Consider the following 57671-nt stretch of genomic DNA (forward strand, 5'->3'; position numbering starts at 1 on the left):
TGATGACGATGCGGTTGTCGAACAGCAGCTTCACCGGGACCGCGCGGACCGAGGTGGCCGTCGGCAGCTCCAGCGAGGCGTTCATGTTCTTCGCGACCGCGGCGGCCGGGCCGCGCAGCGTGACCAGCTCCGGACCCTCGGGAGCCGGGGCGGCGGCCTTCGCGGCGGCCGGCTTCGGCTGAGCGGGCGCCTGTGCGGGCTGCGCCGGCTTGGCCGGGACCGGGGCCGGGGTGGCGGCCGGGGCCGCGGGGGCCGGGGCCTTCACGGCCGGGGCCACGGCGGCGGCCTGCGGGGCCGGAGCGGCCGGCGGGGCCGCGGGAGCCGCGGGCTGGGCCGGAGGCGCCGAGGTGGTGGCTGCGGCCCCCGCGGCCGCAGTACCCGCCGCAGCCGGGGTGACAGGTGCACCCGGCTTGTAATCGGCGAAGAAGTCCCACCAGGCACGGTCTACCGAATTCGGGTCCTGGAGGTACTGCTGATAGATCTCGTCGACGAGCCACTCGTTCGGACCGAACGCGGCAGCGGGGTTCTTCCCGGCTTGGTCGTCGGTCGAGACGCTCGGGTTACTGGGGGACTGTGGCGACACGGCGGCAACCGCCCTCTTCCGCTTCACAAGGTGATGGACAGCGGGAATAAAGGCTACGCCTCCACAGGCGGGAAGGTCAGGTCGAGCATGGTCATCGTCGCGTAAGTCACATCGAAAATCTTGTTTCAGGGGTTGATATGGCGGGAAACAAGCGTGGTTCCGCATGTGGGAGGGTGTGCCGACTCGGGCCCGTCGCGCCGTCCTTTCACGGATCGCGCGGGCCTGCTCCTGATCACACGTGTCCAGCTGCACGACTAGGGTGCGGACGCCCGTGGATCTTGTGCCTCCGGTTCGGACTTTACGTCAACTTGGGACGGAAGTCAGGCCCGGGAGGGTGACGATGATCCGGCAGCCCCGCTCGGATTCGGCCACACCGATCCGGCCGCCGTGCAGATCCACCGCCCAGCGGGCGATCGCCAGGCCGAGCCCCGTACCGCCGTCGCTGCCCGGACCGTGCGGCCGGGTCACCGCGCCCCGGTTGAAGCGCTCGAACACCCGGTGCCACTCCGACCTCGGGATGCCGGGGCCCTCGTCCAGGACCTCCAGCGCCAGCGACTCCGGCTGCGGCCCGCGCCGCGCCCTCACCGTCACCCGGCCGTGCGGCGGGCTGTGCTTGACCGCGTTGTCGATCAGATTGGCGACGACCTGGTGGATGCGCTCGGGATCCGCGTGCGCGGTCAGCTCCGGAGGGGAGACGTCCAGGTGCAGATGGACGTCGGTGCGCGTGTGGCTCCCGGAGCCGGAGGCTATGCCCGCGCGCGCCGAGGCCACCATGTTGGCCTCCTTCAGCACGCCCGAGAGATACGGCCACACCTCGAAACGGCGCATCTTCAGCGGTACGACGCCGTTGTCGAGCCGGGACAGGTCCAGCAGGGTCTCCACGAGCCGGCCGAGCCGCTCGGTCTGCTTCAGGGCCGTCCGCATGGTCTCGGGGTCGGCCTGGGTGACGCCGTCGACGATGTTCTCCAGCACCGCGCGCAGTCCGGCGATCGGGGTGCGCAGCTCGTGCGAGACGTTCGCCACCAGCTCTTTGCGCTGGCGGTCCTGGGCCTCCAGCTCGTCCGCCATGACGTTGATCGTCTGGGCCAGGTCGCCCAGCTCGTCCCGGCGGCCGTCGCCCACCCGGCGGGTGTAGTCGCCCTGGGCGATCGACCGTGCCACGGCGTTCATCTCGTCGAGCGGCATGGTCAGCGAATGCGCCACGAACTGCGTGATCAGCAGGGTGGCGATCATCGAGAAGACCGTGATGAAGCGCAGCTCGGTCTTGGTGTGCACCGCGACGATCGACAGTCCGGTGGTGATCAGCACCGATATGACCACGAGCGCGCCCAGCTTGGTCTTGATCGAGAACGGGCGTACGCCGCCCCAGGGGTCCTCCCCGGGGCTCCTGCGCGCGGCCTGGCGCCCGTCGACGGTCATGGAGTGGGCGTCTCCAGCGCGTACCCGACGCCGTGCACGGTACGGATCCGCTCGGCGCCGATCTTCCGGCGCAGCGCCTTGATGTGGCTGTCGACCGTACGGGTGCCGGAGGCGTCCGCCCAGTCCCACACCTCGGCCAGCAGCTGCTCGCGCGAGAGCACCGCGCGCGGGGTGTTCGCCAGGCACACCAGCAGGTCGAACTCGGTGGGCGTGAGGTGGACGTCCTCGGACTTCACCCGCACCCGGCGCTGCGCGTGGTCGATCTCCAGCTCGCCGAGGCGCAGGATGCCCGAGCGCGGCGTGGCGGCGGCGAGGGCCGCCCGCTCCACCCGGCGCAGCAGCACGTGCACCCGCGCGGCCAGCTCCCGCATCGAGAACGGCTTGGTCATGTAGTCGTCCGCGCCGACCCCGAGACCGACCAGCATGTCCGTCTCGTCGTCGCGCGCGGTCAGCATCAGCACCGGCACCGGACGCTGTGCCTGCACCCGCCGGCAGACCTCCAGTCCGTCGAAGCCCGGCAGCATGATGTCGAGGATCAGCAGGTCGGGCTGCCAGGCCTCGGCCGTGTCGACGGCGGCCGGGCCGTCCGACGCGGTCTGCACGAGAAATCCCTCGGCGCGCAGCCGGGCCGCGATGGCGTCGACGATCGTGGGGTCGTCCTCGACGACCAGCACCCGGCGCTGTGCGCCCGGGGTGGTCGTCGCCGCGCCGCTCTGGGAGGTGTGTGTCTGCTCCATCGCCCGCCCCTGCTTGTTGCTTTCCGGAACCCGTGGGGTGATCCCATGTCTGCGATTGACGCTTGAATGATCCGCGTCAGGGCAGCACATTACGGGGATCGACCGCGCTGTCGCTATCCAGGTCTTACGGCGAGGTGCACCGCGTCCGGAACGCCCCGGGCAACGGGCACCTCTTCGGTACGCACCTGCCGGAACCCGGCATTCCGCAAGGTTCCTTCAAATTCCGGAGAGGGCTCGGCGGACCAGACCGCGAGCACTCCGCCGGGCCTCAACACCTTTGTGCAGGCCGCGAGTCCGGCCGGCGCGTACAGGCTGTGATTGTCGTCCGTGACCGTCCAGCCAGGGCCGTTGTCGATATCCAGGCAGAGCGCGTCGAACGTGTCGGAAGTCTCATGCACGAACGCCATGAGATCGTCCTCCACGACTTCGGTGCGCGGATCGCCCAGCGCCCCGCCGGACACCTCGGCCAGCGGCCCGTCCCGGTGCCAGCCGACGACGGCCGGCTCCCGTTCGACGACGGTGATGCGCCCCCACCTGGGGTCCGCCGCGGCATGTGCGAGTGAGAATCCCACGCCCAGCCCTCCGATCAGCACCTTCGGCTGCGGCCGTCCGTCCAGCGCGTCGTACGCGGCGTCGATCAGCAGTCGCTCCGAGCGGCCGTCGGAGGTGTCCATCAGGAAGCAGCCGTTGGCGATGATCTGCAGCAGCGCCCCGTGCCGGCGCAGCACCACCTCGCCGTACGGGCCGTCATGCCGGTCGAGGACCACGGGAGAGTCGTACGCGGCAGTCATGCACCCATCCTCCTTGAACGAGCCCTGTCGTTCACGGGAATTGCGGATGGCGGCATGGCGGTTCGAACACAACTTCCGGTCTCGGGCATGCGTTCCAGCGGTCCGGGCGGGGCATGGACGCGATCGGAGCGTGAGAGGTTGCTGTGAATCGGCTCTCGCGTGGCGTCGGTCATAGACAGCGGCCCTCGGAACCCGAAGGGTTGGCCGCGACGGAAGGAGTGCCGCAACGTGGAACGGATCGCGACGGGTCCTGGGGTGGCCGCGTCCCCGCCCCTGACGGGCGCGCCGCTTCCCGACGGCACCGCCGTCGTCCCGGCCTCCGCGCTCGCGGACCTGCTGGACGGGATGCCGCGCCAGCGGCACGCCACGGTCCCCGCCGCCGTCCCCGCCCCCGCCTCCGCTCCCGTCCCGGCGCGCCCGGCCGTACGGTTCCCGCGCGTCTGGCGGCTGCTGCCCAGCCCGGCCGGCACTCCGTTCACCTTCGTCTACACGGCCGTGCTGGCCGTCACCTCCGTGGTCGCGGCGCTCGCCGACCCCGGCCTGGTGCACGCCCTCTACCAGGACTCCAGCACGGACGTGACCCACCTGGTGCGCACGCCCGTCCTGGTGCTGCTGGCGAGCGCGCTGTGGATCGCGGGCGGCGTCCTGTCGCCGTACGCGGTGGCGTTCGTGCTCGTGCTCACCGCGCTGGAGCGGCGCATAGGCGGTGCGCGGGCCGCCTGTGTCTTCCTGGCGGGCCATGTGCTGGCCACCCTCGCCACCGAGGTCCCCGTGGGCCTCGCCGTCCTGTTCGGCCACCTCCCCGCCACCTCGCTGCACCGGCTCGACTACGGCATCAGCTTCGGCGTCGCCGCCAGCATCGGCGCCCTGGCCGGTCTGCTGCGCCCCTGGCTGCGCTGGCCCCTGCTCGCCCTCACGGCGGGCGCCCTCCTGAACGACCTGATCGCCTTCCTGGACCCCATGACCAACTGGGGCCACCTCATCGCCCTGGCGATCGGCGTGTCGGGCTGGCCCCTGGTGCGCCGCTGGAGCCGGGCGGCCTGAGGCCGTTTCAGGTCCGCTCCGCGGCCGGCCCGCGGTCGGCCACCCCGAAAATCCCTGCGTCACCCCCTGATCGCTCACAGCGAACAGCCAGGGGGAACACCAGCCCGCCCCCACCGGTTGAGTCGGCATAGCTCAACTTGACTGCCGAAGGGGAGATCATGGCTGCTGAGTCCACGGCGTTCACGCTCGTTCTGCCCGTGCTGCCGCTCGACGACGAGGTCGTGCTGCCCGGGATGGTGGTTCCGCTCGACCTGAGCGATGCCGACGTACGGGCCGCGGTGGAGGCCGCACAGGCCGCCGCCCGGTCGGAATCCGGCAAGCCCAGGGTGCTGCTGGTGCCACGCATCGACGGGACGTACGCGAAGACCGGTGTGCTGGGCACGGTCGAGCAGGTCGGCCGGCTGGCCGACGGAGACCCGGGGGCTCTGATCCGGGGCCGGAGCCGGGTGCGGATCGGCGCGGGCACCACCGGTCCCGGCGCGGCCCTGTGGGTCGAGGGCGCCCGCGTCGACGAGAGCCTGCCGGACCCGCTGCCGGGGCATGTCGCCGAACTCGTCAAGGAGTACAAGGCCCTCGCCACCACCTGGCTGAAGAAGCGCGGCGCCTGGCAGGTCGTGGACCGCGTCCAGGCCATCGAGGACGTCTCCGCGCTCGCCGACAACTCCGGATACTCGCCGTTCCTCACCACCGAACAGAAGGTCGAACTGCTGGAGACCGCCGACCCGGTGGCCCGGCTCAAGCTCGCCACGCAGGCGCTCCGCGACCACCTCGCCGAGCAGGACGTGGCCGAGACCATCGCCAAGGACGTCCAGGAGGGCGTCGACAAGCAGCAGCGCGAGTTCCTGCTGCGCCGCCAGCTGGAGGCCGTCCGCAAGGAGCTGCGCGAGCTGAACGGCGAGCAGGACGGCGAGGAGTCCGACGACTACCGCGCCCGCGTGGAAGCCGCCGACCTGCCCGAGAAGGTCCGCGAGGCCGCCCTCAAGGAGGTCGACAAGCTGGAGCGCGCCTCCGACCAGTCGCCCGAGGGCTCCTGGATCCGGACCTGGCTCGACACGGTCCTGGAGATGCCGTGGAACGAGCGAACCGACGACAGCGCTTCCGCGTACGACATCCGGGGCGCCAGGGCGATCCTCGACGCCGAGCACGCGGGCCTGGAGGACGTGAAGGAGCGCATCACCGAGTACCTCGCGGTGCGCAAGCGGCGCGGCGAGCGCGGCCTCGGCGTGATCGGCGGGCGGCGCGGCGGTGCGGTGCTCGCCCTGGTCGGCCCGCCCGGCGTCGGCAAGACCAGCCTGGGCGAGAGCGTGGCGCACGCCATGGGCCGCAAGTTCGTCCGCGTCGCCCTCGGCGGCGTCCGGGACGAGGCCGAGATCCGCGGCCACCGCCGTACGTACGTCGGCGCGCTGCCCGGCCGGATCGTGCGGGCCGTCAAGGAGGCCGGGTCCATGAACCCGGTGGTCCTGCTGGACGAGATCGACAAGGTGGGCTCCGACTTCCGCGGCGACCCGGCCGCGGCCCTGCTCGAAGTCCTGGACCCGGCGCAGAACCACACCTTCCGCGACCACTACCTGGAGGTCGAACTCGATCTGTCGGACGTGGTCTTCCTGGCCACCGCCAACGTCCTGGAAGCCATCCCGGAGGCGCTCGCCGACCGTATGGAGATCGTCCGCCTGGACGGCTACACCGAGGACGAGAAGGTCGTCATCGCCCGCGACCACCTGCTCCCGCGTCAGCTGGAGCGGGCGGGACTCGGCAAGGACGAGGTCACCCTGCACGAGAGCGCCCTGCGCAAGCTGGCCGGCGAGTACACGCGCGAGGCGGGCGTGCGCACCCTGGAGCGCTCGATCGCCCGGCTGCTGCGCAAGATCGCGGCCCAGCACGAACTCGGTGAGCGGGAGCTGCCGTTCACCGTCCGGGACGAGGATCTGCGCGCTCTGATCGGGCGTCCGCACCATGTGCCCGAGTCCGCCCAGGACCCGGCCGAGCGGCGCACGTCCGTGCCCGGAGTGGCGACCGGCCTCGCGGTCACCGGCGCCGGGGGAGACGTCCTCTTCGTGGAGGCGTCCCTCGCCGACCCGGAGACGGGTGCGGCGGGGCTGACCCTGACCGGTCAGCTCGGTGACGTGATGAAGGAGTCGGCGCAGATCGCACTGAGCTTCCTGCGCAGCCGCGGCGCCGAACTGGAGCTTCCGGTCGGCGACCTGAGGGACCGGGGCGTGCACATCCACTTCCCGGCGGGCGCGGTCCCGAAGGACGGCCCGAGCGCCGGCATCACGATGACCACGGCACTCGCCTCGCTGCTCTCCGGGCGGCTGGTGCGCACGGACGTGGCGATGACCGGTGAGGTCTCGCTGACCGGCCGGGTGCTGCCCATCGGCGGTGTGAAGCAGAAGCTGCTCGCCGCCCAGCGCGCCGGGGTGACCACCGTGATCATCCCCAAGCGCAACGAGCCCGACCTGGACGACGTCCCGGCCGAGGTGCTGGACAAGCTCGACGTCCACACCGTGACCGACGTCCGCCAGGTCCTGGAGCTGGCGCTGGCGCCCGCGACGAACGGCGCGGCGCCGGAGGTTCCGGTCGCGGCGTGACGGACGCGACCGGAAGGGCGAGGCCCGGGCTCCGTGAGGGAGGTCCGGGCCTTCGCCATGCGCGCATATGCTTGCCATTCGGTAGAATTCAGACGTGAGTTGGCCTCCGAAGAGCCCCTCCGGTCTGATCGGGGCCGAGATCGCGGGCTACCGCGTGGAGCGCGAACTGGGCCGCGGCGGCATGGCCGTCGTCTACCGCGCCAAGGATCTGCGCCTCGGCCGCACGGTCGCCCTGAAGCTGCTCGCCCCGCAGTACACGCGCAACGAGGCGTTCCGCCGCCGCTTCGCGCAGGAGTCCAGGATCGCCGCCGCCATCGACCACCCCAACATCGTCCCCGTCTTCGAGGCCGGCGAGACGGACGGGATCCTGTACATCGCCATGTGCTACGTCTGCGGCCCGGACCTGCGTGCCCTGCTCGACCGGGAGGGCCCGCTGCCGGTGCCGGCCGCGTTGCGCGTCGCGGCCCAGCTGGCGTCCGCCCTGGACGCGGCCCATGCGCGCGAGCTGGTGCACCGGGACGTCAAACCGGCCAATGTCATGGTCGCCGAGGGCGTCGACAGCGACCACCCCGAGCACGTCTATCTCACCGACTTCGGGCTGGCGAAGAAGTCGCTGTCGCTCACCGGGTTCACCACCGCGGGCGAGTTCGCCGGCACTCTCGACTATGCGGCGCCCGAGCGGATCGCCGGGCGCCCGGTCGACGGCAGGTCCGATCTGTACAGCCTGGCCTGTGTGGTCCACGAGATGCTCGCGGGCGCCCCGCCCTTCCGGTGGCAGGGCCGGCTCGAACAGTTGCGGGCCCACCGGTACGACCCGCCGCCCGCGCTCAGTGCGCAGCGGCCGGACGTCCCGGCGGCCGTCGACGAGGTGCTCGCGCGCGCCCTGGCGAAGGCCCCGGACGACCGCTACGACTCCTGCCTGGAGTTCGTGACGGCCCTGCGCCGCGCCGCCGGCGAACCGGGCCCGCGCCGCCGCACCCCGACGCTGGTGGACGTCCGGGTGGCCGCGGACGCCCGCCGGCAGAGCCGCGCCGCCCCTGGCTCCCCGCCCGAGCCGCCCGGCTGGGCCGGGCCCGTTCTCAGGGGCTGACGAGAGCCGATCCGGCCGCGCTCGCAGCCAAGCGGTCTCGGCCCCTTCCGAAGGCGCGTCACAGCGCCGCGAACGACTGCTCCGCCCACACCGTCTTGCCGACCCGGTCGTGCCGGGTGCCCCAGCGTTCGGCCAGCTGGGCGACGAGCAGCAGGCCCCGGCCGCCCTCGTCGAAGATGCGGGCGCGCCGCATGTGCGGGGTGGTGCCGCTGGAGTCGTACACCTCGCAGATCAGGGTCGCGTTCTGATGGATCAGCCGGAGCCGGATGGGCGGGCGGCCGTAGCGGATGGCGTTGGTGACCAGCTCGCTGACCATCAGCTCGGTGGGGAAGGCGGCCTCCTCGAGGTCCCATGCGGACAGCTGGTCGTGGACGAGGTGGCGGGCGCGGGAGACGTCCGTGGGGTCGTCCCGCAGCTCCCAGGCGGCCACCCGGTCCTTGTGCAGCACCCGGGTACGGGCGACGAGCAGGGCGACGTCGTCGTCCGGGCCGTGGCTCAGCAGCGCGGTGAGCACGTGGTCGCAGACCGCGTCCAGCGAGTCCGCGGGCCGGGCGAGCGCGGCGAACATCGCCTCCAGCGCCTCGTCGATGTCGTGCTCGCGGGCCGCGAGCAGCCCGTCGGTGTAGAGGACGAGCAGGCTGCCCTCGGGCAGTGCGGTCTCGACGGCCTCGAAGGGCAGCCCGCCGAGCCCGAGCGGCGGTCCCGCGGGCACGTCCAGGAAGCGCACCTCGCCGTCCGGTGCGACCAGGGCGGGCGGCGGATGCCCGGCCCGGGCCAGGGTGCAGTGGCGGGAGACCGGGTCGTAGACCGCGTACAGACAGGTGGTGCCGATGCCGCCGGCGGTCTCGGCGGCCGGGTCCGCGCTGCCCTCGTCGGCGGCGAGCCGCAGGACCAGATCGTCGAGGTGGGTGAGGAGTTCGTCGGCCGGCAGATCGACGTCGGCGAGGGTGCGTACGGCGGTGCGCAGCCGGCCCATGGTCGCCGAGGCGCGGACGCCGTGGCCCACCACGTCGCCGACGACGAGCGCCACCCGCGCCCCGGACAGCGGGATCACGTCGAACCAGTCGCCGCCCACCCCGGCCCGGGTCGCGGCGGGCAGATAGCGGCTGGCGATCTCCAGGGCCGCCTGTTCGGGCAGGGTGTGCGGGAGCAGGCCGTGCTGCGGTGCCATGGTGGCGGCGTCGGCCCCTGCGGAGGGGCGGGCCTGCCGGATGCCGACGGCAGCCCTGGCCGTGAACTCCTGCGCCAGCCGCAGCTCCTCGGGGGCGAAGGGACCCCGGTCGGGGCGCCGGCCGAAGAGCGCCACCCCGAGTGTGCCGCCCTGGGCGAGCAGCGGCACCGCCAGCAGCGTGTGCGCCCCGGACGCCCGTAGCCACGCCGCGCCCGGATCCACCGCCGCCCACTCGGCGACGACCGGGTCCGTCGTGTCGTAGAGCAGCGGCCGGCCCGCCGCCAGGGACTGGGCCGGAGGGGAGTCCAGCGGGCAGACGATCGCCTCGCCCGCACCGGCGCCGTGGGCGGGCCCCTCCCCCTCCGGGACGGCGCGCAGGGCGGCGCGGCGCAGTACGACGGGGCCGAGCCCCGGGGCGGGGTCCTCGTCCGGGCCGCGGGGGGAGTCGAGCAGATCGACCGCGACGACGTCGGCGAGCCGGGGGACGGTGACCTCGCCGAGTTCCTGCGCGGTGCGGGCCTGGTCCGCGGCCGAGCCGACGTGCGGGCCGCGCTCCTCCGGCGGCGCCTGCCCGCCCGCGGAGTCCGGGGCGGGCATCTGCGTGGACAGGCAGACGGCCCGCACCTGGCCCTCGGCGTCCTTCAACGGGGTGAGCGCGGCGGTGCTCCCGAACCGCGGACCGAGCGCGGCCCGGACCTCCTGCGGACGGCCGGACTCCAGTGCGTGCCGCAGCGACCGCTCGACCTCCTCGCTCGCGGCGCCGGGCACGATGTGCGGCAGCCGCAGTCCGCGCATGGCGGCCTCGGGGAGGGCGAGGGCGTGTTCCAGCCTGCGGTTGGCGCGGACGAGCTGCAGGTCGGCGTCGAAGATCGCCAGCGGGAAGGGGGACTGCAGGAACGTCCACTCCTCCAGGGGCTCGCCCCGGGGCGGTTGCGGGCGTGCCGTCACGGCGCTCACCACGAGCCAGTCGGTCCCGCCGGCGGTCGTCGTCCGGCGGTGCGCGAGCACGCCAAGCTCCAGCAGCCGGCCGTCGCGGTGGCGCAGCGGGACGGTGCCGTTCCAGCGTTCGCGCCCGGCGACGACCCGCCGGGCGGCTTCGACGTCGGCGGCGAGGAGTGCGGTGGCGGGGCGGCCGACGACGGCCGGGGAGCCGTAGCCGAGCAGCCGCTGCGCGCCTTCGCTCCAGCCGGTGAGGATGCCGTGCTCATCGATGGTGGCCGTGGCCGTGTACGTCGACTGTCGCTCCATCGCCGCTCATCTCGCCCTTGCTCGGCAGGCTCCCTCGACCAGCATGATCCCGGGCGACGCGGAGCACCAACGCAGCGAAACGGCGGCCGCCCGCGGGGGGACGGCCACCGTGCACGGTTCAGCGGGCGCTATCCGTTGGCCAGCGCCTGCACCCGGTCCAGGGCGCCATTGAACTTGTCGTGGTCGCCGACGGTCGGGCCGGAGGAGGTGTACTGCCACATCGTGTAGTACGACCAGCCGGCCGGCAGCGTCCCCGGGTCCGAGGCGTATCGGGCGATCCACAGCGGGTTGTTCGCCGCGAAGCCGCCGTAGTTCCCGGTGCAGTCGCTCCACCAGCTGCTCGCCGTGTAGATCACGGGGTAACGGCTGGTGAGCGACTTGTAGGTGCTGATGAAGTCGGCGATCCAGCTGACCATCTGGCTCGCGCTCTTGCCGTAGCACTCGGCGCCGTACGGGTTCCACTCGATGTCGAGCGCGCCCGGCAGGGTCTTGCCGTCCTTGGACCAGCCGCCGCCGTGGCCGACGAAGTAGCTCGCCTGGGTGGCGCCGCTGGTGGTGTCCGGGGTCGCGAAGTGGTACGCGCCGCGGATCATGCCCACGTTGTACGAGCCGTTGTACTGCTGCGCGAAGTACGGGTTGGTGTAGTACGTGCCCTCCGTCGCCTTGGTGTACGCCCAGCGCACCCCGCTGCTCCACAGGGTCGACCAGGCGACGTTGCCCTGGTAGGCGGAGACGTCCACGCCCTCGGTCTGGGTGGCGTCACCGGACGTGGGGGATCCGTGGCGGCCGTCGTGCGCGGGGACGCCCATGCCCATGTAGGCGGAGCCGCGGCTGGGCGTGGTCGCGGCGTGGGCGGAGGTGAGGGGCAGGGTGAGGGAGAGCGCCGCGAGCAGGGCCGTCACGAGAAGGGCGAGGGCGCGCGGTCGGACGGGACGGTCGGAGCCGGGTCTGTGCACGGACATGACGTGCCTCCGGGGAGTGGGAGTGGGGGGAACGTGGCAGTGACCGTGTACCGGGATGCCGCACTGGCGTGGGCATGCCATTGATTGCCTGATAAAGAAGCTACGCACGTAGATGACGGGGTGGGAAGGGGGTCCGGACGCCGCCGTTGGTCTACGCCTGCGAAATACTTACGGAGCTGCGGCAATGACGACTTTTGGCAGAAACTTTCAAGACCGCGAAACCGAGCAGGGGTGCTGACGTGCACGAGGACGGAAACGGCGGCGCACCGGGCGGCGCCCACGAGGTGACGCCCAGTGGTGCGGACCAGGAATTCCTGGCATTGGAGCGGGAGTTGACCGTGCTGCTGCGGCGAGCCCGGGCCAATCAGGGCGAGATGGCCCGCGAGGTCCATCCCGACCTGGAGTCCTCCGCGTACGGCCTGCTCATCCGCCTGGACGAGTGCGGCGGCCAGCGGGCCACGGAACTCGCCGCGTACATCGGCGTCGGCAAGGCCACCATGTCCCGTCAGCTGCGCGCCCTGGAGGAGCTGGGCCTGATCGCCCGCGAGCCGGATCCCGCCGACGGCCGCGCCTGGCTCGTCACCCTGACCGACGAGGGGCGCGGCCGGGTGGGCAAGGTCCGCGAGGCGCGCCGTGCCCGCTACGTCAGCCAGCTCGCCCACTGGAACCGCCGCGAGGTCTCGGAACTGGCCCGGCTGCTGCACCAGTTGAACGGGGTCATGGAGAAGTAGCCCCAGGACGGCGGCCGGGCGGGCTCACAGCTCCACGTGCACCACCGTCGCGTCGTCGTGCGTCTTGCCGCGCCGCAGGAACGCCCGCTCCTCCCGGTCCGCCGTCTCCAGCTCCCGGACCCGGTCCACCAGCGACCGGGCACCCTCCTTCGCGACCACCTCGAACAGGGCCCGCCAGTCGCCCTCGTGGAACTTCTCCGTCCAGCGGGTCGCGCCGTCCGTGAGCGCGGCCAGGGCGCGGACCTCGGCGCGGGGCACGGTGCCGGTGACGGCACGGTCCGCCACCGACGGGTCGGCGGCGGCCGTGAAGAAGCCGCCCTCCTTGTTGCGCAGGGTGGCGTCCACCAGGGCCTCGGTGGCGAGCGCGGAGCGCGGGAGCCGGTCCAACCGGTCGTCCAGGACCGGGGTGACCGTGCCGTCGGGCCCCTGCAGCAGCAGCGCGGAGTCGGACAGCACCAGGTACTCGACGGCGTCGGCGGACCAGCGGGCCAGGGCGACGGTTGCCTGAGGGGTTCGCGGGTGAGAAAGTTCACAGGTTTGGGCATGGGCCTCGGCGGTGCGGCCGATCGACCGCGCGAGAATCTCCGAGAGCGTCAGATCTCTCCTCGAAACGGTCAGTTCGGTCAGCGAGCCGCCGAGCCGCGCGGTGTACCAGGGGACGGAATGCAGACATCCCGTCCCGCCCCGCGGGGGAGTCACGCCGTCCAGGACGATCACGCAACCTCCCTGTCCGGAGGCGGGTAGTCCGACACCGGCGAAGTCCTCGTTGGGGCGGTTCGCGTCGCCGGGTTCCGAAACGAGATCAGTGCGCATTCGGCCAGTCTGCACGAGCCCTCCACAGGATTCGCCAAAGGCTGGCAAGCGCCGTCGAATTGATACGACCCCGCAGGTCAGGCGCCTGCTTTGGGGGGGAATGAGACGCTCCGGCAAGGCGTGGTGGCGAATACTGCCAAAGCCTGCCCCGCGCGTCCAACCGGCGTCCCGCGCAAGGGCCGAGCACGCGCCAGAGAGACTTGCCCGCCCACTCTTCTCCGATGTTCACTCCTTCGGGTGGCGGGTCAGGTGATGCGCGACCACTGCCCACCGGCGCTGGGAGGGTCGGGGACCGTACGAACCGGGTGTACGCACCACTTGGCACCGAGATGACGGGGCGCCAGACGCCACCCGGGCCCTTGGGTAGACGAGTTCAGGATTGCGAGCACCGGTGCAGATGAAGCGGCCTCGGCGCGCAGGCAGGCAGACGGACCCCGCGGGGACCGCCCAGCAGACCCCCGTGGGCAGCGGCCGCCCCACCCATGTGCGCACCCGGCTGATCGTCGCCGTCGCCGTGGTGGCCGCGGCCGTCGCGGGAGCCGGCGCGCCCTCCCTGCTCAGCGCCTCCCAGGACGTGAGCGACTCCCAGGACCTGGTGACGCTGGCCGCCCGCACCCAGGACGCGCTCTCCCTCGCGCACTCCCTGGCCGACGAGCGCGACGAGGTCACCTCCTACGTCGCGGCCGGGCGCCCCAAGGCGAAGGCGCCCTCCGAGGACCGCAGCGCGCGGGTCGACCGGCAGGTCGAGGACCTGCGGGCCGAGGACGACACCCCGGCGAGCCTGCGCAGCGACCTCGACGGCATCGCCGCCGTCCGCCGGGCCGCCCTGACCGGCAGGACCACCGCCCTCCAGACCCATCAGGCCTACTCGCAGGCCATCACCGAGCTGCACCGCCTCGCCGAGCAGCTCGCCGACGACACGCCTCCGCGGGCCGGCTCCGGCGCCCACGCGCTCGCCGAACTGGACACCGCCGTCCAGCAGTCCGCCGCCGCCCGCGGACTGCTGCTGGCCGCGCTGAACGTGCCGTCCGCCGCCCGGACCGTGATCAACCCCGTCACCGGCCTGCCCACCACGACCTCCACCGCCTCCCCGGCCGACAAGAAGCAGCGCGACGAGCTGACCGCCGCCGCCCAGCAGGCCCGGCTGCGCGCCGACGCGGCCCTCGCCGGCTTCCGCGCCACCGCCCCGAAGGCCTCCGTGGACTCCTACGACTCCACGGTCACCGGTTCCGAGGTCAACTCGGCGGAGAAGTACCTGGCCGCGCTCACCGACCAGCCGACGCTGGCCGACAGCGACCTGACCACCAGCACCAAGAAGCTGGACGCGGCCCTGTCCGCCCGCGTCGACCTGATGCGCGGCGAGGAATCGGCCCTCTACGACCACCGCACCAAGGACCTGGCGAAACTCCGGGACGACGACGTCACGGCCCTGGAGATCCGCATCGCCGTGCTCGGCGCCCTGATGCTGGTCGCCGTGGGCCTCGCCACGGCCATGGCCCGCACGCTGACGCGCCCCCTGTCGGTCCTGCGCCGGGGCTCGGCCCGCCTGGCGGAGTCCGAGGACCCGGCGGCCCAGGAGCCGATCGCCTTCACCGGTCGCAACGACGAGTTCGCCCAGGTCGTCCGCTCGGTCAACGCCCTGCACACGCACGCGGTCACCCTGTACGAACGCGTCACCACGCTGGAGGCCGACCGCAAGCACCTGGTCGGCCAGCGCCAGAAGATGGCCGACGCCCGCGAGGCCCTCCACGCCGAGCTGAGCCAGGCCGCCGAGCAGCTGGAGCGGCTGCGCACCAGCATCGGCGGCACGTTCGTGAACCTCTCGCTGCGCACCCTCGGCCTCGTGGAACGCCAGCTCGCGGTCATCGAGGGCCTGGAGGAACGCGAACAGGACCCCGACCGCCTCGCCACGCTCTTCAAGCTGGACCACTTCGCCACGGTCATGCGCCGCCACAGCGAGAACCTCCTGGTCCTGGCCGGTGCCGAGCACGTCCAGCAGCACCACGGGGCGGTGCCGCTGGTCGACGTGGTCCGGGCGGGCGTCAGCGAGATCGAGCGCTACGAACGCGTCCGTATCGCCGCCCTGCCGCCGCATGCCCATGTGGCGGGCTTCGCGGCCGACGACCTCTCCCATCTGCTGGCCGAACTGATGGAGAACTCCACCTCGTTCTCCCCGCCGGAGCTGCCGGTGGAGGTCTCGGGCTGGCTGCTGGAGTCCGGTGAGGTGATGCTGTCGGTCCAGGACGAGGGCATCGGCATGGCGACCGAGCGCCTGGAGCGGCTCAACACCCGCCTGACCGACTTCGACCCCGAGTCGCCGTACGACCAGGAGGGCGAGGACGGTCTCGGCCTCGGCCTGTACGTCGTCGCCCGCCTCGCCCACCGCCACGGCATCCGCGTCCAGCTGCGCGAGCAGAAGCAGGGCGGCATCGCGGCGGTCGTGGTCCTCCCGGCCACCCTCCTGACGGAGGCCCCGCCGACGGCCCTGCCGCCCCAGACCACGTCCATGAGCACCACGGCCACCTTCTCCCTCCCGGGTGCCGACGCCGAGGCCAACTCCAACGTCCTGCACGGCCGCGCCAAGGGCGCCGACCCGCTGGTGGCCCTCGCGGAGCAGGCGGTGCGGGCGGAGGAGGCGGCTTCGGGCGCCGAGCCCGGGGAGCCCGCCGAGCACGGGCAGGCCGCCCCGGTCACCCAGCACACGGAGACCCGCCCGAAGGCCCCGGCGGAGACCTTCGCCGAGACGACGATGGAGCTGATGCTCCCGGATCTGGCGGCGGACCCCACGCCCCCGTCGGCCGCCGACGGCGAAGCCGAGGCGGTCGCACGGGCCGAGGCTTCGCAGGAACCCGCCGAGGCGGTCACCGCCAAGGGTCTCCCCAAGCGCACGCCCAAGATCACCGCGCCAGCCCAGGCCCCACGCCAGCGGACCGGCACGGTCGACGCCGAGGCCCTGCGCCGCAGGCTCGGAGGCTTCCGCAGCGGCGCCCAGGCCGGGCACCGCGCCGTGGCGGCGGAGATGGCAGAACGTACGGAAGACACCACGGGGGGCACTGTCGAGGAGGCAAGCAGTTGACCGCGCCCAGCACCTTCGGACTGAGCAGTGAGGCCCGCAACCTGCACTGGCTGCTGACCAACCTGGTCGAGGAGGTGCCCGGCATCCAGTCCGTCGCCGTGGTCTCCTCCGACGGCCTGCTCCTGCTCTCGTCCGACCCCGCGTACACCGTCCGGTCCCGTGAGGCCCGCCCGGCCAAAGGGCCGCGCGGCTCCTCCGCCGACCTCGCCACCATCGTCTCCGGCATCGGCAGCCTCACCGTCGGTGCCGCCCGGCTGATGGAGTTCGGCGGGGTCAGGCACACGATGATCGCGATGGAGGAGGGCAGCCTGTTCGTGATGTCGATCAGCGACGGTTCGCTGCTCGGTGTGCACGGCTCCGCCGAGTGCGACATGAGCGTGGTGGCGTACCACATGGCGCTGTTCGTCGGCCGCGCCGGCCACGTCCTCACCCCGGAACTGCGCAGCGAGTTGCGCAAGTCCATGGAATCCGAGTCGGCGGGGAGCGCCCGATGAGCGGCACGGCGAAACTCCCCGTGCGCGGCGGTGACCGCAAACCCGCCCGCGTCCGTCCCTACTCGCTCACCGGCGGCCGTACGCGTTTCGGCCATGTGCTCCTCGTGGAGACGTTCGTCGCGGCACTCGAAGCCCCCGAGCAGCGCAAGGAGCTGCCGAAAGGCTCGCTCGCCACCCGGGTCATGCCCGAGATGCGGGCCATCGTCGAACTGTGCCGCCGTATGCGCACGGTGGCCGAGATCGCCGCGCTGCTGAAGATGCCGCTCGGCGTGGTCCGCGTGCTCCTGAGCGATCTCGCGGACCAGGGAAAGATCCGTGTGTACGGCACCGGAACCGGTCATGGCACCGGCCGCCCGGACCGCGCGCTGCTGGAAAGGGTGCTGAGTGGACTCCGTCGTCTCTGACGCCGCCGCCTCCGTCGTCGGAGGCATCCCCCTCGTCGCCGGATTCACCGAGCCCGACGAGGATCTGAAAGCCTGGCAGACGGACCGCACCCGGGCCCCCGTCGCCACGAAGATCGTGGTGGCCGGAGGCTTCGGCGTCGGCAAGACCACGCTGGTCACCACCGTCTCGGAGATCACGCCCCTGCAGACCGAGGCGCTGATGACCGAGGCGAGCGAGGAGACCGACGACCTGACCGCCACGCCGGGCAAGCTCACCACCACCGTGGCCATGGACTTCGGCCGCATCACGCTCGACGACGACCTGGTGCTCTACCTGTTCGGCACGCCGGGCCAGCAGCGGTTCTGGTTCATGTGGGACGACCTGGTGCGTGGCGCGATCGGCGCGGTCGTGCTGGCCGACACCCGCCGTCTGAAGGACTGCTTCCCGGCCCTGGACTACTTCGAGAGCTGCGGGCTGCCGTACGTCGTCGCCGTCAACCACTTCGAGGGCAGCGAGCTGTTCGAGCCGGACGACGTCCGGGAGGCGCTGACGATACCCGCGCACGTCCCTGTCATGATCATGGATGCGCGGCGTCGAATTTCGGCCATCGAGACCCTCCTGGCCCTGGTCGGCCACGCGCTGGACGAAACCCCCGAGTAGTCCCTGTTAGGAGCCACCACCCGCATGCGGAAGATACTCGTCGTAGGGGCCGGCCAGTCCGGTCTCCAGCTCGCCCTCGGCCTGCAGTCGCACGGCTACGAGGTCACCCTGATGTCGAACCGGACCGCGGACGAGATCCGCACCGGCCGGGTCATGTCGACGCAGTGCATGTTCCACACGGCACTGCAGCACGAGCGCGATGTCCAGCTGAACTTCTGGGAGTCCCAGGCCCCGAAGATCGAGGGACTCGGCGTCTCGGTGGCGGCTCCCGGATCGCACGCCCCGGGCCCCGCGCAGCGGGCGATCGACTGGGTGGGCAGGCTCGACAGGTATGCGCAGTCGGTCGACCAGCGGGTGAAGATGGCCGGCTGGATGGAGACCTTCGCCCAGCGCGGCGGCCAGCTGGTCATCCACGGCGCGGCGGTCGGCGACCTCGACTACTTCTCCCGCGCCTACGACCTCGTCCTGGTCTCGGCCGGCAAGGGCGAGCTGGTCCAGATGTTCGGCCGTGACGCCTCGCGCTCCCCGTACAGCGAGCCGCAGCGGGCGCTCGCGGTGGCGTACGTGCACGGGCTCGGCCCGCGCCCGGAGCACCCCGAGTTCGACGCGGTCCGCTGCAACGTCGTCCCCGGTGTCGGCGAGCTGTTCGTCATGCCGACGCTCACCACCTCCGGCCGCGCGGACATCCTGTTCTGGGAGGGCATACCCGGCGGTCCGCTCGACGTCTTCAACGGCGTCAAGGACCCGGCGGAGCACCTCTCCCTGACCCTGGAACTCATGGAGCGGTTCACGCCCTGGGAGTACGCGCGGGCGACGAAGGTCGAACTGACCGATGCCGGCGGCACGTTGGCGGGCCGCTACGCCCCGACCGTCCGCAACCCCGTCGGCCGGCTGCCCGGCGGCGGCCTGGTCCTCGGCGTCGCGGACGTCGTCGTCGCCAACGACCCGATCACCGGACAGGGCTCCAACTCGGCGGCCAAGTGCGCCGCCGCGTACCTCGCCTCGATCCTCGAACACGGGGACGAGGAGTTCGACGAGGCCTGGATGCAGGCGACGTTCGACCGCTACTGGGACACCGCGTCGCACGTCACCAAGTGGACCAACGCGATGCTGGCGCCGCCGCCGGAGCACATCCTGAACCTCCTCGGCGCGGCCGGTCAGCTCCAGCCGGTGGCCGACCGGTTCGCCAACGGGTTCAACGACCCGTCCGACTTCGAGAACTTCTTCTACGACCCGGACAAGACGGGCGCCTACCTCGCCTCGGTCTCCGGGGCCTGATCCGGACGCACGGCACCGAGCACCGGGGCGGACGCCAGGGGTGACACCTCGACGTCGGCTCCGGGGCGCGGCGCCTGTACGACCTTTCCGTCCCCCACGTACATCGCCACATGGGTGGCCTCGGGGAAGTAGACGACCAGGTCACCGGGGCGCAGCGCGCCGAGCGGGATCCGCTTCAGCCGCCGCCACTGCTCCTGGCTGGTGCGCGGGATGGGGGTGCCCGCATGGTCCCACGCCTGCGAGGTGAGGCCCGAGCAGTCGTACGCGTCGGGGCCCTGTGCGCCCCACACGTACGGCTTGCCGAGCTGGCCCATCGCGTAGTGCACCGCACGGTCGCCCCCGGTGGAGGCCGGACGGTCCGTGGGGAGCGCGCCCGCGGTGACGAGCTGCTGCTGGGCCGCGGTGACGCCCTGCTGCTCCAGGACGGTGATCGCGGCCAGCTGGGCCGGTGTGAGGGAGGCCAGCAGACGTTCCACGTCGGCCAGCCTGGTGTGCACGTCGTCGCGCTGCCTGCGCTGCCGTCCGGCGAGGGTGAGCCGGGTGTCCAGGGCCTTGCGGGCGGCCCGCGCCAGGGAGTCCTCGTGCCGCTCGGCGGCGGTCAGCCGGGCCACCGTACGGACCTGCTCGCGCGCCATCTCGCCGACGACATGTCCCTCGTCCAGCGCGGTCTGCGGGTCGGGCGAGAGCAGCAGGCGCACGTACGGGCCGAGGCCGCCGGCGCTCTGGTACTGCCGGCGGGCCAGTCGGCCCGCGTCGGTCCGGCCGTCCTGCAGGGCGAGGCGGGCACGGGCGAGTTCGCCGTCGAGCCGGGACACCTCGGCGCGCTGCCGCTGCAGCTTCTCCGCGGTGGCGTCGTAGCTCTCGGTGGCCTGTTCGGCCTGCCGGTACAGCTGTTGAAGATCCGTCAGCAACTGGGCCACGGACCGCTGCGGGTCCGGTGCGGCGGCCGCGGGTGCGGGCACGAGGACGGCCTGGGCCGCCAGCGCGGCCGTGCAGGCCAGGCGCGGAAGCGTTCCTGACACGTCATCACCTCGGGTGCGGGGAGGGCGGACTGTTCGCCTCCTATCGCACCGCGATAATCAGATGTATCCGTGCGGGGCGCGCGACCGGGGTGCGCGGTTCGGCGCAACCCTGTCACCCGTTCGCGTCGTCCGGCTCGCCGGATCGTGGGGCGGCCGGCTTCGACCAGGGCCACCTGAGCCCCCCGCCGGAGGCGTCGTCCGGGTCGTACGCGTACTTCCACCCCTGGATCAGGCCCAGCCGCTTGCTGTGTCCGCGCGGCACCCGGCGGTAGACGAGCACCGTGGGCGGGCCGCCGCCCGGGTCCGGGACGGGAATGCGATACGTCTTCGGGGGGTGCCCGGTGGGACCGACCATGACCGGCAGCACGCGCCCGTCCATGGGGCCGCCCTCGAAGGGGGTGTCCTGACTCTTCACCGCTTCAGTCTCGGCCATCCTCGGCGAGCGCGCCGACGACGGCGGCCGTCTGCGGGTCACGGCTCGCGGTGACGGTGAGGACGGCTACGAACTGCTCGACCAGCCAGTCGCGCAGTTCCTCCACCGGGGGCTGCTTGTCCTCGTCCAGCCAGATCAGGGAGGCCGCCTCGACGGCCGTGATCCAGGTCCGCACGGTCATGCGCAGCCGCGGGCCGGGCCCGGTGACGCCGAGGTGGCCGTAGATGTGCTCGGCGGCGGCCCGCCGGACCCCGTCCACGATGGCCGTGGTCCGCGAGGTCTCCACCACGCTGCCGCCCTGCAGCAGCGCGCTGAAGCCGGTGTCGTGCTCGTCGACGAAGCTCAGATAGCGGTCCAGGACGCGGGACAGCCGGGGCAGCAGCTTGCCCTTGCGGGGCTCGTCGAAGCAGTGCTGCAGCTCCTCGGCGGCGGAGCGCAGCGCGGCCTCGTACAGCTGCTGCTTGCCGCCCGGGAAGTACCGGTACACCAGGGGGCGCGAGACTCCCGCCGCCTCCGCCACGTCGTCCAGCGACACGTCCTCGGGGGCGCGGTGCGCGAAGAGGGACAGCGCGGCGTCGAGGAGCTGGCTGCGCCGCTCCTCGACGCTCAGGCGACGGTAGGCGGGGGTGGCGGACGGGGTCATGGCCGTCAGCCTAATCGCCGTCACCGTGTGGGGGAGCCGGCGGCCGCGGGTCCGTGGTGGCAGGTCGCTCCCACGCGGCGGAGCCGCACATCGACACAGCCCCGGCCCCTGGGGCCGGCACACTCCCACTACGCCAGCAGGCCCGAGGACCTCCACAGCCGCCTGCCGACGCCCCGCAGCACGCCGATGTCGTCCAGGAAGTCCGTCAGCCGCTTCGCGCCCGTCTGCATGACCTCGCGCCGGTGACCGCTCGCCTTCACCTGGGCCACGGCCTCCCGCCTGTCCAGCCCGACATTCGTGTAGACCTCGGGGTTCACGAACGCGACCGAGAACACCCGGGCGAACTCGCCCGAGGTGACCCGGGTGAACTCCTGCGACCACTTCGGTGCCGTCAGCATCTGGCGCCGCAGCTCCTCACGGGCGTAGCGGACATGGCGCGCCTCCTCGACCACGTGGATGCGCGTGACGCCGCGGATCAGCGGCTGCACCCGCTCGTCCGGGAACGTCAGCCGCTGCATCCAGTCCAGGACCTCCTCGCCGAGGAGGGTGGCGGTGAAGGAGCCGGGCGTGGTGGAGACGGTCTTGAACACGCGGCCGAGGTTCAGATGGGCCTTGCTGACCGGGTACCAGGGTGTGCCGCCGCGCGAGATCACGCGCGCGAACATCTTCGAGTGCCGGCACTCGTCCTCGATCTCGGTGAGCGCGTAGCGCACGTGTGCGCTCGTCGCCGCCTTGTCGTAGATGTGCCGGACGAGCAGCTGCATCAGGATCAGCTCGAACCAGATGCCGAGCGAGGCCAGCGCCGCCGCCTCGTGCTGGGAGAGCAGGATCCGCTGCTCCTCGCTCATCCGCTTCCACATCGGCGTGCCGTACAGCGACACCAGCTCCGGCGGCCAGAACCACTTGCCCTCCTCGAAGGGCGCGTCCCAGTCCAGCTCCTCGTCGGGGTCGAAGGAGTGCTTGGCGGAGGAGACGAGCAGCCGCTGCGCCACCTGCTCCCGGTCCTTGAGCAGGCCGAGTGCGTCGCGCAGTCCGTCCAGCGCGTCCGCTTCCGTCAGGGTCGTCATGGCTCCCTCACCTCGTCACCGGGGTACATCGTCCTGCCACTTATGAGACTGCCTGTCAGCAAGGCAGTCAATCCCCTGCGCACCACTTGTTGACTCCGCGTCTACGTGTGAGCCTGCGAGGTATGCCGACCCATGACCTGTACGTCAACGATCCGGGAGACTCCCTCTGGCAGGTACCCGCGAACGGTGCCGCCCGGTTCAACTGGGAGTACGACGACGGCCGCGACCGGCTGCTCGCCCTGTACCAGAAGGGCAAGGACAAGCAGTGGGACGCGCGGCAGCGCATCGACTGGGACCTGGAGGTCGACCCGCACGACGCGCTCGGCACGCCCGACGAGTCGATGCCCCTGTACGGCACCAGGCACTGGGACAAGCTCACCGACAAGGACAAGGGGGAGCTGCGTCTGCACCAGGCCTCCTGGCAGTTCAGCCAGTTCCTGCACGGCGAGCAGGGCGCGATGGTCTGCGCGGCGCGGATCGTCGAGTCGGTGCCCGACCTGGACGCCAAGTTCTACTCGGCGACCCAGACGATGGACGAGGCCCGGCACGCCGAGGTCTACGGCCGCTTCCTGCACGACAAGCTCGGCCTCGTCTACCCGATCAACGACAACCTCCGGTCCCTGCTCGGTGACACGCTGCGCGACAGCCGCTGGGACATGCCCTACCTCGGGATGCAGGTCCTCATCGAGGGCCTGGCGCTGGCCGCCTTCGGGCTGATCCGGGACACCACCGACAAACCGCTGCCCAAGCAGATCCTCACCTACGTCATGCAGGACGAGGCCCGCCACGTGGCCTTCGGCCGGCTGGCGCTGCGCGACCACTACAAGCAGCTCACCGACGCCGAACTGCGCGAGCGCGAGGAGTTCGTCATCGAGGGCTGCCATCTGATGCGCGACCGGCTGCGGGGCGAGGAGGTGCTGGAGAACTTCGGCATCCCCAAGGCCGAGGCGGCGGAGCTGAGCGAGCGCTCCGAATTCCTCCAGCTGTTCCGCAGGCTCCTGTTCAGCCGGATCGTCCCGTGCGTCAAGGACATCGGCCTGTGGGGCAGGCGGCTGCAGGAGGCCTATGTCGACATGGGCGTCTTCGAGATGGGCGACTCCAATCTGGACCTCCTGATGGCCCAGGACGAGGAACTGGCCGAGCAGTTGGACGCGGAGCGCTTCGCCGCCGAGGAACGGGTCCGGATCGCGGAGGTGCGGACGGCGATCGAGTCGGGGGCGACGGACGACTGAGACGGACGACTGAGACGGTGCGGAACCGTTCACCCGGGTGCAGTAGCCTCCCGGCGTGTCCATGCCTCCGCCACCGCAGCAGCCGTATCCCAACGGCCCCCACCAGCAGCCGCCGTACCCGTACGGCCAGCAGCCTCCGCAGGCCGCTCCCGGCCCGTACGGCTCCCCGTACCCGCCGCAACAGCCCTACCCGCCGCAGCCCTACGGCCAGCAGCCGAACCCCTGGGGTGCGCCGCCCATGGCCCCGCTGCCGAAGAAGCGGCGGGTCGGGCTGATCCTCGCCATCGTGGGCGGCGCCGTCGCGGCGGTCGTCGTGGCGCTCGTCCTGATCGGGATGGCGGCCGAGAGCGGCTTCCCCGAGGCGAAGAACAAGCTCACCCTTCCCCAGACCCTGCTCGACGGGAAGTACCGGCTCGCCCAGGACCTCTCCGGCACCGAGGGCAAGAAGATCGAGGACGAGGCCGACGGCGCCTGGGACGCCAAGGACATCCACGGTGTGGTCGGCTCCTACGACGTGGGCGGCGACGCGACCAAGGGCACCCTGGTGGTGTCGGGCATGTACGGCCGGTTCAAGAACTCCGACCTGGCCCGCAAGAACATGATGAAGGGCGCCGCCGAGGGCGCCAACGCCACGGTCGCCGTCCCCGCGAAGGACTTCGACCTGAGCGGCGTGACGATCACCTGCGAGGTGATCACCCAGGAGCAGATGGGCACCAAGATCACCGTACCCATGTGCGCCTGGGCCGACGGCAACACGGGCGCCACGGTCGCCACCGTGGACACGCCGCTCGCCTCGAAGAACCCGTCGGACGTCGACCTGGACGCGCTCGCGAAGCAGACCCTCCGGATCCGCTCCGAGGCGGTCAAGCCGATCGGCTGACCACCACCCGGCGCTGCCCCCACGCGGCCATCACGGGCGTGGGGGCCGGCGCCCGGCCTCACCGGCCGAGCACCGCCCGCATCACCCCCTGCGCGATCGGCGCCGCGTCCCCGCCGCCGCTGATCTCTCCCCGGTTCGCCGAGGCGTCCTCCACCACCACCGCGACCGCCACCTGCGGCTGCGGCGAGTCGTCGGCCTGCGCCCAGGAGACGAACCAGGCGTACGGCACACCGGAGTTGCCCACCCCGTGCTGCGCGGTGCCGGTCTTGCCGCCGACGAGCGCACCGCGGATGCCCGCGCGCCGGCCGGTGCCCTCCCGGACCACGTCCGCCATCAGCTCCTTCAGCCGTACGGCCGTCGAGGGGGTCATCACCTGCCGCAGCGGATGCGCCCCGCTCCCGGCGAGCGTCTGACCGCCCAGCCGGGTCGTCCGCTCCACCAGGTACGGGGCGCGCAGCTGCCCGCCGTCCGCGACCGCCGCGGCCACCATCGCCATCTGCAGCGGCGTGGCCCGCGTGTTGTACTGCCCGATCGACGACAGCGCCAGCTGCGCCCGGTCCACATGTTGGTCGAAGGTGCTCGGCGCGACCGAGAAGGGGATGCGCAGCCGGGCGTCGTTGAACCCGAACGCGGCCGCCGTGGCCGCCATGTTCTTCGCCCCGACGTCCACGCCGAGCTTGGCGAACACCGTGTTGCAGGACCATTCGAACGCCGACCGCAGCGAGGCGTCCTCGCAGCCGTCGCCCTCGTTGGTCAGCCGGGTCGTGGTGCCCGGCAGCCGGTAGGGGTCGGGGGAGTCGGTGTGCGCGTCCAGGTCGGTGACCACACCCGCGTCCAGCGCCGCCGCCGCGGTGACCACCTTGAACGTCGACCCCGGCGGATAGGTCTGCCGTACCGCCCGGTTGAGCATCGGCTTCTCCGGGTCGTGGTTGAGCCGCGCCCACGCCGAGGACACCGCCTCGCCGTTGCCGGACAGCTCCCCGGGGTCGTACGACGGACTCGTCACCAGCGCCAGGATCCGGCCCGTCGACGGCTCGATCGCGGCCACCGCGCCCTTGCGCCCGGCCAGCCCCCGGTACGCCGCCGTCTGCGCGTCCTGGTTCAGCGTCGTGACGACGTTCCCGACCCGGCCGGGCGCGCGTGTGATGTCGTTCCACAGCGGCAGCGGCGAGAGCATCGGATCCGTACCGGAGAGCACCCCGTCCCCGGCGTGCTCCAGGAACGTCGTGCCGTACGACTGCGAGGCGAAGCCGGTGACCGGGGCGTACAACGGGCCGTCCTTGTAGCTGCGTTCGTAGCGCAGCTGCTCGCCGGTGTCCACGGAGCCGGTGACCGGCTCGTCGCCGACCATGATGTCGCCGCGCGGCTGGCCGTACCGGGCGATCACACCGCGCCGGTTGGCCGGACTGTCGTCGTAGACCCGGGACTGCACCACCTGCACACGGGCCGCGTTGACCAGCAGCGCCGCCAGCAGCAGCGCGCAGAACGCGCAGGCGTGGCGGATGTACCGGCCCATCGGCCGCCCGCCGCCGTACTCGCTCACGATGCCTCCCGTCCGTCGTACTGGCTGCGCGCCTTGTCGCTCACCCGGATCAGCAGCGCCACGATCGCCCAGTTGGTGACCACCGAGGAGCCGCCCTGGGCGAGGAAGGGCATCGCCATGCCGGTCAGCGGGATCAGCCCGGTGACCCCGCCCGCGATCACGAACACCTGCAGTGCCAGGAGCGAGGCGAGCCCGACCGCCAGCAGCCGGCCGAAGGGCTCCCGCAGGGCGCGGCCCGCCCGGTAGCCGCGCTCGACCAGCAGGGCGTACAGCAGGAAGATCGCCGCGAGCCCCGAGAGCCCCAGTTCCTCGCCCGCCGTGGCCAGGATGAAGTCCGACTTGGCGGCGAAGCCGATGAGGATGGAGTGCCCGGCCCCGAGCCCGGTGCCGAGCACCCCGCCCGCCGCGAAGGCGAACAGCGACTGCGAGAGCTGGTTGGGGCCCTGACCGGCGTCGATGGTGGCGAAGGGATGCAGCCAGTCCTCGATCCGCTGGTTCACATGCGGTTCGAGGCGCCCCACGGCCACCGCACCGAGCACGGCGAGCAGCAGCCCCACCGCGATCCAGCCCGTGCGCCCGGTGGCGACGTACAGCACCACCACGAACAGCCCGAAGAACAGCAGCGAGGTGCCCAGATCCCGCTCCAGGACCAGCACCCCGACGCTCAGCAGCCAGATCGTCACGATCGGGCCCAGCACCCGCCCGGTCGGGAACTGCAGCCGCCACAGCCGACGGCCCGTGTACGCCAGCGCGTTGCGGTTCGCGGCCAGATAGGCGGCGAAGAACACCGCGAGCAGCACCTTCGCGAACTCGCCCGGCTGGATGGAGAATCCGGCGATCCGCAGCCAGATGCGGGCGCCGTTGACCGCCGGGAACAGGATCGGCAGCGCGAGCAGCCCGAGCGCCACGGCCACCCACACGTACGAGTACCGCTGGAGCACCCGGTGGTCACGCAGCACCAGCACCACGGCGATGAACAGCCCGACCCCGAGCGTGGACCACACGAGCTGGGCCGGGGCCGCCTGGTCGCTCGGGGTCTCCAGGTCCAGCCGGTAGATCAGCACCAGCCCGAGTCCGTTGAGCAGCACCGCGATCGGCAGGAACAGCGGGTCGGCGTACGGCGCCCGGATACGCACCGCGATGTGCGCGAGCAGGGCGAGCACCCCGAGCCCGGCGCCGTAGCCGGCCGCGCCGGGCGGGACGGTGCCGGTCCGGGCCAGACCCACCGCGCAGTACCCGTACACGGACAGCAGCACGGCCAGCACGATCAGGGAGAGTTCGATCCCACGGCGCCGGGGGAGGCGTACGGCGGGTGCGCGAGCCTGTGCCGCCGCCACGGTGGTTCCGGCCTTGGTCATGCCCGGAACCTACCCAAACAGGGCGTGTGGTGTGCCGTGCCCGCGAGCACCAGCGTGGCGCGGAGCCGACGGTGCCGAGCCGTCGGTCACGCACCGAACACGACGACCCGCGCCCTACCGCCGCATCGCCGCGGGCAGGATCAGCGTGGCCACGGCCCCGCCGTCGATGGCGTTGCCGAAGAACAGCTTGGCGCCCAGGACCTCCGCCTGCCCCAGCGCGATGGTCAGCCCCAGCCCGTGCCCGGTGGCCCCGCCCTCGGTACGGAACCGCTGCGGCCCATGGGCCACCAGGTACTGCGGATACCCGGCCCCGTGGTCCCGCACCGTCACCACGGCCCCGTTCACCGTCAGCACCACCGGCGGCTCTCCGTGCTTGTGCGCGTTGGCCACGAGATTGCCCAGCACCCGCTCCAGCCGCCGCCGGTCGGTCTCCACCCGCGCGTCGGCGAGAACGCGCACCTCCGTGTCGGTGCCCGAGGCCCGCACCACCCGCCGGGCCAGCGCCCCCAGCTCCCCGGTGTCCACCTCCAGCTTCTCCCGGCCGGTGTCCAGCCGGGAGATCTCCAGCAGGTCCTCGGTGAGGGTGCGCAGCGCCGCCACCCGGTCCCGCACCAGCTCCGTCGGCCGGCCCGGCGGCAGCAGCTCCGCCGCCGCGTGCAGCCCGGTCAGCGGGGTGCGCAGCTCGTGCGCCACGTCCGCGGTGAACCGCTGCTCGCTCAGCAGCTTGCTCTGCAGGCTCGACGCCATGGTGTCCAGGGCCGCCGCCACCGCGGCCACCTCGTCCTGCGGCCGGGACGGGTCCTTCGTACGGGGATCGTCGACCCGGGCGTCCAGGGCGCCGCCGCTGATCCGCCGGGCGACCCGAGCCGTGGCGTGCAGCCGCCGGGTCACCCGGGTCACCCCGAACACTCCGACCAGCACCGTCGCCCCGATCGCGAGCACCGACGACCACAGGATCGATTTGTCGAGCCCGGCGATGGTGCGGGACTGCTGCGAGTAGTCGACCGCCACGGCCAGCGCCTGGTGCCCGGCCACCGGGCCGGCCGCCCACATCGTCGGCCGCCCCCGGTAGGCGGAGACCATCGTGCCGCGCTCACCGCCCGCCGCCAGCGTCCGCAGCGGCGCGGGCAGCCCCGTGAGGTCCACCCCGGCGTTCGGCAGCAGCGCGTCCCCCGCCTCGTACGCCTCGGTGGCGTCCGAGAGGCGGGACAGCGCCAGATCGCGGGCCTGGCCGACGGTCTGGTTGGTCACCGAGACATGCACCAGGACACCGAGCAGCGCGGCCAGCGCACAGCACATCACCGTGATGAACGCGGCGGCCTTCACGGCGAGCGGCCCGGCCCACCGGGGGAGCGAGACCCTCATCGCGCGCTCGCGGAGGGACCGGCGGACGGCGATGCGGACGGCGTGGTGGACGGGGTCGCGGACGGGGTCGGAGAGGACGTCTTGGCGTGCCGGCCGGCGCCGGTGTTCAGGTACTCGTCGCGCGAGAACACCATCGCGCGCTGCCCCGGGTCCCACACCCAGGTGGTGCGGTACTCGTAGCCGGAGATGTCGGCCGGCGAACGCTCGATCAGGGACCGGCCGGCCAGCTCCACACCGAGGATCGCGTCGTTGTCGGCCAGCACCTGCACCAGCCTGTTCTTCTCGACGGTGTAGACCCGTACGGCCGTCTGATTGGTCGGGTACAGCCGGAAGCCGAGCGTCATGTCGTCCCGGCCGTCACCCGTGAGGTCCCGGTAGTAGGGCGGCAGCAGCGGACAGCGGGCCTTGTCGCCGCCGGCCCGGCAGTCCCTCAGCCGGTCCACGGTCGCGTGGTACGCCCCCTTCGAGCCGTAGTCGTCCGGATGCGCCTTGATCTCGGCCTCCACCACGTCCACCGGGTCCACCTTGTGGATGTCGCCACCGGGGACCGTGATCCCCTTGACGACCTCCCTGGTCGCCACCGAGTACGGATAGGCGGGGCTGGACGCCGGACGCAGATCGGGCCAGAGCTTGGCGGGGCTGACGGCGGTAGGCGTCGCGCCCGCACCCCGCAGCCCGCCCGCGTCCCCGCAGGCCGCCGCGGTCGCCGACAACAGGGCGACGGCAGCCGCGGCGAGGGCGGTGCGCACGGTACGGCGGGCTGGCACGGTACTCCTGGAGCGTCGGGGTCGGTCGCGGCCCCGTACACCTTATGCGTAGACGAAGAATTTCGTATCTAAGTCCTTTTTGCACCGTCTTTGCATCCGTCGGGGTGACGCCGAGGCAGAGGCTACTCGGCCGCTCCGTCAGCTCCTCCGGCAGCCGCACCGTCGACGGGCCCGCGGCAAACCGTCGACGGGCCCGCGGTAATCGGTCTTGCCCCGGGAGCGCCCCGCCTGTTCCCATGGTCGAGGGGTGATGGCGCATGAGCGCACTGCGCGTGGTGCCGACCAACCGGCACGGCCGGGAGCGGCTGTACGTCTGCCGGCCGGACGGAAGCAACGTCGCCTGGTACGACCGCGAGACGGGCCGGGTCAACCTGCTCGGCGAGAACAGCAGGGACGACGTACTCCAAGCCCTGAAGCCGTTTCTGACCGGACCGGTGACCGTGGGCCCGCCACCGGTCCCGACCCCCGCCGAACTCGCCCGGCTGACCCTGCACCCGGACGACGACCTGGCGCCCAACCGCCCCGGCGAGGCCCTGCTCGTCGCCCTCGACCGCGACCCCGGCCCCACCCACCGGCTGCGCCCCGACCCGCGCCGACGCGCTCTGGCCGCCGAGGAGACCGTCGGCGCAGCCCTGGACGCCCTGGACGGCGCCGGCTGGCACGCGCTGCACTCCATCACGCTCCCCGGCGGCGACCGCATCCACCATCTGCTGCTCGGCCCCGGCGGCCTGTTCGCCGTCCACGCCCTGTACGCCCGCAAGACCCGTGTCCTGGTCGCCGACCCCATGGTCACCGTGGGCCGTCGCGAGGCCGAGCCGCTGCTGCGCCGACTGCGCGCCCTCGCCGACCGGATCTCCTACGCCCTGACCGCCGAGGTGCGGCCGGTGCTGGCCCTGGCGGGCCCGACCGAGCTGACCGTGACCGCACAGCCGCGATCGGTACGCATCCTGAAGGACACCGACCTGACGGGCCTGGCCCGGCACGGCGGAGTGCTGAAACCGGCGGACGTGGAGGCCCTCCACGCGATGGCACGGGACCGGAACACGTGGGGAAGGGTGTAGGCGGAGAGGCGGAGAGGCGGAGGCGCGGGAGGGCCGAGGCCGGCTGGGCGTGGACCGGGGCAGGCCGGCCGGGCGCGGATCAGGGCAGGGGCGCCGCGGCCTCGGGATCCAGCAGCCCGGCCATCAGATCCCCGAGGCTGCGCAGGCGCGGCGCCATGTCCTGCGCCTGGAACTCCAGCTGGGCCGGTGTGCGGCAGTCCGCGACCTCCTCCCAGGTCACCGGCGCGGACACCAACGGCGTCCGGCGGGCGCGCAGCGTGTACGGCGTGGCCGTGGTCTTGCGGGCCGCGTTCTGGCTCCAGTCGACAAAGACCTTCCCGGGCCGGAGACTCCTCGTCATCCGGTGCACCACCAGCCGCGGCATCGCGCGCTCGGCCTCCACGGCGAGCGCCTTCGCGTACTCGCTCGCCCGATCGGGTGAACCCCCGCGCACCGCCGCCAGTACGTGCAGCCCCTTCGAACCGGCCGTCTTCGGGTGCGCGGTGATGCCGTCCCGCGCGAGCCGCTCACACAGCCACAGCGCGACCTCGCAGCAGTGGACGATGTGCGCGGGCGCCCCTGGGTCGAGGTCGAAGACCAGCCGGTCGGCCTCGTCCGGGGCCTGCACCAGCCACTGATGCGTATGGAACTCGGTGACCAGGTTCGCCGCCCAGACCAGGCTCGGCAGGTCCTGTACGACGACCATCCGGGCCGGCCCCTGCGACCGCGGCACCTCGGCGGTCGTGACCCACTCGGGCGTACCTGGCGGCACGTTCTTGGTGAAGAACCGCTGCCCCTCGGGCCCGTCCGGATACCGCAGGAAGGACACCGCGCGGTCGCGCAGATGCGGCAGCAGCACATCGGCGCTGGTCGCGTAGTAGTGCACCAGCTCCGCCTTGGTGAAGCCGGTCGCCGGATACAGCACCTTCTCCAGGTTGCTGAGCGCGACCCGCCGCCCCTCCACCTCGGTGATAGGCGTCATACGATGACAATCCCAGACAAGCCGGTGAATTCGCTGGAATCGGCCATGGACTCGGCAGAGGAAGGATGCGGCACGTGCGATCCATATGGAACGGCGCCATCTCCTTCGGCCTTGTCAGCATCCCGATCAAGCTGGTGAACGCCACCGAGAGCCACTCGATCTCCTTCCGCCAGATCCACCTCGAGGACAACGGCCGCATCCGCTACCGCAAGGTGTGCGAGCTGGAGGACCGCGAGGTCGCCCAGGCCGACATCGGCAAGGGGTACGAGGACGCGGACGGCACGATCATCCCGATCACCGACGAGGACCTCTCCCACCTGCCCATCCCGACCGCCCGCACGATCGAGATCGTGGCCTTCGTGCCGGCCGACCGGATCGACCCGCTCCAGATGGACGCGGCGTACTACCTGGCGGCGAGCGGTGTACCCGCCGCCAAGCCGTACGTCCTGCTCCGCGAGGCCCTCAAGCGCAGCAACAAGGTCGCCATCGCCAAGTACGCGCTGCGCGGCCGGGAACGGCTCGGCATGCTGCGGGTGGTCGGCGACGCCATCGCCATGCACGGCCTGCTCTGGCCGGACGAGGTCCGCGCCCCCGAGGGCGTCGCCCCCGACACCGACGTCACCGTCCGGGACAAGGAACTCGACCTCGCGGACGCCCTGATGGACACCCTCGGCGAGGTCGACCTGGACGATCTGCACGACGAGTACCGGGAGGCGCTGGAGGAGGTCATTGCCGCGAAGGCCTCCGGCGAGGCGCCGCCGCAGGCGCCCGCGCCGGCCGCCGGGGGCAAGGTGCTCGACCTGATGGCGGCGCTGGAGAGCAGCGTCCGCGCCGCACGCGAGTCGCGCGAGGCGCCGTCCGGCGGCGAGGCCGAGGTCAGACGGTTGCCGCGCAAGACGAAGGCGCCGAGCGCGACTGCTTCCGCTCCCACGGCCAAGGAGACGGCCGCGTCCAAGAAGACCGCAGGGGCGAAGAAGACGACCGCCAAGTCGGCGGCGAAGAAGACGCCGGCGAAGCAGACGACGGACAAGCAGACGACAGCGAAGCAGACGACGGCGAAGAAGACCACGCCCCGCAAGCGGTCGGCCTGAGGGGGCGTGATGGGCCGGTCGCGCGGTTCCCCGCGCCCCGCCCCTACGGAACCGCGGTCCCGCCGGCTGCCCTGCCCCGCTCCAGCACCACCAACCCGCCCCCGGCGACAGCCAGCGCGGCGAGCACCGTCCCGAAGGCCGTCGTACCCGCCGTCAACCCCACCACCCCGCTCAGATACCCCGCGCTGACCGGAAGGAGCGCGGCAGGCAGATAACCGCCCACGTTGAGCGCCGCGTTCGCCTCCGCCAGCCGGTGTGCCGGCACGGTGGAGTTCAGCAGGGACAGGCCCCCCAACTGCCCCATCCCCTGCCCCGCACCAGCCAGCAGCGCCGCCGCGACCAGGCCCGGAACCGAGCCGGCATGCACGGCGGCGATCAGCGCCGGCATCCCGAGCGCGGTGGCGCCCGCACCGGCGACCAGGACGACCCTTTCGCGCAGCCGCCGTACCGCGAACTGCGCACCCGTGGCGCAGAGGAACATCCCGAACGCCAGCGCCCCGGAGACGATCCGGCTGCTCGTGCCCAGCAGGCCCGACAGCAACGAAGGCCCGAGCGAGAGCACGAACGACGTGGCGGTGATGCCGGGCGCGAACACCGCCACACCGAGGGCGAGTTGCCGCCCGGCCCCACGCGGCACACCCGGCACCCGCATCCACGTCCCGGCCCCGGCCCCGGCGGACCGTCGTACCGGTGCCGGTACCGGCATGCGCAGCACCACCGCGGCGGCCGTGACCAGCAGCACCGCCTCCACCCCGAACACGGTGACCGTAGGCGCCGGCAGCGTCTCGGACAGCACCCCGGCGAGCAGCGGCCCCGTCCCCGCCCCGAGCACCATCGCGCAGGAGGCGAGCAGCGCCGCGAGGGGCCGCCGCTCGGGTCCGGCGACATCCGTCACCGCGGCCATGCCGGCCGAGACCACCGCCCCGACCGCGATACCGGTGCACAGCCGGGCGACGATCAGCGCGCTCACCCCGCCCGCGGTCGCGAAGACGAGGCAGGCGACCAGGGCCAGCCCCAGCGCGGGCAGCAGCACGGGCTTGCGCCCGAGCCGGTCGGAGACGACGCCGGACACCAGCAGGGAGCCGAGCAGCCCGGCGATGTAGCAGGCGAAGACGACGGTCAGGGTGCCGGGGCCGAACCCCATCTCGCGCTGCCACAGCACATAGAGCGGGGTGGCCGCGTTGGAGAGTACGAACACGGCGGTCACCGGCCAGGCGGCCCACCAGATCCACCGCGTGGGCACCGCGGCCGCGCTCTGTGGGCAGTGCGCCGGTCCAGCCGTGCGCGCATCGGTTCCTGGGTCGGTCGCGTCTCCGTGCATGGCAAAGCCCTCCCTCTCCCTCGACGGTTCTACGAGTCAACTCGTACTTGTACGAGCGGAGTCGAACTTAGCATGCAGTACGATCGGAGTCGTACAAGAAGTCGATGGAAGGGAGCCGCAGTTGACCCCGCACAGGTCCGTCGCGACGGACGACCCCGCGCCACAGACCCCCGCCGTCCGAAGGCTGCCGGAACCCCCCGGCCTGCCCGGTCCGCTGCCCGAGCCGCACGTCGACGAACTGCGCCTGGAAACGGTCCTCGGCGCGCTCAGCGACCCGTTGCGCCTGCGGATCGTCCGCAAACTGCTCCTGGAGTCGGAGGCGTACGACCACACCTGCGGCTGGTTCGGCCTGGACCGCCCCAAGTCCTCGCTGACCCATCACTTCCGGGCCCTGCGCGAGGCCGGTGTCACCCGGCAGCGCCAGTACGGCCTGGAGCGCCGCAGTCACGTCCGCGTCGCCGACCTCGACGCCCGCTTCCCCGGCCTCCTCGCCCTGGTCGCCGCCTGGACGCCGCCGGCCGACTCCTGACCCCGCCCCCGCCCCGGGCACCCGGCGCCGGTCTTCCGCCCCCCTCGCCCCGCCCCCACTCCGGATGCGAAGCACCCACCGGCCCCCGATCATGAGCCGTGGGGGAGGCACCGACCCCCCGGGAGCGTGACGAGACGATGACCGGTGATGAGCGCCCGCCCGCGGCGGCCTGGCGCAACCTGGTGACGGCCACCGCCGGCTTCGCCCTCACCTTCTGGGCGTGGAACCTGATCGCTCCGCTCGCGGGCGACTTCGACGACCGGCTGCACATGGGCGCCTCCGCGCAGTCGCTCCTGGTCGCGGTCCCGGTGCTGGTCGGCTCCGTCGGCCGGGTCCCGGTCGGCGCGCTGACCGACCGCTACGGCGCCCGCCTGATGTTCCCGCTGATCAGCGCCCTGACGATCGTCCCCGTACTGCTGCTGATCCCGGCGAAGGCGTCGTACGCGGCGCTGCTGGCCGTGGGCTTCTTCCTCGGTCTCGGCGGTACGACGTTCGCGATCGGCGTGCCCCTGGTCAACTCCTGGTTCCCGCCGGCCCATCGGGGCGCGGCCCTCGGCGTCTTCGGCATGGGCATGGGCGGTGTGGCCCTGTCCGGCTTCTTCACCCCGCGCCTGTACCACCGGGGCGAGACCCTGCCCTTCCTGGTCATGGCGATCGCACTCGCCGTCTACGCCGACCTGGCCGCCTTCCTGATCAACGACCGCCCCGGCCGCACGGTCCCCGGCACCCCCTGACCACCCGCCTGTCCCAGGCCGGGCGCCTCCGGGTCACCTGGGAACTCTCCGCCCTCTACGCCCTCGCCTTCGGCGGCATCGTCGCCTTCGGCGTCTACCTCCCCACGTACCTGAAGACCTGGTACGGCCTCAGCCCCACCGACGCCGGTACCCGAGCCGCCGGCTTCGCCCTGATCACGGTGATCTTCCGCCCCATCGGCGGCTGGCTCGCCGACCGCATCCACCCGGCGACCGTCACGGCCTGGGCCCTGGGCGAGGTCGCGCTGTTGGCCATCGTCCAGTCCTTCGACCCGCCCCTCACCCCCGGCGCCACGATCTGCCTCCTCCTCATGGCCGCCGGCCTCGGCACCGCCAGCGGCTCGGTCTTCGCACTCGTCTCCCGGGTCACCCCGCAACCGCAGGTGGGCAGCGTGACCGGCATCGTCGGCGCGATGGGCGGCCTCGGCGGCTTCGTGCCCCCACTGGTCATGGGCGCCGTGTGCAGCGCGAAATCCTCCTACTCCATCGGCTTCATGTTCCTGTCCGACCTGGCCCTCGCGGGCTGCGTGTACGCCTACGGCCGCATGCGCACGGTGGGCGGCGACGCGCCCCCGCGACGGGCCGGGCCGACGGCATCGAACCGAGCGGAAGTCCCCAGCGCCGGCGCCGACCGCACCACCGGCTGACCCCCGCCGCCCTCCCTTCCTCCGCTCCGCGCAACCGACAACTGATCTTTCCTTGACAATTTTTCTTGTCGGTACGACGCTGGAGCCATGCCGGACGCCGCCGCGATCCCGCATCGACCCACATCGAGGAACCCCCAATGCGTACTCTGATCAGCACCGCCTTCATCTCGCTCGACGGCGTCGTGGAGGGCCCGGGCGGTGAACCCGGCTACCGAAACTCCGGATGGACCTTCAAGGACGTCGACTTCGTCCCCGAGGCCTACGAGATCAAAGGGCGGGAGCAGGAGGAAGCGACCGCGATCCTGATGGGCCGGGTCAGCTACGAGGTGTTCAGCCCGGTCTGGCCGGACATGGCGGAATTCGCCGACTACAAGACGATGCCGAAGTACGTCGTCTCCACCACCCTCACCGAGGACGGGCTGGTCTCGAACTGGGGTGAGACCACGATCCTGCGCTCACTCGACGAGGTTGCCGCCCTGAAGGAGACCGAGGGAGGCCCGATCATCGTCCACGGCAGCGCCTCCCTGAACCGGGCCCTCTCGGACGCCGGCCTGATCGACCGCTACCACCTGCTCGTCTTCCCGCTCCTGCTGGGCGCGGGCAAGCGCCTGTTCAGCACCACCGACAAGGACACCCAGAAGCTGAAGCTGATCGAGCACGACGTCTACCCCAACGGCCTCCAGAAGCAGATCTTCGACGTCACTCACTGATGCCTGACGTACAACGAGTGAGACCGGGAGTCGGCCCCGTGCCGGCGTCCCGGCGTCACGCCTCGGCCCGTTGGGTGATGGCTGCCTCCGTGCGGTCTCCCAGGAACTCGTACCACCGGCGTTCGAGGCAGACGTAACGCACGTCCGCTTCGACGAGGCTGAGGAAACCCGACACCGTCTCGGCGAGACGTTGCTGCAACCCCGGGTCGGCCAGCGTTCCGTCACCGGCGAAGGCCTCGTAGCTGTCGGCCAGGCTGAACATGTCCGGGTAGACGCGGGTGCCCAGGTGCTCCAGGGGAATCCTCAGGGCCCACAGCCCCCGGTTGCCGCCGACCAGCGACGGCGAGGCGGAGACGAGCATCGCGTGCTTGGTCTTGAACGGCTGCGGCCGCACGCGGGAGACCCAGTCGATCGCGTTCTTCAGCACTCCCGGCACGGAGGCGTTGTACTCCGGCGAGGAGATGACGAACGCATCGCTCTGGTCGAGTCGGTCGCGCAGGACGAGAGCGCCGTGCGGCAACCCGTCCGCGGCCTCCACGTCACCGTCGTACAAGGGCATGCCGAAGTCGCGCATGCTCGCGAGGTCGACGGTGGCCCCGGTGTCGGAGATGAGCCGGGCCACGAGGGAAGCGAGGCGGGCGTTGGCCGAATCTGCCCGTAGCGCCGCACCGAACACCAGGACCCGCAGCGGGCCGGGGTGTGTGTCCGTGGTCATGGGATCGTCCTTCCGCCGTGGACACGCCCTTCGGCGGGCGCCCCACTGACCAGTCTGGTTCCAGCAGGCCAACCGTGCGACACGGCCGGAAACCCCCAGCGGCTACCGGCGTGCTCGCGGCCGGCGCCTCGTCGGGCTGTTCGCGGCGATGCACTTCGGCGGCCTCCGTCCTGCTGAGGCGGTCGGCTTGGTGGAGACGGACCTCGTTCTCCCCGGGCAGGGCTGGGGGTCGGCGCTGCTCCACCGGACTCGCCCATCGGTCGGCAAGCAGTGGACCGACTCCACGTTCGGCACGGCGAAGACGGGCGACTCTTCTTCAGCGAGAAGGGCTCTGTCGTACCGTCCTCGACCTACTACCGCGTGTGGCAAGAGGCCCGGCTTCTGGCACTCCCGCCGGCTGTCGCGGCCTCGCCGCTCGCGAGTAGGCCGTACGACCTTCGGCACTCGGCGCTGTCGACGTGGCTCAATGCCGGAGTGGATCCCACCGAGGTTGCCGAGCGCGCCGGCAACAGCGTTGAGGTCCTGCTGACCCGGTACGCGAAGTGCCTCGACGGACGGCAGGACGTCGCCAACCGGCGTATCGAGGACCTGCTCCGCGAGTACGAGTGGGACAACCTGCACTCACACTGAGGCCTCAGGCATGCCGCCTGGGGCCTCCCTCGTTTCGTGCCCTACCTGCGCCGATGCTTTGTCCGGAAAGGGCGAGCTGGGTCGCCTTACTTGCCCTGCGGTCTTGTGACCTCGTCTCGCTTGCTGTTGGCATATCTGCAACGTCAACGCGAGAGCACAGGGGGCCTTGTGGAGCTGCACGTCACGCGCTGGAAGCGGTACGGACATGATCGTCTCTACGCCAACCTGCCTGATGGGACCGCGGTCGGTTGGGCGGACGCCACGACGGGGGACATCACGGTCTTGCAGGCCGAGTGCCGCGACGACGTGATCGCCGTGCTCACGAAGCACTTACAGAACCTCACCGGGCCTGTCCCGCCAGACAGGGCGCCGGAGACTCAGGCGCGTCCGATGCTGCCGCCTCTGACGCCGGCAGACGACCTGGCCGTCAATCCTCCCGGGCAGTCCTTGCGTGATCTGCTCGCCGAATCCGGCCCCGGGCTGATGGAGCGAGTCGTCTCACGGCTTCTGCGGCGGCCCTCGGAATGGGACTCCTGGCGCAAGGGATTGGCGGGGGAGCGGCGAGTGGGAGCCGAGCTGAACCGTTTGGGGCGCCACGGCTGGCGCGTCCTGCACTCCGTCCCCTTGGCCAACAAAGTGGATATCGATCACTTACTGATCGGGCCTGGTGGAGTGTTCAGCATCAATACGAAGCATCACGACAAGAGGGCCGTATGGGTCGGGGACGATTCCGTGAAAGTCGATCACGGGAAACCGGCGCCTTACGCACGCAAGAGCCGGGCGGAGGCCAAGCGGGTCGCCCGAGTGCTTGAGCGCTATTGCGACTTCCCGGTACCGGTGGAGCCGGTGCTCGTCTTCGTCGGTGTCACCGAGCTGAAGGTGGTCGCTACGCAGCTCGACGTCCGGGTGTACCAGGAGCGCCAGGTATCTGCACTCGCTCCGCTCTCAGGCGTGCTCACGGCCGACCAGGTGGAGCAGGTCTACAGCGTGGCTCGCCATCGGCAAGCTTGGAGCAAGGCCTGATTCGGTGCGCCTCAGCGAGGCGCCAGTTTGCCTCAGTCGCGTGTTGTGGCGCTGATCGGCGGCCGTGGTTCATGCGTCCCAGCGAGTGGTGATGGCTTCCGCGACGCTGAAGACCTCGTCGCACTCGGCGCACTGCGCTTTCCCGAAAACGTAAGTCAACTTGTGCGCGACATCGGTCTGACCGTCTGCGAGTGCGCGACTGTGGAGTCTTTGGGCCAGCCCCTCCAGAGCTGAGGGGTTCGCAGGCTGCAGTGGGATCCTTTTTGCCGCGGTCTCGTTCATGTACATGCTGTCCGCGGTCGAGAAGAAGCCGTACTCGCCGAAGGCTATGAAGTTCTCTGTACCGCACGCTGGACAGGGCACTTCGTATTCATCGTCGTTCAGTCCGTCGAGCTGTTCGCCCCAGACGTCAACCCCCTCGAAGCTGAGGAGTGCGGCAAGCAAGTAGACGTAAGTGCCGGGGTCGTCGCCGAGAGTCGGATCGCGAAGAGCCTCCTCGGTCAGTTGCGTCAGGTCGGACATCTCCGAGGCGTAGGCCACTTGGGGATCTTGATCGCCGTATGGCTGATCAGTGCTGGCCGCGATGGCGCCGGCCAGCACGAGTGGCATCTGTCTGTCCGCGGGCGACCACTGGCGTGCCATGTCCCGCAGGGCCGGCAAGGCTGCGTAGCTTGCCGAGTAGACGGTGCCCTGATGGCACAGCCGGGACCAAAGCGCGGTCCAGCCTGAATCCTTCGGGGCCGGGCTCACTGCACTGAGCAGGCTGGGAATGTCTTCTGCCGTGCCGTAGGCGTGGTGGAGCTGGGACCAGTCCGTCATGCCAGCGATCTAAGCAGCCGGGTGCCGCGGACTCCACGGCTGGAGTCGCGCCAGTTGCCCTGTCATCGAGGCGAGCTAAGCCGAGCGCCGGAAGGGGGGCAGCGACCTGCGGTGATGCTTCAAGATCCCGTCCACGCCTCGTCCGCAGACCCCGACATGCGGCCGCTCCGGCCCGCATACGCCTGCACATACGCGAAGACCCCGGCCTCAGCGTTTCCGCTGGTGACGGGGTCTTTGGGCACCTCATAAAGGGTGCCCCCGGCAGGATTCGAACCTGCGCACACGGCTCCGGAGGCCGTTGCTCTATCCCCTGAGCTACGGGGGCGTGTCGGCTGCGGAGCTTCTCGCTCGCGGCGACGGGTAGAACACTAGCAGGTCCGACGGGGTGATCAGGAACCCGTTTCCGCGGGTGGGGGCGGGGCGGGTGCACCTCGCCGGGGGCGGGGTTCCCCTGTACGGGGTGGAAGTGGGGAAAACCCGGACGCGGTGGCCGGTCCGGACCTACTCTCGACTTGTGCCAGGCGCCTCGGGCCGGGTGCTTGTTGTCGACGACAACAAGGTCATCCGGCAGCTGATCAGGGTCAATCTCGAGCTTGAAGGGCTCGAGGTCGTGACCGCGGCCGATGGTGCCGAGTGCCTGGACGTGGTGCACCGCGTCCGCCCCGATGTCGTGACGCTCGACGTCGTCATGCCCCGGCTGGACGGTCTGCGCACCGCCGCCCGACTCCGTGCCGATCCCCGTACCCATCACCTGCCCCTCGCCATCATCAGCGCGTGCACGCAGTACGAGGTCGACACCGGCCTCGACGTCGGCGTGGACGCCTTTCTCGCCAAGCCCTTCGAACCGGCCGAACTCGTACGGCTCGTCAAGCAGCTGATCGAGCGCGGGAGCGGAGACGGTGGGGAAGAAGGAGAAGACGGAGGGGAAGGGCGTGGGGGAGAGGGAGGGCACCGGGGCGGAGGTGGCCCCGGTGGCGGTGGCGACGAGGACGGGGACGGGGACGGGGTCCCGGGCGGAGTGGGTGACGGGGTTTCCGATGGCCTGCCGGGTCGGATTTCCTCCGGCGGCTAGGGCCTGTCCGGCGGATCTTGCCGGAGACGCGGGGCTTGGTGCGTCCATCTGCGGCGTTGTCGTCACTCGCCGACGCTCCCCCGCGCTCGACCGCGCTCGCGCGGGGGGACCCCCACCGTCGACTCCCTCCTCCGCCTTGCAGCTGCGCGCACCAAGCGCCACTCACGTGCTCCGACGAGGCACCGCTGCTTTCCTCCGGCCTGATCCGCCGGACAGGCCCTAGTCGTCAGCGGGCGGCGTCAGCGGACGTGGTGAGTGGTGAGCGGTCGGGTCGCGTGGCGCGTCCGCAGGCTTCGTTAAGCGGCCGGGCGGCGAAGGGCGGCGGCTTTCCTTCGGCGGTTGCGTGGTGACGGGGTGATCGAGGGAGCCGGGAACGTCGGCGCGCTCGCTCCCCGTTACGTACGCGACTCCGGTGGGCTGGCTGACTTTTGCAATCCCGTCCCTCGGCCCTGTCTCGGCACGCTCGTCACCGTCTCCCCCCCGCCCAGCCCTGGTGCACTCGCCACCCCTCCCCTTCTCAACCGGTTCTCAACCCGGCCCCCGTCCCGCACTGGGATCCACGTCGCCTGCCCACCGGTTCCCCCCGTCCAGCGCTGGTCGACTCGCCGCTCTCCCCTTCTCAACCGGTTCTCAACCCGGCCCCCGTCCCACACTGAGAACCACGTCGCCTCCCCACACCCCTCCTCCCCTACGCTTGTCCCGTGACCCCCGTCGAGCTGTCCCGCACCGTGCTGCGCGCGGTGCGTTGTGCTGTGGAGGGCGGGGAGCTGAGTGTGAGCGTGCCCGAGCGGGCCGTGGTGACCGAGCCGGGGCCCGGAGGGTGTGGGGACTACGCCACCACCATCGCCCTGCAGCTCGCCCGGCCGGCCGGGCAGTCGCCGCTGCGGGTCGCCGAGATTCTGCGGCCCCGGCTCATCGGCGCCGACGGAATCCGGGACGTCGTCATCACCGGGCCCGGCTTCCTCAACATCAGCCTCGACGCGCAGGCCGACCCCGTCACCGGGCTGGTGCGCGAGATCCGGGACCGCGGTGCGGAGTACGGGCACGGTGACGCCCTCGCCGGGCAGGTCGTCGCGTTGCGGGTGCCGTACGAGGTCCGGGCCGAGGTGGTCGCCGACGCCGTCGTACGGATCGTCGCGACGCAGGGGGCGCGAGGGACCGTCGAGCACGGCGACCCCGTCAATCTGCGGCTGGTGCCCTCGCCCGAGGATCCCGCGCCGCTCGGACCCGACGCCGCCCAGTGGGCCCTGCTCCACCCCGCCCCGCACGACCGGCCCAGGATCACCGCCGACCACCTGGTCCAGCGCGAGAGCAATCCACTGTTCCGGGTGCGTTACGCCCACGCCCGCATCCGGTCCCTCAGCCGCAACGCCGCCCGCCTCGGCTTCACCGCCGAGCCCGGTCCGGTCCGCATCGGTACGAGCGGCGACGCCCGTCCGGACGGCACCGCCCGGAGCGGTCCCGTACGCGCCGGCACCGACACCGACGCCCACTCGGACGGCGGCACCCCCACCGGCACCCGCAATTTCCGCCACCCGGATGCCGCCACCCCAGCCACCATCCCCCACGACCTGCACCCCCTCCACCCCCTCCTCACCCCCCTGTCCGACCACCCCCGCATCCTCGCCGCGGCCGCCACCCACCGTGCCCCGGACCGGCTCGCGCGGCATCTCGTCACCGTTGCGGATGCCGTGCTGCCCTTGCTGACCTGTGTGCTTCCCTGCGGCGAGGAGAAACCCTCGGTCGCCCACCGTGCCCGGCTCGCGCTCGCCGAAGCCGCCGGGACGGTGCTGGCCGGCGGCCTGTCCCTGCTCGGCATCGACGCACCCGAACATCTCTGAGGGCCCCAGAGCTGATGTGCCCCGGAGAGAGACAGAGAGTCTGAGAGCCACCGTCATGAGTCGTTCCGCCCACCCTGCCGGGCCCCGTCACGCCGACGTCCTGTCCGAGGGGCACTACGCCGCGCCGCCCGCCGACCTCAACGCCCTCGACCAGAAGGTCTGGGCCCAGACCGTCGGTCGCGACGCCGACGGCGTCGTCACCGTCGGCGGTGTCGACGTGAAGCGGCTGGCCGAGGAGTTCGGCACCCCCGCGTACATCCTCGACGAAGCCGACTTCCGGGCCCGGGCGCGTGCCTGGCGCACCGCCTTCGGAGCCGGTGCCGATGTGTTCTACGCCGGCAAGGCGTTCCTGTCCCGGGCCGTCGTGCGGTGGCTCCACGAGGAGGGGCTCAATCTGGACGTGTGCTCCGGTGGGGAGCTGGCCACCGCCCTCCTCGCCGGGATGCCCGCCGAGCGCATCGCCTTCCACGGCAACAACAAGTCCACCGAGGAGATCACCCGGGCCGTGGAGGCCGGTGTCGGGCGGATCGTGCTCGACTCCTTCCAGGAGATCGTGCGGGTCGCCCATGTCGCGCGGTCCCTGGGCAAGCGGCAGAAGGTCCAGATCCGGATCACCGTCGGCGTGGAGGCTCATACGCACGAGTTCATCGCCACCGCTCATGAGGACCAGAAGTTCGGGATTCCGCTCGCCGGGGGGCAGGCCGCCGAGGCCGTGCGCAGGGCGCTTCAGCTCGACGGGCTGGAGCTGATCGGGATCCACTCGCACATCGGGTCGCAGATCTTCGACATGTCCGGCTTCGAGGTCGCCGCGCACCGGGTCGTCGGGCTGCTCAAGGACATCAGGGACGAGCACGGGGTCGAGCTGCCGGAGATCGACCTCGGGGGCGGGCTCGGGATCGCGTACACAGGTGACGACGATCCGCGGGAGCCGCACGAGATCGCGAAGGCGCTCACCGAGATCGTCACGCGGGAGTGCGAGGGTGCCCGGCTGCGGACGCCGCGGATCTCCGTCGAGCCGGGCCGCGCCATCGTCGGGCCGACCGCCTTCACGCTCTACGAGGTCGGCACCGTCAAGCCGCTGGAGGGGCTGCGCACCTACGTCTCCGTCGACGGCGGCATGTCCGACAACATCCGGACCGCGTTGTACGACGCCGAATACAGCGTCGCCCTCGTCTCCCGGACCAGCGACGCGCAGCCGATGCTCGCGCGTGTCGTCGGCAAGCACTGCGAGAGCGGGGACATCGTGGTCAAGGACGCGTTCCTGCCCGCGGACCTGGCGCCGGGCGACCTGATCGCCGTACCGGCCACGGGCGCGTACTGCCGGTCCATGGCCAGCAACTACAACCACGCGCTGCGTCCGCCGGTCGTCGCCGTGCACGACGGCGAGGCCCGGGTGATCGTCCGGCGCGAGACGGAGGAGGACCTCCTCCGTCTCGACGTCGGCTGACCGCCGACAGGCGGGGCTGGAAGGGGCTGGAAGATCTGCGTCTTTCGGTCCCGTACAAATGAAATACATGTCTCACGATCCGGACGAAGGGTAGAAACTCCCGTCCGGTGAGTGAGACTGGTCCAACCGTAGACGGTATGAGGAAACGAGGTCGGATGATGCGTACGCGTCCGCTGAAGGTGGCGCTGCTGGGCTGTGGAGTGGTCGGCTCAGAGGTGGCGCGCATCATGACGACGCACGCCGACGACCTCGCCCAGCGGATCGGTGCCCCGGTGGAGCTGGCCGGCGTCGCCGTACGACGTCCGAGCAAGGTGCGTGAGGGCATCGATCCCGCCCTCGTCACCACCGACGCCACCGCGCTCGTCAAACGCGGGGACATCGACGTGGTGGTGGAGGTCATCGGGGGGATCGAGCCCGCCCGTTCCCTCATCACCGCCGCCTTCGAGCACGGGGCCTCCGTCGTCTCCGCGAACAAGGCGCTGCTCGCCCAGGACGGGGCGGCCCTGCATGCCGCCGCCGAGGAGCACGGCAGGGACCTCTACTACGAGGCCGCCGTCGCCGGTGCCATCCCGCTGATCCGCCCGCTGCGCGAGTCCCTCGCCGGGGACAAGGTCAACCGGGTGCTGGGGATCGTCAACGGGACGACCAACTTCATCCTCGACAAGATGGACTCCACGGGCGCCGGGTACCAGGAGGCGCTCGACGAGGCCACCGCCCTCGGGTACGCCGAGGCCGACCCGACCGCGGACGTCGAAGGGTTCGACGCCGCCGCCAAGGCCGCCATCCTCGCCGGGATCGCCTTCCACACGCGCGCGCGCCTCGACGACGTCTACCGCGAGGGCATGACCGAGGTCACCGCCGCCGACTTCCGCTCGGCCAAGGAGATGGGCTGCACCATCAAGCTCCTCGCCATCTGCGAGCGCTCGAAGGACGGCGCGTCGGTCACCGCGCGCGTGCACCCCGCCATGATTCCGCTGACCCACCCGCTCGCCTCCGTGCGCGGCGCGTACAACGCCGTCTTCGTGGAGTCCGACGCGGCCGGGCAGCTCATGTTCTACGGCCCCGGCGCCGGCGGTGCCCCCACCGCCTCCGCCGTGCTCGGCGACCTCGTCGCCGTGTGCCGCAACCGACTCAACGGCGCAACGGGGCCCGGTGAGTCGGCGTACGCCGCCCTGCCCGTCTCGCCCATGGGCGAGGTCGTCACGCGCTACCACATCAGCCTCGACGTCGCGGACAAACCGGGTGTTCTCGCCCAGGTCGCGACCGTGTTCGCAGAGCACGGAGTGTCGATCGATACGGTGCGCCAGCAGGGCAAGGACGGCGAGGCCTCCCTCGTCGTCGTCACCCACCGCGCGTCCGACGCCTCCCTGTCCGGGACCGTCGAGGCGCTGCGCAAGCTCGACACCGTGCGGGGTGTCGCCAGCATCATGCGGGTTGAAGGAGAGTAACCAGCAATGACTCACCAGTGGCGCGGAATCATCGAGGAGTACCGGGACCGGCTGCCGGTATCCGACACCACGCCGGTCGTGACGCTTCGCGAGGGCGGTACGCCCCTCGTGCCCGCGCAGGTGCTCTCCGAGCGCACGGGCTGCGAGGTCCATCTGAAGGTGGAGGGGGCCAACCCCACCGGATCCTTCAAGGACCGGGGCATGACCATGGCCATCTCCAAGGCCAAGGAGGAGGGCGCGAAGGCCGTCATCTGCGCCTCCACCGGCAACACCTCCGCCTCCGCCGCGGCCTACGCCGTGCGCGCCGGCATGGTGTCCGCCGTGCTCGTGCCGCAGGGCAAGATCGCCCTGGGCAAGATGGGCCAGGCGCTCGTGCACGGCGCGAAGATCCTCCAGGTCGACGGCAACTTCGACGACTGCCTCACCCTCGCGCGCGCACTGAGCGAGAACTACCCGGTGGCGCTGGTCAATTCGGTCAATCCCGCGCGTATCGAGGGCCAGAAGACGGCCGCGTTCGAGATCGTGGACATGCTCGGCGACGCGCCCGACATCCACGTCCTCCCGGTCGGCAACGCCGGCAACATCACCGCCTACTGGAAGGGCTACAAGGAGTACGCCGCCGACGGCGTCGCCTCCAAGACCCCCAGGATGTGGGGCTTCCAGGCCTCCGGCAGTGCCCCGATCGTGCGGGGCGAGGTCGTCAAGGACCCCTCGACCATCGCCACCGCCATCCGTATCGGCAACCCCGCCTCCTGGGAGTACGCGCTCGCCGCGCGCGACGAGTCGGGCGGTGCCATCGACGAGGTGACGGACCGTGAAATCCTGCGCGCCTACCGCCTGTTGGCCGCGCAGGAGGGCGTCTTCGTGGAGCCCGCCTCCGCCGCCTCCGTGGCCGGTCTGCTGAAGGCCGCCGAGCAGGGCAAGGTCGACCCGGGCCAGAGGATCGTGTGCACGGTCACCGGCAACGGTCTGAAGGACCCCGACTGGGCCGTCGCCGGCGCCCCGCAGCCGGTCACCGTCCCCGTCGACGCGGCCACCGCGGCCGAGCGCCTCGGCCTCGCCTGAGCGCTCGGCACCCGGGCTTTTCCCTGACAGGGTGCACAGGGGGCTTGCGACACGCATCGTGCGCCTCCTGTGCGCCCTATGTCGCCACAGAACCTTCCTTCGATAGGCTGTACTGAACCCGCCCGTTGCATATGCCTACGCATATGGGTGACACCGCGCCGTCTGCGCGGCCCGAGGGTCTTCACGTACGTATCGAATGTCATCGAATGTCTTCGACAGTCCCGCAGCTCAAGGAGAGTCAACGAGCGATGGCCGGTCCAGCGTTCCGCGCCGCCGCCGTCCGGGTGCGCGTTCCCGCCACCAGCGCCAATCTCGGCCCGGGCTTCGACGCCCTAGGCCTCGCGCTGGGGCTCTACGACGACGTGGTCGTCCGGGTGGCCGACTCCGGGCTGCACATCGACATCGCGGGGGAGGGCAGCGAGACCCTCCCGCGTGACGAGTCTCACCTCCTCGTCCGCTCCCTGCGCACTGCCTTCGATCTCCTGGGCGGACAGCCCCGCGGCCTGGAAATCGTCTGCGCCAACCGCATTCCGCACGGCCGGGGCCTCGGTTCCTCCTCCGCCGCCATCTGCGCCGGCATCGTCGCCGCCCGCGCGGTGACCATAGGCGGCGAAGCCCGTCTGGACGACGCGGCGCTGCTGGAACTGGCCACGGAGATCGAGGGGCACCCGGACAATGTCGCCGCGTGTCTGCTCGGCGGTTTCACCCTGTCCTGGATGGAGTCCGGCGCCGCCCGGGCGATCAGGATGGAGCCGAATGATTCCATCGTTCCGGTGGTTTTCGTGCCCGGAAAGCCGGTCCTGACCGAGACCGCGCGCGGCCTGCTGCCGCGCACCGTGCCGCACGTCGACGCCGCCGTCAACGCGGGCCGTGCCGCCCTGCTCGTCGAGGCCCTCACACGGCGCCCCGAGTTGCTGCTGCCCGCCACCGAGGACCGCCTCCACCAGGAGTACCGCGCCCCGGCCATGCCGGAGAGCGCCGCACTGGTGGAGCGGCTGCGCGCCGACGGCATCCCGGCCGTCATCTCGGGCGCGGGACCCACCGTCATGGCGCTGGCCGACGCCGACAGCGCCGACAAGGTCGCCCATCTCGCGGGTACGGGCTGGGCTGCGAACCGGCTGGACCTCGACGGCCAGGGAGCGAGCGTGCTGCCGCTTGCGACCTGACACTCGGTTGCCGGATTTCGAGAGGGGGAATGTTTGTTGGATCCGGTAGTGTTAACCTCAAGTCTGCACCCGACCCCACCATGGCGAGGTGCCTCGTGTCCCAGTCCGGGACAGACATTCTTCCGGGAGCCTCCCACGCCACTCCGTGTTCCGTGCGCCGTACCTGGGCAGTACGTCGTATGCGGACATTGAGCGGGCCGCCGGGCACGCTTCGGAATCGGTGCTACCACGCCAAGTGACACTCGGTGCCACGGCTCGCGGAAGCGCCATCACCGCACATTTCTTCCGCCGCTTTGGCGGACCACCGCCCCGGCACGGTTCACGGAAGACAGGACCGTAGTCGGACAGCACAACCGGTCGCCGAGCCAGACAGGCCGACGTCCGCTCCAGGGAAGGACCCTTCGTGAGCGACACCACCGATCTGATGGGCGCACGTGTCGAGGAGACCGCTGCCGCGCCCGCCACGGACGCCTCCGCGCCTGCCACCGGTGCCGGCTCCCGGCGGCGCCGTGGTACCGGCCTCGAGGGCATGGTGCTGGCCGAGCTGCAGCAGGTCGCCTCGGGCCTCGGCATCAGGGGCACCGCGCGGATGCGCAAGAGCCAGCTGATCGAGGTCATCAAGGAGGCGCAGGCCGCCGGTGGGGGTGCCCCCGCCGGGGGAGCAGCCCCCAAGGCGGAGCCGGCCGCCGAGACCAAGCCCAAGCGCCGCGCCACCTCCAAGGCTCGTACGGGTGAGGCCGCCGTCGACGGCGAGAAGAAGGCCGAGGCTCCCGCCGAGAAGGCCGTGGCCCAGCAGCAGATCGAGATTCCCGGCCAGCCGGCCTCCGACGACGCCTCGACCGAGCGCCGTCGCCGCCGCGCCACCGCCGAGGCGGGCAGCCCCGCCGCGAACGGCGCCGAGACCGTCGCCGCCGAGGCCAAGACCGAGTCGCCCGCCCAGCAGTCGCAGGGCGAGGCCGCCAAGGGCGACGCCGGTGACGGCGAGGGCCGTGGCCGCCGCGACCGCCGCGAGCGCGGCCGGGACCGCGACCGGGACCGCCGGGGCAAGGGCGACGAGCAGCAGGGCCAGGGCGGCCAGCGCCAGCAGCAGGGCCAGCAGCAGGGCGGCGGCCGTCAGGACCGCAACGCCGGTCCGCAGGACGACGACGACTTCGAGGGCGGCCGCCGTGGCCGTCGCGGCCGCTACCGCGACCGCCGTGGCCGTCGCGGTCGTGACGAGATGGGTGCCGAGCCGCAGCTCGCCGAGGACGACGTCCTGATCCCCGTCGCGGGCATCCTGGACATCCTCGACAACTACGCCTTCATCCGGACCTCCGGCTACCTGCCGGGCCCGAACGACGTGTACGTCTCCCTCGCCCAGGTCCGCAAGAACGGCCTGCGCAAGGGCGACCACGTCACCGGTGCGGTCCGCCAGCCGAAGGAGGGCGAGCGCCGCGAGAAGTTCAACGCCCTCGTCCGTCTCGACTCCGTCAACGGCATGGCCCCCGAACACGGCCGTGGCCGCCCGGAGTTCAACAAGCTGACCCCGCTCTACCCGCAGGACCGCCTCCGCCTGGAGACGGACCCGGGCGTGCTCACCACCCGCATCATCGACCTGGTCTCGCCGATCGGTAAGGGCCAGCGCGGTCTGATCGTGGCCCCGCCGAAGACCGGTAAGACCATGATCATGCAGGCGATCGCCAACGCGATCACGCACAACAACCCCGAGTGCCACCTGATGGTCGTCCTCGTCGACGAGCGTCCGGAAGAGGTCACCGACATGCAGCGGTCGGTCAAGGGCGAGGTCATCTCCTCGACCTTCGACCGCCCGGCCGAGGACCACACCACGGTCGCCGAGCTGGCCATCGAGCGCGCCAAGCGTCTGGTGGAGCTGGGCCACGACGTGGTCGTGCTGCTCGACTCCATCACGCGTCTGGGCCGCGCCTACAACCTGGCGGCGCCGGCCTCCGGCCGCATCCTGTCCGGTGGTGTCGACTCGACCGCGCTGTACCCGCCGAAGCGGTTCTTCGGCGCGGCGCGCAACATCGAGGACGGCGGTTCGCTGACCATCCTGGCGACGGCCCTCGTCGACACCGGGTCCCGCATGGACGAGGTGATCTTCGAGGAGTTCAAGGGCACCGGCAACATGGAGCTCAAGCTCGACCGGAAGCTCGCCGACAAGCGCATCTTCCCGGCGGTGGACGTCGACGCGTCCGGCACCCGCAAGGAAGAGATCCTGCTCGGCAACGAGGAGCTCGCCGTCGTCTGGAAGCTGCGTCGGGTGCTGCACGCGCTCGACCAGCAGCAGGCGATCGAGCTGCTGCTCGACAAGATGAAGCAGACGAAGTCGAACGTCGAGTTCCTGATGCAGATTCAGAAGACGACGCCCACTCCCGGCAACGGCGACTGAGCCTCGTTGAGGTGACCGTGTTCGCTCGGCCGCGGGTTCGTCGCGGCTGATCGCGCAGTCCTCGCGCCTCCAGGCGCATGAGCCCGCCCCTCGTCCACATGTGACGGGGGGCGGGCTTTTGCCTGGACGCGTGCGCGCCGGGTACGTGCACAAGCCGCCGGAAAGGCCACAAGCGAGATCTTTGCCACAAGGATCTCGGCCGGCACCGGCTTTCAGGCGTACGGCATGCGGGGCTGAAACCGCAGGTGAGCGAGGCGTGCCCGATTCGGGCGACTACACACAGTGCCCATCGCCGTACGCGGTGGGCACGCTGCGTTGTGCAACTCTTTCCCGAGTTTCTCCGTCTGACCATGCGGAGCGACGATGGAGCGGTACTGACCGCGCCTGACCCTGAAAGCAGGGGGTAATCGACCGACGAGACCTAGGAGCGATGTGTCCGCCCAGAGCACGCCGGAGCCCGTCATACCCGAGCCGGGCGAGTCCGGCCCCCGCCAGCGTGGCAAGGGCCGCCGCCGCAAGGCTCCCAGCAAGGGCCGCAAGGCTCTGCGCATGACGGCCTGGACCGTCGCGGGCGTGGTCGTCCTGGGCGGTGCCGGCGTCGGATACGTGTACTTCAAGCTCAACGGCAACATCAAGAGCGTCGACATCGACCAGGCCCTCGGCAACGACCGGCCCACGAAGATCGACAACGGCTCCCAGAACATCCTGGTCCTCGGCTCGGACAGCCGCTCCGGCTCGAACAAGAACCTCGGCGGCGGTGTCGACGACGGCAGCGCCCGCTCCGACACGGCGATGATCGTCCACGTCTACGAGGGCCACAAGAAGGCCAGCGTGGTCTCCATCCCGCGGGACACCCTGATCGACCGCCCGGCCTGCACCGACACCAAGGGCACCACCCACCCCGCCCAGTCCGGAGCGATGTTCAACGAGTCCTACGGCACCGGCGGCGCGGCCTGCGCGGTCAAGACCGTGGAGTCGATCACCGGTATCCGTATGGACCACTACCTGGAGGTCGACTTCGAGGGCTTCCAGAAGCTCATCGACGACCTCGGCGGGGTCCAGGTCACCACGACCAAGGCCATCGCCGACCCGCAGAGCCATCTGAACCTCCGGGCCGGCACCCACAACCTCGACGGGAAGCAGGCCCTCGGCCTGGTCCGCACCCGGCACGGTGTCGGCGACGGTTCCGACCTGGGCCGCATCCAGCTCCAGCAGGCCTTCGTCAAGGCGCTGATCGACCAGGTCAAGCACGTCGGCGTCTTCACCAGCCCCAAGAAGCTGTACGACCTCGCCGACACCGCCACCAAGACCGTCACGACCGACTCCGAACTCGGCTCGGTCAACTCCCTGATCGACTTCACGGACGGCCTGAAGGGCATCAGCTCCAAGCACATGACCATGGTCACGATGCCGGTCCAGTACGACCCGGCCAACCCCAACCGGGTCCTCCTGGAGAAGTCCAAGGCCCAGCTGGTCTGGGACGCCCTGAAGAACGACAGGCCCATCCCGAGGTCGGCGACGCAGGGCACGGCCACCGGCGAGGCCAAGGGCGTGGTGAGCGGCTGAGGGCCGCCCTCACCCACCCTCGGGAATAGAACATCCGCACCCCCGGTTTGGGAGGATGGCCCCAGTCCTGGCAGACTGGTACGTCGGCTCCGGTTCACGCTCACGCACCCCGCGTCAGCGACCCGGCGCCCTCCCGAACCTAGGAGACACCTTGAAGCGCGACATCCACCCCGCGTACGTCGAGACGCAGGTCAGCTGCACCTGTGGCGCGTCGTTCACCACCCGCAGCACCATCGAGTCCGGCACCATCCGGGCCGAGGTCTGCTCCGAGTGCCACCCGTTCTACACGGGCAAGCAGAAGATCCTCGACACCGGTGGCCGTGTGGCCCGCTTCGAGGCCCGCTTCGGCAAGGCTGCCGCCGGCTCCAAGAAGTAGCGAGCCCCATTTCGCCGGTCCACGGCCACACCCTCGTGGGGGTGTGCCCGGGACCGGCGTTTTTGGTCGCCCGCCAGCCCTTCACCCGCAGTACAGGAGCCCAAGATGTTCGAGGCCGTCGATGAACTCGTCGTCGAGCATGCCGATCTGGAGAAGAAGCTCGCCGATCCGTCGGTCCACGCCGACCAGGCGAACGCGCGCAAGCTCAACAAGCGCTACGCCGAGCTGACCCCGATCGTCGCCACGTACCGCTCCTGGAAGCAGGCCGGCGACGACATGGAGACCGCTCGTGAGCTTGCCGCCGACGACCCCGACTTCGCAGCCGAGGTCAAGGAGCTGGACAAGCAGCGCGAGGAGCTGACCGAGCGCTTGCGCCTGCTGCTGGTCCCGCGCGACCCGAGTGACGACAAGGACGTCATCCTGGAGATCAAGGCGGGCGCGGGCGGCGACGAGTCGGCCCTCTTCGCCGGCGACCTGCTGCGCATGTATCTGCGCTACGCCGAGCGCCTCGGCTGGAAGACCGAGATCATCGACGCCACCGAGTCCGAGCTGGGCGGCTACAAGGACGTCCAGGTCGCCGTGAAGACCAAGGGCGGCCAGTCCCCGGAGCCCGGCCAGGGCGTGTGGGCCCGCCTGAAGTACGAGGGCGGGGTGCACCGCGTGCAGCGTGTGCCGGCGACGGAGTCCCAGGGCCGTATCCACACGAGCGCGGCCGGTGTCCTCGTCACCCCCGAGGCCGAGGAGGTCGACGTCGAGATCAACGCCAACGACCTCCGCATCGACGTCTACCGGTCCTCCGGTCCGGGCGGCCAGTCGGTCAACACGACCGACTCCGCGGTGCGCATCACGCACCTGCCGACCGGGGTCGTCGCCTCCTGCCAGAACGAGAAGAGCCAGCTGCAGAACAAGGAGCAGGCTCTGCGTATCCTGCGCTCCAGGCTGCTCGCCGCCGCGCAGGAGGAGGCCGAGCGGGAGGCTGCCGACGCCCGCCGCAGCCAGGTCCGCACGGTCGACCGCTCCGAGAAGATCCGCACCTACAACTTCCCCGAGAACCGCATCTCCGACCACCGCGTCGGCTTCAAGTCGTACAACCTGGACCAGGTCCTGGACGGCGACCTCGACGCGGTCATCCAGGCCTGCGTCGACGCCGACTCGGCGGCGAAGCTCGCGGCCGCGTAAGACACGTATGCACGTACGCCCGCACGTACGCGCACGACACGGAGGACTCGCGTGAATCTGCTGCTCGCGGAGGTGGCCCAGGCCACTCAGCGGCTGGCCGACGCCGGCGTGCCCTCGCCGCGCAACGACGCGGAGGAGCTGGCCGCGTTCGTGCACGGCGTGAAGCGAGGTGCACTGCACTCCGTGAAGGACTCGGACTTCGACGCCCGGTACTGGGAGGTCGTCGGCCGGCGCGAACAGCGCGAGCCGCTGCAGCACATCACCGGCCGGGCCTACTTCCGGTACCTGGAGCTGCAGGTCGGGCCGGGTGTCTTCGTGCCCCGGCCGGAGACCGAGTCCGTGGTCGGCTGGGCCATAGACGCCGTGCGCGCGATGGACGTCGTCGAGCCGTGCATCGTCGACCTGTGCAGCGGCTCCGGCGCCATCGCGCTCGCCCTCGCCCAGGAGGTCCCGCGCTCGCGCGTGCACGCCGTGGAGCTGTCCGAGGAGGCCCTGGTGTGGACCCGCAAGAACGTGGCGGGCTCCAGGGTCGACCTGCGCCAGGGCGACGCCCTCACCGCCTTCCGCGACCTGGACGGCCAGGTCGACCTCGTCATCTCCAACCCTCCGTACATCCCGCTGACGGAGTGGGAGTACGTCGCCCCCGAGGCCCGCGACTACGACCCGGAAATGGCCCTGTTCTCCGGAGAGGACGGCCTGGACCTCATCCGCGGCCTGGAACGCACCGCACACCGTCTCCTGCGCCCCGGCGGGGTCGTCGTGATCGAGCACGCCGACACCCAGGGCGGACAGGTGCCGTGGATCTTCACCGAGGAGCGGGGCTGGGCCGACGCGGCCGACCACCCCGACCTCAACAACCGCCCCCGGTTCGCGACCGCCCGCAAGGCGCTGCCGTGACCGCCCCGCAGACTTTCATCCCGCAGTACGTGTACGAGGAGGCCCGCTAAAGATGGCACGGCGATACGACACCAACGACGCGACCGACCGCGCGACGGGTCTGCGCGAGGCCGCGTCCGCCGTCCGCCGGGGCGAGCTGGTGGTGCTGCCGACCGACACGGTCTACGGCATCGGCGCCGACGCGTTCTCCTCCGAGGCCGTCGCCGACCTGCTCGACGCCAAGGGCCGGGGCCGCAACATGCCCACCCCTGTCCTCATCGGCTCCCCGAACACGCTGCACGGCCTCGTCACGGACTTCTCCGAGCTGGCCTGGGAGCTGGTCGACGCCTTCTGGCCGGGCGCCCTCACGCTGGTCGCCAAGCACCAGCCGTCCCTGCAGTGGGACCTCGGCGACACCCGCGGCACGGTGGCCGTCCGCATGCCGCTGCACCCGGTCGCGATCGAGCTGCTCACCGAGGTCGGCCCGATGGCCGTCTCCTCCGCCAACCTCACCGGCCACCCGGCACCGGAGAACTGCGACGCCGCGCAGGAGATGCTCGGCGACTCCGTCTCCGTCTACCTCGACGGCGGCCCGACCCCGGGCAACGTCCCGTCCTCCATCGTCGACGTCACCGGCCGGGTGCCGGTGCTGCTGCGCGAGGGCGCGCTGTCGCCGGAGGAGCTGCGCAAGGTCGTACCCGACCTCGAGGTGGCGAATTGACGGCCCCCGCAGCGGGGCGTGGCATAGGCATCGGTGAGCGTCTCGCGGAGCAGACGACGACGTTCGGTCTTCCGCGCGACACCTTCCGCATCCTCCACGTCAGTACCGGCAACGTGTGCCGCTCGCCCATCACCGAGCGGCTGACCCGCCATTTCGTGACGGAGCGGCTCGGCGTACTCGGCGGCGGGCTGATCGTGGAGAGCGCGGGCACCTGGGGCCACGAGGGCGCGCCGATGGAGGCCAACGCGGAGACCGTGCTGGCCGAGTTCGGCGCGGACACCGCCGGCTTCACCGGCCGGGAGCTTTTGGACGAGCACGTCATCAGGGCCGACCTGGTCCTCACCGCGACCCGCGACCATCGCGCCCAGGTCATCTCCATGGGCCACTCGGCGGGCCTGCGCACCTTCACCCTGAAGGAGTTCACCCGGCTGGTCCGCGCGATAGACCCCGCCACGCTCCCGCCCCTGGAGGACGGGGTGGTCATGCGCGCCCGCGCCCTGGTCCGCGCGGCGGCGGCGCTGCGCGGCTGGCTGCTCGCGCCGACGGCGGAGGCCGACGAGGTCTACGACCCGTACGGGGCGCCGCTGCCGTTCTTCCGGTCCGTCGGGGACGAGATACATCAGGCGCTGGATCCTGTCGTGACGGCGCTGACGGGGGTCGCGGCGCGGGCGTAGGCGACGGCTGGACGCCGACACCGGGCGTCCCGGGTGTCCCAGGCCTACATTGGGGATACGTCACCGTCGACCGCCCCGGAGCCCGCCATGTCGGTCACCCACACCCTCGAGACCGACGTCCTGCGGCTGCAGGACCCCGAGCTGGCCGAGATCCTGCTCGGTGAACTGCGCCGGCAGTCGACCTCGCTGCAGCTGATCGCCGCCGAGAACTTCACCTCGCCCGCCGTGCTGGCCGCGCTCGGCTCGCCGCTCGCCAACAAGTACGCCGAGGGCTACCCCGGTGCCCGGCACCACGGCGGCTGCGAGTTCGTCGACGTCGCCGAGCGGCTCGCCGTGGAGCGGGCCAAGGCGCTCTTCGGAGCCGAGCACGCCAACGTCCAGGCCCACTCCGGCTCTTCGGCCGTCCTCGCCGCCTACGCCGCCCTGCTGCGCCCCGGCGACACCGTCCTCGCCCTCGGCCTGCACTACGGCGGCCATCTCACCCACGGCTCGCCCGCGAACTTCTCCGGGCGCTGGTTCGACTTCGTGGGGTACGGGGTGGACGCGGAGACCGGGCTCATCGACCACGACCAGGTCCGCCACCTCGCCCGCAACCACCGGCCGAAGGCGATCGTGTGCGGCTCGATCGCCTACCCGCGCCACATCGACTACGCCTTCTTCCGCGAGGTCGCCGACGAGGTCGGGGCCTATCTGATCGCCGACGCCGCCCATCCGATCGGGCTGGTCGCCGGCGGCGCGGCGCCGAACCCGGTGCCGTACGCCGACATCGTCTGCGCGACCACCCACAAGGTGCTCCGCGGGCCGCGCGGCGGGATGATCCTGTGCGGGAGCGAGCTGGCCGAGCGCGTGGACCGGGCGGTGTTCCCGTTCACCCAGGGCGGTGCGCAGATGCACACGATCGCCGCGAAGGCCGTGGCGTTCGGCGAGGCGGCAACACCGGCGTTCGGCGTGTACGCCCATCAGGTGGTCGCTCATGCCAGGGTGCTGGCCGACCGGCTGGCCGCCGAGGGCCTCGCCGTCACCACGGGCGGCACGGACACCCATCTGATCACCGCCGACCCCGCCCCGCTCGGTGTGGACGGCCGCACGGCACGCGGCAGGCTGGCCGCCGCCGGGATCGTCCTGGACTGCTGTGCGCTGCCTCACGGCGACGGCCGCGGTCTGCGCCTGGGCACCGCCGCGGTGACCACGCAGGGCATGGGGGAGCCGGAGATGGTGCGGATCGCGGGGCTGATCGCCGACGTGCTGCGCGGTGAGACCGATCCGGCCCGCACGCGGGACGAGGTGCGCGCGCTGACCGGCGATTTTCCGCCGTATCCGGCCTGAACGGGGGTGGGCGGGTCCTCGTACGAGCCGATCTGTGCCGTGGTCCACAGCCGCGCGTGCAACCATCATGGCTACCCGGAAGTCCCCATCCATATACGTCCATCGCTAGGGTGTGGGGCTGTGATGGCCAGCGAGACCTGTGGGGAAGCCCGTGCGTGAATACCTGCTGACGCTCTGCATCACGGCCGCGGTGACGTACCTGCTGACAGGGCCGGTACGGAAGTTCGCGATCGTGGCCGGGGCGATGCCGGAGATCCGGGCACGTGACGTGCACCGGGAACCCACTCCGCGCCTCGGCGGTATCGCCATGTTCTTCGGCCTGTGCGCGGGCCTGCTGGTCGCGGACCACCTGACCAACCTCAACGAGGTCTTCGCGAAGTCGAACGAACCGCGGGCCCTGCTCTCCGGCGCGGCCCTGATCTGGCTGATCGGCGTCCTGGACGACAAGTTCGAGATCGACGCGCTGATCAAGCTGGGCGGCCAGATGATCGCCGCGGGCGTGATGGTCATGCAGGGTCTGACGATCCTGTGGCTGCCCATCCCGGGCGTCGGCAACGTGGCGCTCACCCAGTGGCAGGGCACCCTGCTGACCGTGGCGCTCGTCGTCATCACGATCAACGCGGTGAACTTCGTCGACGGCCTGGACGGCCTCGCGGCGGGCATGGTGTGCATCGCGGCCGGCGCGTTCTTCCTGTACGCCTACCGGATCTGGTACTCGTACGGCATCGAGGCCGCCGCCCCCGGCACGCTGTTCGCGGCGATCCTGATGGGGATGTGCCTGGGCTTCCTGCCGCACAACATGCATCCCGCGCGGATCTTCATGGGCGACTCGGGCTCGATGCTGATCGGGCTGGTGCTGGCCGCGGGCGCGATCTCGATCACCGGCC

The 57671-nt window shown here is 71.4% G+C and carries 50 protein-coding genes, 1 tRNA gene and 2 pseudogenes (2 of these 53 running past the window's edge); 33 read left to right on the plus strand and 20 right to left on the minus strand.

The features are described from left to right. The 4 genes from AQI95_RS27065 to AQI95_RS27080 form a co-directional block, all read right to left on the minus strand. Positions 1-583 carry the beginning of a multifunctional oxoglutarate decarboxylase/oxoglutarate dehydrogenase thiamine pyrophosphate-binding subunit/dihydrolipoyllysine-residue succinyltransferase subunit gene (locus AQI95_RS27065; RefSeq protein ID WP_067129134.1) on the minus strand. It extends 3230 nt beyond the left edge of the window, so the window shows 583 of its 3813 coding nt (coding positions 1-583); it begins with the start codon at positions 581-583; its stop codon lies beyond the left edge, outside the window. A 303-nt stretch (positions 584-886) separates the two neighbouring features. Next, positions 887-2002, minus strand: a complete 1116-nt coding sequence (locus AQI95_RS27070) for a HAMP domain-containing sensor histidine kinase (protein WP_067129139.1) — start codon at positions 2000-2002, stop codon at positions 887-889. Continuing rightward, the gene (locus AQI95_RS27075) at positions 1999-2739 is read right to left on the minus strand and encodes a response regulator transcription factor (protein ID WP_031163266.1); all 741 of its coding nucleotides are present in this window, start codon (positions 2737-2739) and stop codon (positions 1999-2001) included. Before AQI95_RS27075 ends, AQI95_RS27070 begins: the two co-directional genes overlap by 4 nt. 113 nt (positions 2740-2852) lie before the next feature. Then, positions 2853-3530 (minus strand): spermidine synthase family protein, encoded by a 678-nt coding sequence (locus AQI95_RS27080; RefSeq protein ID WP_067129141.1) that lies wholly within the window; start codon positions 3528-3530, stop codon positions 2853-2855. A 228-nt stretch (positions 3531-3758) separates the two neighbouring features. Here AQI95_RS27080 and AQI95_RS27085 point away from each other — a divergent pair, with 228 nt between their 5' ends. The 3 genes from AQI95_RS27085 (at position 3759) to AQI95_RS27095 (ending at position 8252) form a co-directional block, all read left to right on the plus strand. Next, complete coding sequence (locus AQI95_RS27085; protein ID WP_067129144.1) at positions 3759-4574, plus strand: rhomboid-like protein; 816 nt, start codon at positions 3759-3761, stop codon at positions 4572-4574. 158 nt (positions 4575-4732) lie between these two features. Then, the gene (gene lon, locus AQI95_RS27090; RefSeq protein ID WP_067129147.1) at positions 4733-7162 is read left to right on the plus strand and encodes an endopeptidase La; all 2430 of its coding nucleotides are present in this window, start codon (positions 4733-4735) and stop codon (positions 7160-7162) included. Positions 7163-7256: 94 nt separating this feature from the next. Further along, positions 7257-8252 carry a serine/threonine-protein kinase gene (locus tag AQI95_RS27095; protein WP_067129150.1) on the plus strand — a complete coding sequence of 332 codons (996 nt, stop codon included), beginning with the start codon at positions 7257-7259 and terminating at the stop codon, positions 8250-8252. Between the two features lie 58 nt (positions 8253-8310). Here AQI95_RS27095 and AQI95_RS27100 read toward each other — a convergent pair whose 3' ends face one another. Beyond that, on the minus strand, positions 8311-10671 hold the full coding sequence (locus tag AQI95_RS27100) for an ATP-binding SpoIIE family protein phosphatase (RefSeq protein WP_067129153.1): 2361 nt from the start codon (positions 10669-10671) through the stop codon (positions 8311-8313). 128 nt (positions 10672-10799) lie between these two features. Next, the gene (locus tag AQI95_RS27105) at positions 10800-11633 is read right to left on the minus strand and encodes a lysozyme (RefSeq protein WP_067129156.1); all 834 of its coding nucleotides are present in this window, start codon (positions 11631-11633) and stop codon (positions 10800-10802) included. 239 nt (positions 11634-11872) lie between these two features. Between AQI95_RS27105 and AQI95_RS27110 the strand changes: the two genes are divergently transcribed. Further along, the gene (locus tag AQI95_RS27110; RefSeq protein ID WP_067129160.1) at positions 11873-12364 is read left to right on the plus strand and encodes a MarR family winged helix-turn-helix transcriptional regulator; all 492 of its coding nucleotides are present in this window, start codon (positions 11873-11875) and stop codon (positions 12362-12364) included. A 24-nt stretch (positions 12365-12388) separates the two neighbouring features. Here the strand turns inward: AQI95_RS27110 and AQI95_RS27115 are convergent, their stop codons facing one another. Beyond that, positions 12389-13177 carry a protein phosphatase 2C domain-containing protein gene (locus AQI95_RS27115; RefSeq protein WP_079071496.1) on the minus strand — a complete coding sequence of 263 codons (789 nt, stop codon included), beginning with the start codon at positions 13175-13177 and terminating at the stop codon, positions 12389-12391. A gap of 391 nt (positions 13178-13568) precedes the next feature. Here AQI95_RS27115 and AQI95_RS27120 point away from each other — a divergent pair, with 391 nt between their 5' ends. The 5 genes from AQI95_RS27120 to AQI95_RS27140 are packed head-to-tail and all read left to right on the plus strand — an operon-like array spanning position 13569 to position 19069. After that, positions 13569-16253, plus strand: a complete 2685-nt coding sequence (locus tag AQI95_RS27120) for a sensor histidine kinase (protein ID WP_425264902.1) — start codon at positions 13569-13571, stop codon at positions 16251-16253. Continuing rightward, on the plus strand, positions 16250-16747 hold the full coding sequence (locus tag AQI95_RS27125) for a roadblock/LC7 domain-containing protein (RefSeq protein WP_067129163.1): 498 nt from the start codon (positions 16250-16252) through the stop codon (positions 16745-16747). Before AQI95_RS27120 ends, AQI95_RS27125 begins: the two co-directional genes overlap by 4 nt. Further along, positions 16744-17151: a DUF742 domain-containing protein gene (locus AQI95_RS27130; protein WP_067129166.1), complete on the plus strand. Its 408-nt coding sequence runs from the start codon at positions 16744-16746 to the stop codon at positions 17149-17151. The genes AQI95_RS27125 and AQI95_RS27130 overlap by 4 nt, the downstream gene beginning before the upstream one ends. Continuing rightward, positions 17132-17791, plus strand: coding sequence for a GTP-binding protein (locus AQI95_RS27135; RefSeq protein ID WP_067129169.1), 660 nt, complete (start codon positions 17132-17134; stop codon positions 17789-17791). Before AQI95_RS27130 ends, AQI95_RS27135 begins: the two co-directional genes overlap by 20 nt. Positions 17792-17815: 24 nt before the next feature. Continuing rightward, positions 17816-19069 carry a styrene monooxygenase/indole monooxygenase family protein gene (locus AQI95_RS27140; RefSeq protein WP_067129172.1) on the plus strand — a complete coding sequence of 418 codons (1254 nt, stop codon included), beginning with the start codon at positions 17816-17818 and terminating at the stop codon, positions 19067-19069. Here the strand turns inward: AQI95_RS27140 and AQI95_RS27145 are convergent. The 4 genes from AQI95_RS27145 to AQI95_RS27160 all read right to left on the minus strand — a co-directional run bounded on the left by AQI95_RS27145 (position 19042) and on the right by AQI95_RS27160 (position 22234). Beyond that, entirely contained in the window at positions 19042-20091 is a 1050-nt protein-coding gene (locus AQI95_RS27145) for a C40 family peptidase (RefSeq protein WP_067129175.1), read from the minus strand. The two genes, AQI95_RS27140 and AQI95_RS27145, sit on opposite strands and share 28 nt — an antisense overlap. 112 nt (positions 20092-20203) lie before the next feature. Further along, entirely contained in the window at positions 20204-20506 is a 303-nt protein-coding gene (locus AQI95_RS27150) for a hypothetical protein (protein WP_067129178.1), read from the minus strand. 4 nt (positions 20507-20510) lie between these two features. Further along, the gene (locus tag AQI95_RS27155) at positions 20511-21167 is read right to left on the minus strand and encodes a TetR/AcrR family transcriptional regulator (protein ID WP_067129181.1); all 657 of its coding nucleotides are present in this window, start codon (positions 21165-21167) and stop codon (positions 20511-20513) included. Positions 21168-21295: 128 nt separating this feature from the next. After that, positions 21296-22234 carry an AurF N-oxygenase family protein gene (locus tag AQI95_RS27160; RefSeq protein WP_067129184.1) on the minus strand — a complete coding sequence of 313 codons (939 nt, stop codon included), beginning with the start codon at positions 22232-22234 and terminating at the stop codon, positions 21296-21298. Positions 22235-22356: 122 nt separating this feature from the next. Here AQI95_RS27160 and AQI95_RS27165 point away from each other — a divergent pair, with 122 nt between their 5' ends. Together AQI95_RS27165 and AQI95_RS27170 are read left to right on the plus strand one after the other, a co-directional pair. Continuing rightward, positions 22357-23466: a ferritin-like domain-containing protein gene (locus tag AQI95_RS27165; protein ID WP_067129187.1), complete on the plus strand. Its 1110-nt coding sequence runs from the start codon at positions 22357-22359 to the stop codon at positions 23464-23466. A gap of 61 nt (positions 23467-23527) precedes the next feature. Continuing rightward, on the plus strand, positions 23528-24346 hold the full coding sequence (locus AQI95_RS27170) for a hypothetical protein (protein WP_341849482.1): 819 nt from the start codon (positions 23528-23530) through the stop codon (positions 24344-24346). Between the two features lie 58 nt (positions 24347-24404). On the opposite strand, the gene AQI95_RS27175 is transcribed toward AQI95_RS27170, so the two are convergent. From AQI95_RS27175 to AQI95_RS27190, 4 genes are all read right to left on the minus strand, one after another. Next, positions 24405-25862: a penicillin-binding transpeptidase domain-containing protein gene (locus AQI95_RS27175; protein WP_208614279.1), complete on the minus strand. Its 1458-nt coding sequence runs from the start codon at positions 25860-25862 to the stop codon at positions 24405-24407. Between the two features lie 23 nt (positions 25863-25885). Further along, a complete protein-coding gene (locus AQI95_RS27180; RefSeq protein ID WP_067129198.1) occupies positions 25886-27247 on the minus strand; it encodes an FtsW/RodA/SpoVE family cell cycle protein in 1362 nt (453 codons plus the stop codon). A gap of 114 nt (positions 27248-27361) precedes the next feature. Beyond that, positions 27362-28612 carry a sensor histidine kinase gene (locus tag AQI95_RS27185; protein ID WP_067129202.1) on the minus strand — a complete coding sequence of 417 codons (1251 nt, stop codon included), beginning with the start codon at positions 28610-28612 and terminating at the stop codon, positions 27362-27364. After that, positions 28609-29379: a hypothetical protein gene (locus AQI95_RS27190; protein WP_067129205.1), complete on the minus strand. Its 771-nt coding sequence runs from the start codon at positions 29377-29379 to the stop codon at positions 28609-28611. The genes AQI95_RS27185 and AQI95_RS27190 overlap by 4 nt, the downstream gene beginning before the upstream one ends. Positions 29380-29636: 257 nt before the next feature. Here AQI95_RS27190 and AQI95_RS27195 point away from each other — a divergent pair, with 257 nt between their 5' ends. Continuing rightward, a complete protein-coding gene (locus AQI95_RS27195; RefSeq protein ID WP_067129208.1) occupies positions 29637-30440 on the plus strand; it encodes a nuclease-related domain-containing protein in 804 nt (267 codons plus the stop codon). A gap of 79 nt (positions 30441-30519) precedes the next feature. Here AQI95_RS27195 and ligD read toward each other — a convergent pair whose 3' ends face one another. Further along, on the minus strand, positions 30520-31401 hold the full coding sequence (gene ligD / locus AQI95_RS27200; protein WP_067129211.1) for a non-homologous end-joining DNA ligase: 882 nt from the start codon (positions 31399-31401) through the stop codon (positions 30520-30522). Positions 31402-31475: 74 nt separating this feature from the next. Here ligD and ku point away from each other — a divergent pair, with 74 nt between their 5' ends. Next, positions 31476-32492 carry a non-homologous end joining protein Ku gene (gene ku, locus AQI95_RS27205; protein WP_067129482.1) on the plus strand — a complete coding sequence of 339 codons (1017 nt, stop codon included), beginning with the start codon at positions 31476-31478 and terminating at the stop codon, positions 32490-32492. Between the two features lie 43 nt (positions 32493-32535). On the opposite strand, the gene AQI95_RS27210 is transcribed toward ku, so the two are convergent. After that, positions 32536-33813 (minus strand): MFS transporter, encoded by a 1278-nt coding sequence (locus AQI95_RS27210; protein WP_079071497.1) that lies wholly within the window; start codon positions 33811-33813, stop codon positions 32536-32538. 184 nt (positions 33814-33997) lie between these two features. On the opposite strand from AQI95_RS27210, the gene AQI95_RS27215 reads away from it, so the two are divergent. The 3 genes and pseudogenes from AQI95_RS27215 to AQI95_RS27225 all read left to right on the plus strand — a co-directional run bounded on the left by AQI95_RS27215 (position 33998) and on the right by AQI95_RS27225 (position 36451). Then, positions 33998-34342, plus strand: a complete 345-nt coding sequence (locus tag AQI95_RS27215; protein ID WP_067129485.1) for an ArsR/SmtB family transcription factor — start codon at positions 33998-34000, stop codon at positions 34340-34342. Between the two features lie 137 nt (positions 34343-34479). Next, positions 34480-35741 (plus strand): annotated as a pseudogene (locus tag AQI95_RS27220) (nitrate/nitrite transporter). A gap of 137 nt (positions 35742-35878) precedes the next feature. Next, entirely contained in the window at positions 35879-36451 is a 573-nt protein-coding gene (locus AQI95_RS27225) for a dihydrofolate reductase family protein (RefSeq protein ID WP_067129217.1), read from the plus strand. Positions 36452-36506: 55 nt separating this feature from the next. On the opposite strand, the gene AQI95_RS27230 is transcribed toward AQI95_RS27225, so the two are convergent. Continuing rightward, positions 36507-37166: an NADPH-dependent FMN reductase gene (locus AQI95_RS27230; protein ID WP_067129220.1), complete on the minus strand. Its 660-nt coding sequence runs from the start codon at positions 37164-37166 to the stop codon at positions 36507-36509. Between the two features lie 100 nt (positions 37167-37266). On the opposite strand from AQI95_RS27230, the pseudogene AQI95_RS27235 reads away from it, so the two are divergent. After that, positions 37267-37796, plus strand: a pseudogene (locus tag AQI95_RS27235) (tyrosine-type recombinase/integrase); the annotation flags it as partial. A 168-nt stretch (positions 37797-37964) separates the two neighbouring features. Then, positions 37965-38819 (plus strand): nuclease-related domain-containing protein, encoded by an 855-nt coding sequence (locus AQI95_RS27240; RefSeq protein ID WP_244188864.1) that lies wholly within the window; start codon positions 37965-37967, stop codon positions 38817-38819. A gap of 69 nt (positions 38820-38888) precedes the next feature. On the opposite strand, the gene AQI95_RS27245 is transcribed toward AQI95_RS27240, so the two are convergent. Both AQI95_RS27245 and AQI95_RS27250 read right to left on the minus strand, forming a co-directional pair. Continuing rightward, positions 38889-39638: a hypothetical protein gene (locus AQI95_RS27245; RefSeq protein ID WP_067129223.1), complete on the minus strand. Its 750-nt coding sequence runs from the start codon at positions 39636-39638 to the stop codon at positions 38889-38891. Positions 39639-39891: 253 nt separating this feature from the next. Beyond that, positions 39892-39963, minus strand: a tRNA-Arg gene (locus AQI95_RS27250). A 135-nt stretch (positions 39964-40098) separates the two neighbouring features. Here AQI95_RS27250 and AQI95_RS27255 point away from each other — a divergent pair. The 15 genes from AQI95_RS27255 to AQI95_RS27325 form a co-directional block, all read left to right on the plus strand. Beyond that, positions 40099-40710 (plus strand): response regulator, encoded by a 612-nt coding sequence (locus tag AQI95_RS27255; RefSeq protein ID WP_425264903.1) that lies wholly within the window; start codon positions 40099-40101, stop codon positions 40708-40710. A 701-nt stretch (positions 40711-41411) separates the two neighbouring features. After that, positions 41412-42551, plus strand: coding sequence for an ArgS-related anticodon-binding protein NrtL (gene nrtL, locus AQI95_RS27260; RefSeq protein WP_067129228.1), 1140 nt, complete (start codon positions 41412-41414; stop codon positions 42549-42551). A gap of 55 nt (positions 42552-42606) precedes the next feature. Beyond that, positions 42607-43998: a diaminopimelate decarboxylase gene (gene lysA, locus AQI95_RS27265; RefSeq protein WP_067129231.1), complete on the plus strand. Its 1392-nt coding sequence runs from the start codon at positions 42607-42609 to the stop codon at positions 43996-43998. 155 nt (positions 43999-44153) lie between these two features. Then, on the plus strand, positions 44154-45446 hold the full coding sequence (locus tag AQI95_RS27270) for a homoserine dehydrogenase (RefSeq protein WP_067129234.1): 1293 nt from the start codon (positions 44154-44156) through the stop codon (positions 45444-45446). A 6-nt stretch (positions 45447-45452) separates the two neighbouring features. Further along, the gene (gene thrC / locus AQI95_RS27275) at positions 45453-46511 is read left to right on the plus strand and encodes a threonine synthase (RefSeq protein WP_067129237.1); all 1059 of its coding nucleotides are present in this window, start codon (positions 45453-45455) and stop codon (positions 46509-46511) included. A 248-nt stretch (positions 46512-46759) separates the two neighbouring features. Continuing rightward, positions 46760-47677 carry a homoserine kinase gene (thrB, locus tag AQI95_RS27280; RefSeq protein WP_067129240.1) on the plus strand — a complete coding sequence of 306 codons (918 nt, stop codon included), beginning with the start codon at positions 46760-46762 and terminating at the stop codon, positions 47675-47677. A 403-nt stretch (positions 47678-48080) separates the two neighbouring features. Beyond that, positions 48081-50066 (plus strand): transcription termination factor Rho, encoded by a 1986-nt coding sequence (rho, locus tag AQI95_RS27285; protein WP_067129243.1) that lies wholly within the window; start codon positions 48081-48083, stop codon positions 50064-50066. A 432-nt stretch (positions 50067-50498) separates the two neighbouring features. Further along, positions 50499-51632: an LCP family protein gene (locus tag AQI95_RS27290; protein WP_067129246.1), complete on the plus strand. Its 1134-nt coding sequence runs from the start codon at positions 50499-50501 to the stop codon at positions 51630-51632. A gap of 151 nt (positions 51633-51783) precedes the next feature. Continuing rightward, positions 51784-52008, plus strand: coding sequence for a 50S ribosomal protein L31 (gene rpmE / locus AQI95_RS27295; protein WP_014675000.1), 225 nt, complete (start codon positions 51784-51786; stop codon positions 52006-52008). Positions 52009-52113: 105 nt separating this feature from the next. Next, complete coding sequence (prfA, locus tag AQI95_RS27300) at positions 52114-53187, plus strand: peptide chain release factor 1 (RefSeq protein ID WP_067129250.1); 1074 nt, start codon at positions 52114-52116, stop codon at positions 53185-53187. A 51-nt stretch (positions 53188-53238) separates the two neighbouring features. Next, positions 53239-54084, plus strand: coding sequence for a peptide chain release factor N(5)-glutamine methyltransferase (gene prmC / locus AQI95_RS27305; protein ID WP_067129253.1), 846 nt, complete (start codon positions 53239-53241; stop codon positions 54082-54084). Between the two features lie 52 nt (positions 54085-54136). Continuing rightward, the gene (locus tag AQI95_RS27310) at positions 54137-54784 is read left to right on the plus strand and encodes an L-threonylcarbamoyladenylate synthase (protein ID WP_067129256.1); all 648 of its coding nucleotides are present in this window, start codon (positions 54137-54139) and stop codon (positions 54782-54784) included. Beyond that, entirely contained in the window at positions 54781-55458 is a 678-nt protein-coding gene (locus AQI95_RS27315; protein WP_067129259.1) for an arsenate reductase/protein-tyrosine-phosphatase family protein, read from the plus strand. The genes AQI95_RS27310 and AQI95_RS27315 overlap by 4 nt, the downstream gene beginning before the upstream one ends. Positions 55459-55545: 87 nt before the next feature. Further along, a complete protein-coding gene (locus AQI95_RS27320; RefSeq protein WP_067129262.1) occupies positions 55546-56784 on the plus strand; it encodes a serine hydroxymethyltransferase in 1239 nt (412 codons plus the stop codon). A gap of 151 nt (positions 56785-56935) precedes the next feature. Then, positions 56936-57671 carry the 5' portion of an MraY family glycosyltransferase gene (locus AQI95_RS27325; RefSeq protein WP_067129265.1) on the plus strand. The gene runs 593 nt beyond the window's last position, so the window shows 736 of its 1329 coding nt (coding positions 1-736); it begins with the start codon at positions 56936-56938; its stop codon lies beyond the right edge, outside the window.

It is taken from the genome of Streptomyces yokosukanensis (assembly GCF_001514035.1).
Taxonomy (GTDB): domain Bacteria; phylum Actinomycetota; class Actinomycetes; order Streptomycetales; family Streptomycetaceae; genus Streptomyces; species Streptomyces yokosukanensis.

Bases quoted from the DNA above. Each gene is read 5' to 3' on its own strand.
- AQI95_RS27070 (WP_067129139.1), bottom strand. From the start codon at position 2,002: ATGACCGTCGACGGGCGCCAGGCCGCGCGCAGGAGCCCCGGGGAGGAC.
- AQI95_RS27075 (WP_031163266.1), bottom strand. From the start codon at position 2,739: ATGGAGCAGACACACACCTCCCAGAGCGGCGCGGCGACGACCACCCCG.
- AQI95_RS27080 (WP_067129141.1), bottom strand. From the start codon at position 3,530: ATGACTGCCGCGTACGACTCTCCCGTGGTCCTCGACCGGCATGACGGC.
- lon (WP_067129147.1), top strand. From the start codon at position 4,733: ATGGCTGCTGAGTCCACGGCGTTCACGCTCGTTCTGCCCGTGCTGCCG.
- AQI95_RS27100 (WP_067129153.1), bottom strand. From the start codon at position 10,671: ATGGAGCGACAGTCGACGTACACGGCCACGGCCACCATCGATGAGCAC.
- AQI95_RS27105 (WP_067129156.1), bottom strand. From the start codon at position 11,633: ATGTCCGTGCACAGACCCGGCTCCGACCGTCCCGTCCGACCGCGCGCC.
- AQI95_RS27115 (WP_079071496.1), bottom strand. From the start codon at position 13,177: ATGCGCACTGATCTCGTTTCGGAACCCGGCGACGCGAACCGCCCCAAC.
- AQI95_RS27130 (WP_067129166.1), top strand. From the start codon at position 16,744: ATGAGCGGCACGGCGAAACTCCCCGTGCGCGGCGGTGACCGCAAACCC.
- AQI95_RS27140 (WP_067129172.1), top strand. From the start codon at position 17,816: ATGCGGAAGATACTCGTCGTAGGGGCCGGCCAGTCCGGTCTCCAGCTC.
- AQI95_RS27155 (WP_067129181.1), bottom strand. From the start codon at position 21,167: ATGACCCCGTCCGCCACCCCCGCCTACCGTCGCCTGAGCGTCGAGGAG.
- AQI95_RS27160 (WP_067129184.1), bottom strand. From the start codon at position 22,234: ATGACGACCCTGACGGAAGCGGACGCGCTGGACGGACTGCGCGACGCA.
- AQI95_RS27165 (WP_067129187.1), top strand. From the start codon at position 22,357: ATGCCGACCCATGACCTGTACGTCAACGATCCGGGAGACTCCCTCTGG.
- AQI95_RS27170 (WP_341849482.1), top strand. From the start codon at position 23,528: ATGCCTCCGCCACCGCAGCAGCCGTATCCCAACGGCCCCCACCAGCAG.
- AQI95_RS27175 (WP_208614279.1), bottom strand. From the start codon at position 25,862: ATGGGCCGGTACATCCGCCACGCCTGCGCGTTCTGCGCGCTGCTGCTG.
- AQI95_RS27180 (WP_067129198.1), bottom strand. From the start codon at position 27,247: ATGACCAAGGCCGGAACCACCGTGGCGGCGGCACAGGCTCGCGCACCC.
- AQI95_RS27185 (WP_067129202.1), bottom strand. From the start codon at position 28,612: ATGAGGGTCTCGCTCCCCCGGTGGGCCGGGCCGCTCGCCGTGAAGGCC.
- AQI95_RS27195 (WP_067129208.1), top strand. From the start codon at position 29,637: ATGAGCGCACTGCGCGTGGTGCCGACCAACCGGCACGGCCGGGAGCGG.
- ligD (WP_067129211.1), bottom strand. From the start codon at position 31,401: ATGACGCCTATCACCGAGGTGGAGGGGCGGCGGGTCGCGCTCAGCAAC.
- AQI95_RS27210 (WP_079071497.1), bottom strand. From the start codon at position 33,813: ATGCACGGAGACGCGACCGACCCAGGAACCGATGCGCGCACGGCTGGA.
- AQI95_RS27225 (WP_067129217.1), top strand. From the start codon at position 35,879: ATGCGTACTCTGATCAGCACCGCCTTCATCTCGCTCGACGGCGTCGTG.
- AQI95_RS27230 (WP_067129220.1), bottom strand. From the start codon at position 37,166: ATGACCACGGACACACACCCCGGCCCGCTGCGGGTCCTGGTGTTCGGT.
- AQI95_RS27245 (WP_067129223.1), bottom strand. From the start codon at position 39,638: ATGACGGACTGGTCCCAGCTCCACCACGCCTACGGCACGGCAGAAGAC.
- lysA (WP_067129231.1), top strand. From the start codon at position 42,607: ATGAGTCGTTCCGCCCACCCTGCCGGGCCCCGTCACGCCGACGTCCTG.
- AQI95_RS27270 (WP_067129234.1), top strand. From the start codon at position 44,154: ATGATGCGTACGCGTCCGCTGAAGGTGGCGCTGCTGGGCTGTGGAGTG.
- thrC (WP_067129237.1), top strand. From the start codon at position 45,453: ATGACTCACCAGTGGCGCGGAATCATCGAGGAGTACCGGGACCGGCTG.
- thrB (WP_067129240.1), top strand. From the start codon at position 46,760: ATGGCCGGTCCAGCGTTCCGCGCCGCCGCCGTCCGGGTGCGCGTTCCC.
- prfA (WP_067129250.1), top strand. From the start codon at position 52,114: ATGTTCGAGGCCGTCGATGAACTCGTCGTCGAGCATGCCGATCTGGAG.
- AQI95_RS27310 (WP_067129256.1), top strand. From the start codon at position 54,137: ATGGCACGGCGATACGACACCAACGACGCGACCGACCGCGCGACGGGT.
- AQI95_RS27320 (WP_067129262.1), top strand. From the start codon at position 55,546: ATGTCGGTCACCCACACCCTCGAGACCGACGTCCTGCGGCTGCAGGAC.